The sequence below is a fragment of the Streptomyces sp. NPDC102279 genome (genome assembly GCF_044766365.1).
Classification (GTDB): Bacteria; Actinomycetota; Actinomycetes; order Streptomycetales; family Streptomycetaceae; genus Streptomyces.
Map to the genome: position 1 here is coordinate 1 of NZ_JBIWLU010000020.1, position 57,671 is coordinate 57,671.

Here is a 57,671-nt window from a genome sequence, read left to right on the forward strand (position 1 = left end):
ATTCCAAACATTTTCGGATGGGGGGGGGACGGTCGCCGGGGCCCGTACGGGGGGCGCACCATGTTATCACCCGTTGAGGCTATCCGGGCCGCGGGGCGGGGGGGGGGGGCCCGGGGCCCGCGCCCCCCGCCCCTCGGCGTTCTTCACCACCGGCCCGTGAGGTTCAGCGGTGTGGATTGCCCTGGTCCGGGTCGTCGTCGGGGGTCTGCCATCCGTCTCCGCGCTGGGCGGGTTCGGCGGTGCCGCGAGGCACCCGCGACGGGTCCTGCACCGAGGTGGAGATCCGGCGCCGGGACGCGCGCCGGCTGCCGACGAGGAACGCGGCCAGGAGTCCCGCGACGACCACGACTCCCGCCACGATCAGCCACAGGGAGCCGGTGGAGGACGCGGCCAATGAGGTCTCTGCTTCGTTGATCATGCGGTGCGGGTACCCGTACCGGCCGTGAATCCTCACCTGCCACGGTCACGGCACCCGTCTGGCGGACCCGGCGGCCCTCCGGCGGACGCGGCAGCATCCCCGGTCGCCGGGCGCTTCCCGCGGCGAGCGCTCGGCCTGCGGCTTTTGCCTCCGACCGTGCTCGCGGACAACGCCGTGGCGCATTTCGCGGTCAAGGTGTAACGCCATCCCGTGACTTGAGCGGAATACGCCGAGCGGAAATCATCGAGTACGCGTCCGCTCCCTGCGGAACGCCTCACGCTACACGGCACGTTCACGGTTCTCCGCGTTCTCCCGACCGCCGTGGCATCGACCGAGGTGGAGTCATGTCTGCTGCCCAGCACACTTCGCTGCCATTGACGGCGGCCCAGAGCGGGGTCTGGTTCGCCCATCAGCTGAACCAGAATTCCCCCGTCTACAACGTCGGTGAATTCGTGGAGATCCACGGTCCGGTCGACGCGGGGCTCTTCGGGACCGCCCTGGAACAAGTGGTGCGCGAGGCCGGGACGTTGCACATCCGACTGACCGAGGACGCGGAGGGACCGCGCCAGGTGCTCGGCACCCCGGCCGCGCCCCGACTGCGCACGATCGACGTCGCCGGTGAACGCGACCCGGAGGCGGCGGCGCACGCGTACATCTCCGGCCAGATGGCCCGGCCCGTGGACCTGGCGGACGGCGAGCTGTACTCGTACGCGCTGATACGGCTCGGCGACGACCGGTACTTCTGGCACCAGCGCTACCACCACGTGGTCGTCGACGCGTTCGGGGCCGCCGCCCTGACGGCGCGGGTCGCGCGCGTCTACACCGCTCTGGCCGCCGGGGAGAGCACGAGCGAAGGGGCCTTTCTCCCCCTCGCCACGCTGCTGGACGACGAAGCCGCGTACCGCTCCTCGGAGCAGTACGCGAAGGACCGGGCCCACTGGGGGGAGCGGTTCGCCCGCCGGCCCGACGAGACCGCGACGTTCGCCGGATCCGGCCGCGCCGCTCCGCCGTCGGACACCTTCCTGCGACGCACGGCGACCCTCTCCCCCGACGTGCTGGACGGCCTCCGGTCCACCGCCCGGGCGTCCCGCACGACGTGGTCGGCGATGATCGTCGCGGCGGCCGCCGCCCATCTCCACCGTGTCACCGGAATACGTGACATCACGCTCGGAATTCCGGTCAGCGCACGGCACGGGGCGAACGCACGACAGGTTCCGGGAATGGTGTCGAACGAACTCCCGCTGCGCGTCAGCATTTCCCCGGACACGACGGTCGGGGAACTCGTGCGCAATGTCGCCGTGGAACTCAGGAGTCTGCTGCGGCACCAACGCTATCCGTATGGAGATCTGCGCCGGGATCTGCGGCTCCTGGACGAGGGACGCCATCTTTTCGGCCCGATGGTCAACATCATGCCGTTCGATTTCGACGTCACGTTCGCCGGGAATCCGATCACCGTTCACAACGTGTCGAACGGCCCGGTCGGCGACCTGTCCCTCGCCGTCTACGAGCGCTCCGACGGCAGCGGCCTGCACTTCTCCTTCGACGCCAACCCCGCGCTCTACGAGGCCGGTGAGCTGGCCCTGATCCAGGAGCGGTTCCTCGCTCTCCTGACCGCGATGGCCTCGGCCGAGCCCGGACTGCCGCTCGGCCGGCTGGACACCCTCACCCCGCCCGAGATCGACGCGGCCCTGGCCGTGGCGGGTGCGCCGGCCCGCCCCGTCGGTCCGGCCACCGTCACCGACGTGTTCGCCGCGCAGGCCGCCCGCACCCCCGATGCCATCGCCCTGGTCGAACAGGGCCGTTCCATGACGTACCATCAACTCAATGCCTCAGCAAACCAGTTGGGCCATCTGCTGACCGGCCTCGGCGCGGGGCCGGAACGGTGCGTGGCCCTCGCCCTGCCCCGCTCCGCCGACACGGTCGTCGCCATGCTCGGAGTGCTGAAGGCCGGCGCGGCCTACGTGCCGCTCGACCCCGACCATCCTGCCGAGCGCACCGCGCAGGTCCTCGCGGAGGCGGACCCGGTCCTCGTCCTGACCACCAAGGCGCTCGCCGACACCCTGCCGCCGGCCCACGCCACCCAGGTGCTGCTGCTGGAGGACGCCGGGCTCGGCCTCCCCGGGCTGCCCGACAGCGACCCCGCCGACACCGACCGCACCGGGCCGCTGCTGCCCGCCCATCTCGCGTACGTCATCTACACCTCCGGTTCCACCGGCCGCCCCAAGGGTGTCGCCGTCGAGCACCACAGCCTGAGCAACCTCTACGAGCACCACCGGCGCGTCTTCATCGAACCGGCCGTCGCCGAGGCGGGCGGCGACCGTTTCCGGGTGGCGCTGACCAACGCGTTCGTCTTCGACGCCTCGTGGACGGCCCTGCTCTGGCTGGTCGCCGGACACCAACTGCACGTCATCGACGACGCGACCCGCAGGGACGCGGGCGCACTCGCCTCCTACGCCGACCGGCACGCCGTCGACCTCCTCGACACCACGCCCACCCACGCCCGCCAGCTCCTCTCCGCCGGGCTGCTCGACGGCGGACACCGGCCCCGGGTCCTGGTCCTCGGCGGCGAGGCCGTCCCCGACGACCTGTGGACCGAGCTGCGCGCCACCCCCGGTCTGACCGCCCGCAACGTGTACGGGCCGACCGAATGCACCGTCGACTCGATGTACTGCGACCTGCGGATCGCGACCGCCCCGGTGATCGGACGCACGGTCGACAACCTGCGGGCCTCCGTCCTCGACACCGCCCTGCGCCCCGTCGCGGACGGAGCGACCGGCGAACTCTTCCTGGCGGGCGCCGGGGTCGCCCGGGGCTATCTGGGCCGCGCCGCGCTCACCGCGGAGCGGTTCGTCGCCGACCCCTTCGGCGCACCCGGCGAGCGCATGTACCGCACCGGCGACCTGGCCCGCCGCGGCCAGGACGGACTCCTCCGCTATGCGGGACGCGCCGACACACAGGTCAAGCTGCGTGGGTTCCGGATCGAGACCGGCGAGATCGAGTCGGTGCTCGCCACGCATCCCGCCGTCGCCCAGTGCGGTGTCGTGGTGCGCGAGGACGGCTCGGCGGTCCGCCGGCTCATCGCCTACGTCGTCCCCGCCCCGGGCCACCGCGCCCCGGCGGCAGTCGAGTTGAGGGGGCACCTCGCCGCGACCCTGCCCGAGTACATGGTCCCGGCGGGCTTCGTCACGCTCGATGCGCTGCCCCTCACCCACAACGGCAAGCTCGACCGGAACGCCCTGCCCGCCCCGGAGATCACGGCAGCCGCCGACAGCCGGGCCCCGCGCACCTCCGCCGAAAAGACCCTGTGCGCTCTGTACGCCGAGCTTCTCGGCGTACAGAGCGTCGGCATCGACGACAGTTTCTTCGCCCTCGGCGGCGACTCGCCCCTGGCGGTGCGCCTCGCGGCCCGGGCCCGGGAGGCCTCCGTGATCGTGCGGCCCCGTGACGTGTTCCAGCTCAAGACCGTTGCCGCGCTCGCCGAGGTCGCGGGGAACGCGGAGCCGGCCGAGCGGCGCCCTATCGGCATCAACCGCCTCCTGCTCGACCTCGACCTCGCCGACACCGCGGCACTCGTCGCCGCGCACCCCGGCCACAGCGACGTCCTGCCGCTCACCCCGCTTCAGGAGGGGATGCTCTTCCACGCCCAGTACGAAAGCGACGGCGACGGCGGCGAGCGGACCTCGTCGGTCGATCCGTACGTCGCGCAGTCCGCGTACGAACTCTCGGGCCCTCTGCGGACGGAGCTGTTGCGGGCCGCCTGCGACACCGTTCTCGGTCACCACGACTGTCTGCGGGCCGCGTTCACCCGCACCGCGTCCGGCCGTGCCGTGCAGGTGATCACCGATGTGTCAGCCGCCCCCTGGGACGAACGTGATCTGACCGGGCTGCCCGCTGACGTACAACAGCACCGCATCGAGGCCGAGTTGACGGCCGACCGCGCCCGGCCCTTCGGCATGGCGGACGCCCCCCTGGTCAGGTTCCTGCTGGTGCGGCTGTCCGCCGAGCGGCACGTCCTCGTCTTCACCGGTCACCACATCGTCCTGGACGGCGCGTCGCTCGCCCTGGTGATGGACGATCTCCTCGGCGTCTACGAGGCGTTGTGCGGCGGAGCGCTCGCCGCCGGCATCGCGGTGGCCGACACGGGATCGGGTGTCACGCTCCGGGACTACGCGGCCTGGCTCGCCGAGCAGGACACGCCGGCCGCGACGGAGGCGTGGACCACCGCTCTGGGGGGTGTGGAGGAGCCGACGCTGCTGATGCCGGATGCCGGAGCCGACCGGCCCCCGGTCCTGCCCGAGGAAGTCCGGGTGACGCTCGACGCGGCCCGCACCACCGCTCTGGCCACGGCCGCCCGGTCCCGTTCGCTGACGCTGAACTCTGTTGTCCAGACGGCCTGGGCGGTGACGCTGGCCCAGCTCACCGGCCGTGACGACGTGCTCTTCGGGACGACGGTCTCGGTGCGCCCCGCCGACCTGCCGGGCGCCGACGAGCTGGCAGGTCTGCTCATCAACACCGTGCCGGTACGGGTGCGTCTGGATCCGGCCGAACCGCTGGAGAGCCTGTCGGCCCGCGTCCAGGACGAGCAGGCGGCCCTGTCCGCCCACCACCACCTGGGCCTGGCCGACATCCGCAGGCCCACCGGGCTCGACCGGCTCTTCGACACCTCCACCGTCTTCGAGAACCACGCCGGCACCACCCACACCCCCGCCGACACGACAGCCTCGGGCCTGACCGTCAGACCGACCCGCAGTTACGGCGCCACCCACTACGCGCTGACCCTGATCGCCGAGCCCGGTGCGGAACTGACCCTGCGGCTCGCCCACCGGCCCGACCTCGTGGACCGCGCCGCGGCACTGGCCGTCGCCGAGCGGGTCGCCCACTTCCTCGACGCCTTCGCCTCGGCGCCCGGCGCCTCCCTCGGCACCGTGCACCTGCTCTCGGCACCGGAACGGGCGCGCGTGTTGGTGGAGTTCAACACGGCGGACGCTCCCTCCTCCGACTCCTCGCTCCCCCGGCGGATCGCCGACCAGGCGGCGCGCACTCCGGACGCCGTCGCCCTCACGGGCTGCGGCGGCACCCTGACCTATGCTGAACTCGACCAACGAGCCTCCCAGTTGGCTCACCGGCTGCTCGCGCTCGGTGTGCGGCCCGAGGAGCCGGTGGCCGTTCTCCAGGAGCGCTCACCCGAGTTGATCGTCTCCCTGCTGGCCGTGCTCAAGGCGGGCGGCGCCTACATGCCGCTCGACCCGCGCTCCCCCGTCGACCGGCTGCGCGCCATGACGAGGGGGTCCGACGCCCGGATCCTGCTGACCGACCGCGCCTCGCGTGAGGCCGCTCAGGCTCTCGCCCCCGAACAACTCCTGGTCGTGGACGGGCCGCTCTCCGGCCTCACCTCCCCGGCCGGCCCACTGCCCGACGTCCGCCCCGACCAGCTCGCGTACGTCCTCTTCACGTCCGGATCGACGGGCGAGCCCAAGGGCGTCGGAGTCACCCACCGCGCGGTCCTCGACCTGGCGGGCGACAGCGCGTTCGCCTCACCGGCGCACCGGTCGGTGCTCCAGCACTCCACCCAGGCCTTCGACGCGGCGACGTACGAGATGTGGGTGCCGCTGCTGAGCGGCGGGCGGGTCGTTCTCGCGCCCCCCGCCGAGCTGGACGGCCCCGGCCTCGAACAGCTCGTCGCCGCGCACGGCGTGACCGCCGTGTGGCTGACGGCCGGCCTCTTCCGGCTCCTGGCGGAGGAGTCGCCGAGCAGTTTCGCCGGGCTGCGGGAGGTGTGGGCGGGCGGTGACGTCGTCCCCGGCCAGGCCGTGCGCCAGGTGATGGACGCCTGCCCGGGACTGACCGTCGTGGACGGCTACGGCCCGACCGAGACCACCGTCTTCGCCGCCCGTCACCGCATGCGCCCCGGGTACGAGATCCCGGGCACGGTCCCGGTGGGGCGCCCGCTGGACGGCATGAGCGCTTACGTTCTCGACAGTGCGCTGCGCCCGGTGCCCGTCGGTGTCGCGGGCGAACTGCACCTGTCCGGGGCGGGACTTGCCCGCGGGTACCTGAACCGGGCGGGGGCGACGGCCGAGCGCTTCGTCGCCGACCCGTTCGGCCCTCCGGGCGAGCGCATGTACCGCACCGGCGACCTGGTCCGCTGGACCGGCGAGGGCGAGCTGGTGTTCCTCGGCCGGGCCGACGACCAGATCAAGATCCGTGGGTTCCGCGTCGAGGCCGGTGAGATCGAGGCCGCACTCGTGCGGCATCCGGCGGTGGCCCAGTGCTGCGTCCTCGCCCGGGAGGACAGTCCCGGCGTCAAACGGCTGGCGGCCTATGTCGTGCCGTCCTCCGGGAGCGAGCCGCCCACGGCAGCCGAACTCCGTTCCCACCTGGCCCCGTTGCTGGCCGACTATCAGGTGCCGGCCGCGTTCGTGCCGCTGGCCGCGCTCCCGCTGACCCGCAACGGCAAGATCGACCGGCGGGCCCTGCCCGCACCGGAGTTCACCGCGGCCGGTGACGGACGTCTGCCCGCCACCCCTCGGGAGGAACTGCTGTGCGCCCTTTTCGAAGAGGTCCTCGGCATCGAGGGGGTCGGCCCCGACGACAGCTTCTTCGCCCTCGGGGGCGACTCGATCGTGTCCGTCCGGCTGGTCGCCCGGGCCCGCCGGGCGGGACTCGTCCTGACCGCCCGTGACGTCTTCACCTTCCACACTCCGGCCGCCCTCGCAGGGGCGGCGTCCGACCTGGCACCGGAGACCACCGAGTGGACCGGGGAGCCGGAGCTGCCCGCGATGACCCTGCCCGACCTCGAACTGGACGAGCTGGTGGCCGAATGGGAGTCCGCGAAGTGAACGCGACACCGACCATGACACCCCCGTCCACGGCGGGCAAGCGCCCCGACCTCGACGTCCTGCCGCTGACGCCCCTCCAGGAGGGCATGCTCTTCCACGCGCTCTACGACGACGAGGGCAGTGACGTCTACACCGTCCAGACCTCGCTGGAGCTGACCGGGCCGCTCGACACCGCCGCGCTGCGGGCGGCGTGCGGGGCCCTGCTGGACCGGCATCCCGCGCTGCGGGCCGGGTTCCTCCAGCGCGGCAGCGGCCAGGCGGTCCAGATCGTGCCGCGCGCCGTCGACGCACCGTGGGCCGAGGAGGACCTCAGCGGCCTGCCCGAGGCCGAACAAGGGCCCGCGCTCGACCGGATCACGGCCGAGGACCGGGAGCGCCGCTTCAACCTGGCTGCCCCTCCCCTCGTACGCTTCCGGTTGCTGCGCCTGACCGCCGAACGTCACGTGCTGCTCTTGACGAACCATCACATTCTGCTGGACGGATGGTCGTTGCCCTTGGTCCTGCGTGACCTGTTCACGCTCTACGAGCGCATCGGGCGGGGTGACGGCGCGGCCGGCCTGGACCCCGCGCCCTCGTTCCGGCGTCACCTCGCCTGGCTGGCCGGGAGGGACCTTCGGGCCGCGGAGGACGCCTGGCGAGCGGCACTGGGCGACTTGGACGAGCCGACGCTGGTGGCACCCTCGGGAACGCCGCACGGCGCGGTCTTCCCGGGACGCGTGACGACCCATGTGTCCGAGGAACTGACCGCGGAACTGGGCCGGTTCGCCCGCTCCCGAGGACTCACGGTCAACACCCTCGTCCAGGTCGCCTGGGCCCTGCTGCTGGCCCGCGTCACCGGCCGGCAGGACGTCGTGTTCGGGGCGACCGTCGCGGGGCGACCCCCGGAGGTACCCGGCGTCGAGGAAACCGTGGGCCTGTTCATCAACACCGTCCCGGTGCGGGTGCGTCTCGACGCTGCCGAACCGCTGGGACGGCTGCTGACCCGCGTCCAGGAGGAGCAGTCCGCGCTGCTCGCGCATCACCATCTCGGCCTCGCCGCCGTGCAGCGGCTGACCGGACTCGGTGATCTCTTCGACACCGCCGTGGTGTTCGAGAACGCGCCCTTCGACGAGGAGTCCGTCAACCGGACCTTCGGCGGACTGCGCGTGGGAATCCTGGAGGACACGGCCACCACGGGCACGATGCACTACCCGCTCAGTCTGGTCGCGGTGCCCGGACGCCGGCTGCGCCTGGACCTGAGTCACCGCATGGACGTCCTCGACCGCCCGGCCGTCGAGGCACTGGCCCGAGGTCTCGTACGCCTCCTCGCAGCGCTGGTGGCCACCCCCGAGCTGCCCAGCGGCCGGGTCGACGCACTGGACGCGAGCGAACAGGCGGGGCTGCTGGCCGCCGGCACCGGGCCGACCGTCCCCCTGCCCGACACCACGCTGCCGGAGCTGTTCGCCGAGCAGGCCGCCCGCACACCGGAGGCGACCGCCGTTCTCTTCGAGGGCGCGGCGATGACGTACGGCGAACTCGACGCCCGCGCGACCCGGTTGGCCCACGCGTTGAGGGCCCGTGGCGCGGGCCCCGGGCGGGTCGTCGCGGTCTGCCTGCCGCGTTCTCCCGACCTGGTGGTCACGCTGTACGCGGTGCACAAGGCGGGCGCGGCCTACCTGCCGGTCGACCCGGACTATCCCGCGGACCGGGTGCGCCACATGCTCGACGACGCGGCCCCCGCGCTCGTCGTCACCCCGGACGTCCACGACGCCCTGGTCGAGGCGGCCCAGGAGACGGGCGCCGTGGGGGAACTGCCGCGTGTGACACCGGGGTCCCCCGCCTACATGATCTACACCTCCGGGTCGACCGGCCGGCCGAAGGGTGTTCTCGTCCCGCACGAGGGCATCGTCAACCGCCTGCTGTGGATGCAGTCGGCGTACGGGCTGACGGCGGCCGACCGGGTGCTCCAGAAGACCCCGTCCAGCTTCGACGTGTCGGTGTGGGAATTCTTCTGGCCGCTGATCACCGGAGCCACGCTGGTCGTGGCCCGCCCCGAGGGGCACAAGGATCCGGCGTATCTCGCCGACCTGATACGCCAACATGACATCACCACAGTGCACTTCGTGCCGTCCATGCTGGAGTCGTTCCTCCACACGCCGGACGCGGCACGGTGCACGAGCCTGCGGCGGGTGATCTGCAGCGGTGAAGCGCTGCCCGCCGCGCTCGCCGACCGTTTCCACGGCCTGTTCGACGGCTCACGCACCGAACTGCACAACCTGTACGGGCCGACCGAGGCCTCCGTCGATGTCACCCACCGGCGCAGCCGGCCCGGTACGCGGACGGCGTCCGTGCCCATCGGCCGGCCCGTCGACAACACCCGCGTCCACGTCCTCGACGCAGGACTGCGGCCCGCGCACCCCGGCGCCCCCAGCGAGCTGTACCTGGCGGGCGTCCAGCTCGCCCACGGCTACCACGGGCGCCCCGAGCTGACGGCCGAGCGCTTCGTCGCGGATCCGTTCGGGCCGCCCGGGTCACGGATGTACCGCACCGGCGACATCGTGCGCTGGACCGAGAGCGGCGAACTGCTCTATCTGCGGCGGGCCGACGACCAGGTCAAGATCCGCGGCTTCCGCATCGAACTCGGCGAGATCGAGTCCGTACTGGCCGGCCACCCGGCCGTGCACAGCCAGGCGGTCGTGGTCCGGGAGGACCAGCCGGGCGTCAAGCGCCTGGTGGCGTACGTCGTACCGGCGGGCCCGGAGCACCCCGAGCACTCGGCGGGCTGCGATGGCGCCGAGCTGCGGGCCCACTGTGCGGCCGAACTCCCCGAGCACATGGTGCCGCAGGCGTTCGTCATGCTGGAGAGGCTGCCCCTCTCGCTCAGCGGGAAGCTGGACCGCAAGGCACTGCCGGCACCCGCCTTCACCGCCGCCGGCGGCCGCGAACCCGAGGGTCCGGTGGAGGAACTCCTCTGCCGACTCTTCGCCGAGGTACTCGGTGTGCCCGGGGTCGGTCCGGACGACGGCTTCTTCGAGCTGGGCGGCGACTCGATCCTCTCCATCCAACTCGTCGCCCGTACCCGCAAGGCGGGGGTGGTGATCACGCCGAGAGACGTGTTCACGCATCGGACGGTGGCCGCCCTCGCACGGGTCGCCACCCCCGTGGACACCGTGCCGTCCGCCGAGGCCGACGACGCGGGCACGGGCGAGGTGCTCCCCACTCCCATCACGCACTGGCTGCGCGAACAGGGCGGCCCCGTCACGGGTTTCCACCAGTCCATGGTCGTGCGAGTACCGGGCGCGCTGCGCGAGGAGGACCTGGCCGCCGCACTCCAGACGGTCCTCGACCGGCACGACGCGCTGCGCCTGCGGCTCGGTGACGACAACGGCGCCTGGACGCTGGGGACTTCGGCTCGCGGCACCGTAAGCGCCGCCGACTGCCTCACACGCCACCGTGTCGGGACCCGAGACGACCTGAGGGAGGCCGTGACCCGGGAGTCCGAGACGGCCCGGCGGACTCTGGACCCACGGCTGGGGCGCGTACTGCGGGCCGTCTGGTTCGACCGTGGCGAAACGGAGCCGGGCCGACTGCTCCTGATGGTGCATCACCTCGCCATGGACGGCGTCTCCTGGCGCATCCTGCTGCCCGACCTGGCGACGGCATGGCGGGCCGCGGCCGACGGCAGGTCCCCGGACGCCGCGCTCGACCCCGTACCGACCTCGCTGCGCACCTGGTCGCGGCTGCTCTCCGAAGCCGCCCACGATCCGGCGCGCATCGCCGAAGTCCCGCTGTGGCAAGCCGTGTCGGAGACCGACGACCCGCCCATCGCGGACCGCCCGCTCGACCCGGCCCGCGACACCTACGCCGACCGCCGGGACCTGACGCTGACGCTCCCCACCGAACAGACGGCCGCCCTGCTGACGGCCGTACCCGAGGCGTTCCACGCCGGGATCGACGACATCCTGCTCACCGCGCTCGCGCTGGCCGTGGCGCACTGGCGCGCACCGGCGGCGACCACATCCGTCCTCGTCGACCTGGAGGCCCACGGCCGCGAGGAACTCGCCCCCGGCGTCGACCTTTCCCGCACCGTGGGCTGGTTCACCAGCCTGTATCCGGTGCGCCTGGATACCGGGGCCACGGACTGGGCGGTCGTGTGGGCGGGCGGCCCTGGGCTCGGTCGCGCTGTCAAGGCCGTCAAGGAACAGCTGCGTGCCATTCCGGACCATGGGATCGGCTACGGGCTCCTGCGCCACCTCAACGCCGACACCGGACCGCTTCTCGCGGCACTCCGCACTCCCCAGCTCGGCTTCAACTACCTGGGCCGGTTCGGAGCGGGGCACGCGGGCGACTGGGAGGCGACCGGCGAGACCGACGCCGTGACGGCACCGGCCGATCCCGCCATGCCACTCCCCCACGCGGTGGACCTCAACGCGGCCACCGAGGACCGGCCCGACGGGCCGCATCTGGTCGCCAACTGGTCATGGCCGTCAGACCTGTTCACGGAAGGCCGGATACGCGAGCTGGCCGACACCTGGTTCCGGGCCCTGCGCGCGCTCGTCACCCATGCGGCCTCCGCAGGCGCCGGCGGGCACACGCCCTCGGACCTCGGGGTCGTGGCCATCGCCGGTGAGCGGCTGGAACAGGACGAACTCGACGCGCTCGAAGCCCGCTGGTCGCGTCAGACCCTGACCGACGTACTGCCTCTGTCCCCGCTCCAGGAAGGGCTGTTGTTCCACGCCCTGTACGACGAGGAGACGCTCGACGTCTACAACGTCCAGCTCTCCCTCCAACTCGACGGGCCGCTCTCCTCGTCCGCCCTGCGCGCCGCCTGCCAGGACCTGGTCGACCGGCACGCCCCGCTCCGCACGACCTTCGGCACCCTGTCCTCCGGCACACCCGTGCAGACCGTATTGCGGGACGTGGAGGCGTCCTGGGCCGAGCACGACCTGAGGGGGCTGGACGAGGAGGCGCGCGGGATCCGCCGTACGGAGATCCTGGCCGCGGACCGGCTCCGCCGGCTTCCCGTGGACGCGCCCTCCCTCACCCGGTTCACCCTCCTCCAGGAGACGGAGGACAGCCACACCGTACTGCTGACCGTTCATCACATCCTTTTGGACGGCTGGTCGATGCCGGTCCTGCTGCGCGACCTCTTCGCCCTGTACGCGGCACGCGAGGAGGGCGCAGGCCACTTGCCGAGGCCGCTGCCCGGACCCACCGTCCGGGACCACCTCGCCTGGCACGCCCGCCAGGACGCGGACACCGCCGAGAAGGCCTGGCGGGAGGCGCTCGGCGGTCTCGACGGACCCACGCTCCTGGCGCCGGAAGCCGCTCGGGCGGGCACACCGCTTCTTCCCGAGCGGATCACTGCGGAGCTGACCGGGCCGGAGACGACGGCGCTGACCGAGTTGGCCCGGGCGAGCGGCGTCACCCTCAATACCGTGATGCAGGGCGCCTGGGCGCAGGTACTCGCCGAGGCGACCGGGCGGCACGACGTCGTCTTCGGAGCCACGGTCGCCCTACGTCCCGCCGAATCGCCCGGTGTGGAGAACGGCGTCGGGCTCCTCATCACGACCGTGCCGGTGCGGGTGCGCCGGGAGGACGGGGAGTCACCGGCCGCGTTCCTCGTCCGCCTCCAAAACGAGCAGGCAGCTCTGGCACCCCACCACCATCTCGGTCTGCCCCGCATCCAGGCACTGGCCGGCGATGGCCCGCTCTTCGACACCTCGACCGTCTTCGAGAACTACCCCGCCGACTCCGGGGAGGTCCGGGCCGGACGCGTCCGCGTCTCCGGTCTCGAAGGACGCGACGCCTACCACTACCCGATGAGCCTCATGGGCGTGCCCGGCGAGCGCCTCTACCTCCAACTGAGCTACCGGCCGGACCTGTTCGCCCGCGGCACCGCCGAGCACACCATGAGCCGGCTGCGTCAGGTGCTCGCCGCGTTCACGGGCCGACCGGATCTCGGCGAGGGGGGTCCCGTGGAAGCCGTACAGGCTCTGTTCGCGGAGATCCTCGACGTCGAACGCGTCGGTCCTGACGACGACTTCTTCGCGCTCGGCGGCAACTCCCTGCGGGCACTGCGCCTCACGGGACGTCTCCGCGCGCTCGGTCGTGCACCGCGGCTCGCGGTACGGGCGGTGTTCGACCGGCCCACACCACGGGCTCTGGCGCGCTGCCTGCGCTGACCGCTGGTCGGGAGGCTCACAGACGGCGGCGGTCCCGCCTCCCGACCTGCCGGCCCTCACCTCCACCTCTCTTTCCACCTCGACGTCGACCTCGTACGCCAGGCCTGTCTCTGCCATGCCCTGGTGACCCCGTGAGCCCGGGCGGCCCTGCGCCGCCCGTCACCTGCCCACTCCACCGGAACCGGCGAACGCCATCTCCGGCAGACACACGACAGTCAAGGAGACACCCACCATGAACAGCCCCTTCGACAACCAGGACGGCTCCTTCCTCGTTCTCGTCAATGACGAGAACCAGCACTCCCTGTGGCCCGCGTTCGCGGAGGTTCCCGCCGGCTGGACTGTCGCCCACGCCGAAGGCACCCGCCAGGACTGCCTCGACTACATCGGCGAGCACTGGACCGACCTGCGTCCCCGGAGCCTGGTCGAGGCCATGGCAGCCGACGCCGCCACCGCGCGGTGAGCGTCCCGCTCACGGTTCCGGCCACGGCCTTCCTCGCCCGGACAAGTCAACTCGGCCTCTTCTCGGCGGAGACGCTCATCCTCCTCGACCGGGACGTCGCCAAGGACCACATCGGGTTGGTGATGACGGCCGCCGCGGCGGGCGGAGCCCTGGCACAACTCGCCGTGAGCCGCTGGGGTCACCGCTGCCGCACGACCCGGATCACCCTTCTGGGCACCTTGCTGCAGAGCATCGGCTGCCTGGCGTTCGCCATCTTCACGACCTGGTGGAGCCTGGCCGCCGCCGACTTCCTGGTGATGGCGGGTGGCGCGCTGACCGGCACCGGACTGCGCGCCACCCTCGCCACCGACCGGCTCGACGTATCCGACCCCTCCGCGGGACGCCCCCCGGGGCGTTCCACGGAGGCGGAAACGGAGCGGACCAGTCGTCTGGAACGCGCCTACGGCCGGTTGACCGCCGCGCAGATGCTCGGTGCGCTCACCGGTCCGCTCGGCGCGGGCGCCGCACTGCTGCACGGCAGCGGCGGGGCGGCCTGGTATGCCACCGCCGTCGGCGTCGCCGCCATGGCGGTGGCAGGCTCGGGGGTGCGACGGGAAAGGGCTTCGGCGCCCACCCGGCCGGACTCACCGCCCCTTGCCCGATCCGGGGCTCACCCGGCATCGCCCTCCGCCCAGCCGAGCCAGGGGGCACTCGTCCGGCCCGGGCCGAACTCGGCACCGGTCGCTCCTGGGGCCCTGTTCGGGCTCGTGTGGCCGGCGCTGGTGCTGCTGTTCGGGATCACCGCCCTGTACGGCGGCTACTCCGTGGTCTGGGCCGTCTACCTGCGCGGGCTCGGAGCCGCGGACTCCGTCGTGGCCTGGTCGATGGCATGCCTCGCGCTCCCGGCGCTCCTGCTGTCACCCGGGGCGGGGACACTGCTGCGCCGGGTTCCCCGGACGACGCTGATCCGCTGCGCCGCGCTTCTCCTCGGCGGCTCGGCGTGCCTCTACCCGCTGGTCGACGTGACCGGGGTGGCCGTCGCCCTGTCGCTCGCCGAGGGCTTCCTGCTCGCCGTCGCGCTGCCGCTGATCTCCGCGAAGGTGGCGCGTGACGCGGGCCCGGACCGTACGGCCAAGGCCTTCGGCGCTCTCGGTGCGGCGGACGCGCTCGGCAGCGGCCTCGGTACGGCGGTCGCCGGTGTGCTGCTCGCGCAGGGCGGTGCGGGTCTCGCCTTCCGGTTCAGCGGCGTGCTCTGCCTGGTGTGCGCCGCGCTCTCCCTGATCCCGATGCCCGCCGCGTCCGCCGGCCCGTCATCGACCTCCCCCTCACTCCCCTCCTCGCCGTCGGCTTCTCCGCCCGTGACTTCCCCTCCCCCGCCCTCGGCCTCCCCCACATCCACCTCACCCCACCTCAACTCCCCTTCAGAAAACGGCAGGTCCAGACATGTACCACGGCATACCCCTCGAATACGGGCTCTCCGCCGCTGAGACGGAACAGATCCAGGAGGCGCTGGCCCGCTTCCGCGAGGGGGCACTGTCCCCCGCACAGCCCGCCTTCTACGACGAGCACTGGGACGCCGCGCTCCACCTCCCGGCCGGACTGCGCACCTTCCTGGAACAGTTCCGCCGCACCGAGCCGGCCGCGGCCCTGGTCATCCACGGATTCCCGGTCGACGACGAGGCCGTCGGTCCCACGCCGGCCCACTGGGAGGACGTACCCGTCCAGGGCGCGGTCCTCGACCAGGAGCTCTTCCTCGCCATGGTCGGTACCGCCCTCGGTGACCCGTTCACCTTCTCGACCCTCCAACTGGGCCGGGTGACGCAGAACCTGCTGCCGATCCGCGGTGACGAACTGCGCCAGAGCGGGCACGGCAGCGAATGCCTCCTCGAGTTCCACACCGAGGACGGATTCCACCCCGGCCGCGCCGACTACCTCCTGCTGTTCGGCATGCGCAACCACGAGCGCGTGCCGACCATCGTCTCCTCGGTACGCGACGTCAAGATGAGCGACGAGACCGCGGACCTGCTGCGCTCGCCCCGGTTCCTGATCCGCCCCGACGACGAACACGTACGCCAGCTCCAGTCACGCCACCCCGGCCATCCCGCCCTCGCCCGCATGCTGCGGATGCAGAACGACCCCGAGCCCGTGGCCGTGCTCTCAGGCGAGCACGAGCGGCCGTATCTGCGCATCGACTACCCGTTCATGACCTGCGTCGGCGAGGACGGCACCGCCCAGGAGGCGCTGGACGAGCTGATGGAGGAGCTGGAGCGGGTGCAACTCGACGTCGTCGTGGAACAGGGCAGCCTCGCGGTCGTGGACAACTACGTGGCCGTGCACGGCCGCAGGGCGTTCCGCGCGACGCACGACGGCACCGACCGCTGGCTGAAGCGCATGATCGTCAGCCGTGACCTGCGCAAGACCACCCCGCACGCCTCGCCCGGGAACACCCGCATCCTCTTCTGACCCGCGCCCGGTACGCCTCACCGTCATCCCCTCAGGAAAGGGACATCCACAGATGCGCACCATCGTCGTGACCGGTGGCTCCAGCGGTATCGGCCGGGCCACCGTCGAACGCTTCGCCCGTGCGGGCGACCGCGTCGTCAATCTTGACATCGCTGAACCGCCGGGCGAGCAGGGCGAGTTCGTCACATGGGTCCGCTGTGACGTGGCGGACTGGCAGGCCGTGGAGGACGCCCTCGCCCAGATCCACCGGGACCACGGATGCCTGGACGTGGTCATCGCCAACGCCGGCATCAGCATCCGTCACGGTGTCCTCGACATCAGCGAGAAGGACGCCCGCCGGGTGGTCGACGTCAATCTGCTCGGCACGCTCGGCCTGTGGCGCTCCGCGGCCCGCCTCATGGCGGACCAGGACACCGGCGTGCTCCTCGCGACCGCTTCGGTCAACGGCCGCCGCGGATACCCCAACTACGCCGACTACAACGCCACCAAGGCCGGCGTCATCGCCCTCACCCAGACCTTCGCCCTGGAACTCAGCCCCCGTGTACGGGTCGCCTGCGTGAGTCCGGGCGCCGTCCTCACGCCGATGCAACTCGCCGAGTACACCGGCGAGATGCTGGCGGACGTCAACGCCCGCATCCCGGCCGGGAGGCATGCCGACCCCGCCGAGATCGCGTCGGCCTTCTTCTACCTCGCCTCACCGGACGCGGCGTTCCTCACGGGCCAGGAACTCGTCATCGACGGCGGCGAGACAGCCGGTGCGACGACCGCAGAGTGGGGCACCGCCGAACGGGCCTGACCGACCACGCACCACCGGTCCCCGCCCGGCTCCGCAGCAGGGCGGGGACCGGCCCCCATACGACCCCGCACGACCCTCCACCCGCTGTACGAACCCGCACCAGGAGAAGAAGAGGCCACCATGACCGCGATCACCGATGGGCCCGTGGCAGGGCCCTCGCCCGGCGGCACCGACACGGTCGCGCCCGAGACGTTCCGCGAGGCGATGACCCGCTTCGCCGCCAGCGTCACGGTGGTGACGGCCTACGACACCGACGCGCCGGTCGGCTGCACCGCGACCGCCGTGTTCTCCCTGACCGACCAACCGCCCACCATGGTGGTGTCACTGACGTCGGCGAGCAGCACGCTCCGGCACATCACCGCAGCGGGTCTCTTCGCCGTGAACGTACTGCCGTGGCCGCTGCGCGCCCTGGCCGACCGGTTCGCGCGGCTTTCCTCCAGGGAACGGTTCGAAGGAGTCGAGCACACCGGCCGGTTCGGGGCACCACTGCTCACCGGTGCGGTAGCCGGTCTGGTGTGCCGCGTCACCCGCCTCGTGCCGCTGGCGGACCACACGTTGGTGGTGGGTGAGGTGCTGCACGTACGGACCGAAGACCACGAGGACCCGCTGGTGCACTACGCCCGGCGCCAGACCCGCCCGGAGGCCTGAATGCACCCGACCTCCTCGCACCGCACAACTCCGGAGGCCACACCTCCACCTGCATCGAACGCAGGTCGCTGGCTGCGCCGTTACGGACCGCCGCCCACCACGACCAAGGGCAAGGCCAAGGCCACCCTCGTCTGCCTGCCGCACGCGGGTGGCGCACCGACGTTCTTCCGCGACTGGCCGACTCTCCTTGCCCCGTCCCTCGACGTGGTTGCCGTCTGCTACCCGGGACGACAGGACCGATTCGACGAACCGTGCATCACCGACATGACGGTGATGGCCGGAGAGGTCGCCGCCGCACTGGCCCCCCTGGCGGAGCGCGGGTCTCTTGCGCTGTTCGGGCACAGCATGGGTGCGGCCGTGGCGTACGAGGCGGCTCGACTGCTGCAGTCCCGGCACGGGGTCCGACCGACGCACCTGTTCGTCTCGGGCCTGGTGCCCCCGCACCGGATGCTTCCCGGCACCCGTCACCTGAAGAGCGACGCCGCCCTCGCGGCCGACCTCCTCGAACAGGGCGGAACCGACACCCAGGTGCTGGCCGACGAGGAGCTGAGGGCCCTGGTGATGCCCGCGGTCAGAGCGGACTACCAGCTGATCGAGACCTACCGGCACACCTCCGCGCCCGGGCCACTGGACGTACCGATCACCGCGTACCACGGGCAGGACGATGCCCGAACACCCCCGACCGCCATGCCCGACTGGCAACTCCACACCCACGCCCCCACCACGACCCGCTCCTTCCCGGGCGGCCACTTCTACCTCCAGCAGCACCGAAGAGAGCTGACGACAGACATCCGGGCCCGGCTGTTGGGGTCGCTGTGACCCGCTCGGGTCTCGAACCGGCGCCTCGCTCCGCGCCGGCTCGATGACGTACTCCACGTCGCGGGGCGAGTCATAAGATTGGGCGGACCGAGCGCGCCACCCGAAGTCCGGGGCCTGGAACGCGCCGACGGCCGTGACGCCCCACCGGGCACGCAGATCGGCGGGGTGATCGCAGTCGACGGTACTGCGACCGCCACCGCCCGCCCGACACTGCGCACCGAGGGGCCGAGGTATCAAACAGCGCACCCCTGTGCGAATCTTTCGGCGGGTCGGTGCACCGCTCGACCGCAGCCGCGGGTCCTGGAGGGCACCATCCGATGACGAATTCAGATCCGACCACAGGCAGGCAACCCGACCCATACGCGGGCCCACAATGGCACCCTGTGTCCGGCCCTTACCTCTCGGCCGGCGGACCAGTGCATCCGCCGGCAGTATGGAACGCTGCCGCCATCGCCGCGCTGGTCCTCTCACTGCTGTCGTTGCTGTTGCTTCTCGGTCTCGGCCTGCTCGGGCTGCTTGTGTCGTTGATCGTCTTCACGCCGCTGGCGCTCGTTTTCAGCATCACAGCCGGCATCCAGATCGGCCGACGAGGCCAGCGAGGCATGGGCTTGGCCGTCACGGGATTCCTCCTCGCGCTGCCAGGATGGCTGATCACCGCTTTCCTGTTGTGGTGATCGCGCTCTCCCACGCCCGCCCGTTCTGGGACGGCATCCCAGCGCTGGAGTCCACGCCGAGGCCTGCGCGTTCCTCGACGAGGACCCGCGCACCTGGGATGCCGTCCACGGCGCGTACATCGGTGGGCGCTCACTGTCGGTGACTGCATGGCCGTCCGGTTCGGGGACCGGTACGTCGTCATCAGTGGGAACCCCGACAGCACGATCAACACCCGCAAGTCGCCCGGCACGTCGCCCCGCGCCCCTCGTTGCCACTCAACTTGGAACGAACCCTCAGCTGATGTCTAGGGAGCGGATCGCCAGTTGGGGAGCCTCTCGAAGTGCACGTCATAGCGGTCTTGCTCAGGGATGAGCGAGTCGAATTCGACTTCACCGCGGCTGATGGCAGCCAACTGCTCGAAATAGCCGAACCGCTCGATGCCCGGGCTCAGGACGACGAACACATCCGCTTCCTCGTCCTCAGCCGCTCCGAAAACGTGAGGCAGGCCAGGAGGGACGATGACCAGGCCGCCTTTCCCCACCGTCGCCAGGGTGTCGCCCAGGCGGAAGAGCATGGTCCCGCCGAGCACGTAGAAGAGCTCGTGGGACAACTTGTGATGGTGCGGAGGAGCGCCATCGGCACCGTTCGTGAGAGTGAGACGGCTGGCACTGACCGCACCGCCGTCTGCGAGCAGCTCGAACCCGCCGTTCGAGAGCGTCGCTCCGCCCGCCTCATCAGGCCGTACGACCAGGGCAGGGGTCTTGGCTTCCATCGCGACTCCTTCGAGAGTTATCGCTTGAAAGATCCACATAACACAGCCAGCGCCGTGATGCTCAGCGGTCCCATCAGGCACTCACGACCGGCGCTGCATCCACCGGTCAGACCCCACCATTCTACCGACGGGACCCGACCTTTTCGCCTCAGCCGCCGTTGCACAGGCCCGCACGCCCTCGCGCCCTGAACCCCTCGCCCCTAGTGCTCCAGCAGGATTTTGCTGTCTGACCTGCGGGTTTCGCCGGGCGGCTGGAGCGTGGCGGTCTTGTCGTAGCGAGTGGCCAGGGCCGCGCCACTGCTAGCCGTTCGAGGCGGTGCCGCCCTCGTAGGCGTCGAGCAACTCGTCCCAGTGCTCGGTCGCCCATTCGCACGCGACAGCCAGCGGTCCGAGGGCGCTGCGCCCCAACGCTGTCAGCGCGTACTCCACCCGCGCTTTCGGGTCGGCGTGCACCGTGCGTGACACATACCCGTTCCGCTCCAAGCCACGGAGCGACTGGGTGAGCACCTTCGGGGTGACACGGCCCAGTGGCACGCGGAGCTCGGAGAATCTGCGCGGGCCGTCTTCCAGACAGCGCAGCACCATCGGGGCCCACTTGTCGCCGAAGCGGAAAGGCAGCAACGGGGACGGGCACAGCTCGTCGAAAAAATCGGGCGGAAGCGGTGTCCGTTGCGTCATCCAGGGGTCTCCCGTCTCCGGTCTTGGTATCCAGACGGTGACCAACCTTCTGGATATGTTCGAGAGCAGCGACGCGGCGGAAGCTATTCCCCGTTGGGCAGGATCATCGTGGTTGTCTGGGCGGGCGAGGCCCGCCCGTTCGGCCATCCCCACCGATCCCCCTCCCTCTTCCTCCGGCCGGAAGGCGGCCGACTTACCGCTGTCCACCCGTCGTCCGTCAGGCAAACGTCCAACGAGCTGTTCAACCCGCAAAGGTAAGGCAGAACATCATGCGTGCAGCCCGCTTCCACGAATACGGCGGAGTCGAGAGCCTGGTGATCGAGCAGGCCTCCGACCCTCATCCTGGGCTTGGTGAGATCCGCGTCCGCGCCGCAGCGGCCAGCGTCAATCCCATCGACTGGAAGCTGCGCGCCGGCGCGCTGCGCCAGCTGATCCCCCTCGAGATGCCCGCCATCCCCGGGCGCGACGCCGCCGGCGTGGTCGACGAAATCGGCGACGGAGTGCAGGGGGTGAGCATCGGCGACCGCGTCTTCGGCCTCGGCGGCGTCACCGGCGCGACCGCGGAGCTGGTCCTCCTCTCAGCCTGGGCCCCCGCGCCCGACGAGTGGAGCAATGAGCAAGCCGCGGGCGCCGGCCTCGCGTCCGTGACCGCGATGCGTGGCCTGAACGCGCTCGGCTCCCTCGCGGGGCGCACCCTTCTCATCGAGGGCGCCGCCGGAGGCGTGGGCAGCGCGGCCGTCGAGATCGCCGTGGCAGAGGGTGCCACCGTGATCGGCACAGCCAGCGAACGCAATCACGAATTCCTCACCTCTCTCGGCGCCATTGCGACCACATACGGACCCGGCCTTGCCCAACGCCTCGCCATCCTGGCTCCGCACGGCGTCGACATCGCACTGGACACCGCGGCCTCCGGATCCCTGGACGACCTCGTCGCGATCACAGGCAACCCCAAGCACGTCGCGACGGTCGCCGACCACGCGGGCGGACAGCGCCTGGGCACACATGTGGTCAACGCGGACAACGACTCCACCCTCCTGTCCACGGCAGCCCAACTGGGCCGGCACGGCCGCTACACACCTCGGATCGAACAGACCTACCCCTTGGAGCGGATCGCCGAGGCCCACGCGCACGCCGAGCGCGGACGCACACGCGGAAAGATCGTGATCTGCATCTGACAGACGCCGTCGGAAAATCTCCGTACTGGAGACCCTGCGCAAGCGCCGATGGTCACCCACCAGCGGCGCCTTCTCGGCAGTTGCACTGAGGGTCCCGAAGCCGGACACCCGAGACCGCCCCAAGCCCTGCGACACCAGCCCACCCGGCTGTGCGCGGCCGCCGCACCGGGCCAGGACCTGCCACCGGGCACCCGCCCGCACGCCGACATCGCCCTGGACGGACTGTGCGGCCGACCGCTGACTGCAATCGTCGGCCGTTGTTCCAACCGGGCCTCGGGCACTTGGCCGACCGCGCCTTGGCCGGGCGGGCACGGTACTGACTGTCCCGTCTCACTGACCTTGACCGATCTCACCGAACTTTGATCGGAGCCATAGCCGTGGATCGCTGGGCGAGGCAGCGGTCCGTCGCGAAGGATGTGCGCCGTGTATGTGCGCCGTGTACGACACTTTTCGATACCGCTACCTCCACGCCGACATGGGCTTGGCCGCAGATCTAGGGGCCGACGCGTACGAGACGGACGACACCCCGCCTCGGACCGAGCTTCTCATCAATCGCTCGCCGTACCCACGGCTGCCTGTGGATCGGAGCCCGTACTGGCTGAACGTTGCGTGGCTTGCTTTCGGTACTGCCCTGCACACGGAGCAGTTGACCGCTGCCAGGCCCTAATCCTCGATGTCACTGCGTTCACATCCCCCGGCGCCGACTACCGTTCCGAGGTCGCAGCTCTGGCCCTCGACGGCTGGATTCACCGCCGCTTGGGGTTCGCTCCCTGCGGCGCCGCAGTGACGTACGATCGCCCCTCTCACCGTTTCACCTTCACCTTCACCTGGCCACGCTCAACAACCCCCCTTGCAGACGAGGTTGCCACCGGGCTCCGCGCGAGTGAAGGGTGACTGTCGAGTGCTCCCCGGTGTTCGACACGTGCAACGGGGCCGTGGCGGGCCCAGAGCTACGCCCTCCACGACGACCCTCATGGTCAGGTCGACTGCCTTTTGCCGCTGTCTGTCGGTCCGAGGCATCGGGTGCCCGAATCCCCTGCTCAATCGCGAACCCGGTCAAAGGTCGGTGAGATCGGTCAAGGTTCAGTGAGACGGGACACTGACGCTCGACGCCATCTTCATCGACGCAGACTTGGGTCGGCCCACGAGCCCTTGACCGCCTCACCTGTAGCCGGTCTGGAGGCGGGTTGTCACGGTGGCGACGAGGATCACGCCGTCGAGTGTCAAGGCCGCCCACGCCCCGCGTCTCATGCCTCCAGGAGCTCCTTGATCGACGCCGGCGTGTATCCGCGGTCGAGGGGGTTCGCTGTCTGCCGAAGCTCCGCGCGTCGGGGCGAGCGTTGCGGCCGAATGCGTTCACCGTCTGGTGAGCGGGAGGCTGAGGACTCCGCGGTCGTGTCCGACGATCAGGTCCGGCCCCGCGGTGGCCAGACAGGTGAGAGCCGCTTCCAGGGCGATGTTGTCCACCGTGCCGGTCTCCGGCTCCCATACCCGCAGTCGGTGACCGTGACGGGTGCCCGCGACCAGGACCGTGCGCCCGCCCTGCAGGGTGGTGGCGGTGATGACCGGCAGGCCGGCGGTGCCGGTGGAGGCGGGCAGACCGTCTCCGATCGGGGCACCGGTGGCCGGGTCCCACAGCATGACCACGCCACGGTTGTCTCCCGTGGCCAGCACGGTTCGGTCGGGCGTGGGCACAGCCGCCACAGCCGCCACCCGGTGGTCGGCATCGGCGAGTGCACGCGCGTTCAGTTGCACGGCCGCGCCGGGCTTCCAGGGGTCGTCGACGGCTGGATCCCACACGTGGAGGCGGCCTGCGGTGTCCGAGGCCGCGATCAGCGTGTGGCCGGCGGAGATCGGGACGGCGGCGATCGACTGGATCGGACTGCCATAGGGGTTGAGGCGCCCGACGCAGTCACCCGTGTTCGGATCCCACATCCGGACCGCGCCTCGGGGAGTAGCCGTGACGAGCAGGGTGCGGCCGTCGGGGATGGTCGCGGCGCACATGCCCGTCACCCCGCCGGGCCAGTCGCCGGCCGGTTCGCGCACCGGCTGCCCGGCGTAAGGGTTCCACACGGCGATCGTCCCGGTGTCGCCTCCGCTCGCCAGCAGGACGCGGCCGTCGGGCAGAGGCAGGGCCGTCATGGAGCGTATGCGGTCAGGATGTCCTGGCAGCGGGTCATGGATGCGTCGGCCGTCGGCCACGTCCCACAGGCCCACCATGCCTCTGTCCCCGGCGCCGGCCACGAGCGTCGGCTGACCGGGGCGGGACACCACCGTCAAGGAATCGACGCCCCCGAACGATCCGGGCGTGGAATCAGAGAACACGGCGATACGGCCCCAGGGTGTGCCGTCGGCCGCGAGCACCACGTTCCCGTCCTGCCGGAACCGGTTCGCCGCTCCACCTGTTCGGCCGACCGTCGCCGAGTCAGGCGACCTGCCGGCGTCTGTAGAAGCGATCGCCGGACGCTCCTGAGGGAACGCGCCGTTCGGGTCCTCTGCCAGGCCGTCGGCGATCGTCCAGGTCCGCTCGCAGTCCCAGCAGCGGAAGTGTCCGGTGAGCGACATCAGTTTGCGGGCCCATTCCCTCGCTGCCCGCCGCGGGCTGCCTTTGACCGCGACCATGCCGGCGACGAGGCACAGGACTGCCTGCCCCGGCGTTTCGTCGGGAACGCCGACCGCCGCAACCTCGCGTCCCACCCGCAGGAAGGGCTCCCACCCCTCCCCCAGCGCCTCATCCGGCAACGCTGTGGCGACCTCGCGCCATGGATGGTCTTCCGCACGGATGCGAGCGGGATCGAGCAACTGCGGAGCCTCGAAAGGCGGATGCACCAGTTCCACGAAAAAATCAGGGACCTCGGTGTCGCTCTCACACCCGGGACACACCAGCTGAAGGCTTCTTTCCCCGGGATCGCCAAGCCGCCACAACGCTTCGCCCGTGTGATGGCCGGCGAAGGCCACGCAGGAGAGCACGAGGTGGGCGCAGACCTGTGCGGAAGCGCCGGCGGAAAGGAGGCTCCGTATGGCCGCCCCCTCGGCCGCCCGCAGTGCTGCGCTGAATCCTGCCTTGAGGTCGGCCGGGACGGGGGGCCTGTCCTCCGCGGTCACGATGCACCCCAGGTCCACCCAGAAGTCCACGGACTGCCCCGGAGGCAGGGCCGCTGCCGCCTCGACGAGATGAGGCAGGGCCGCGTAGGCGCCGTCGGCGACGGTCCCGTCGTCCAGCAGACCACCGGCCAGGTAGGTCCAGGTCTGTCTCCACGCATCGCCGTCCTTGGTGTCAGCCGCGGCGGCCAACTGCTCCAGGAGTGCTTTCACCTCGTCGGCCGTCACACCGTCAAGGTCGCGCCAACGAGGGCTGTGCAAGGGCAGCTTCGGAATCATGCAACAAGTCTCGCAATCGGCACTGACATCGGGGGCTTGGTGTCCGGCAGCCTTGCTCAACTCATCATCTGATCGACGACCACTGCCACTGAACGGGGCACGACCTGCTCCAGGACCGGCAGAACTGGATCCCAGCCTCCGAGAACCACCGCCTGCGCGGCGAGCCTGCGGGCGCGGGACGGCTCGGACATTTCCACAAGTGCGGCCAGCGCGCGGGCTCGTGTCCCGCGATAGGCGATCGAGCGGGCGAGAGCCTCGGCTGCGTCCGGATCGCCGTGCCGGGCCGTCTCTCGGGCGACCGCGAGCAGTGCCTCGCCCTGCGCCCAGCGGTCGTTGATCGAGTGGACCAGGACCTTGGCCCGGTCCTGATCGCCGCGCAGGGCCAGCATCCGGACCACTTCGATCAGCGCCCTGTCCTGTGCCCGGCGGTCGGTGATCGCGTGAGCGAGAGCCTCCGACCCGCGCGCGTCGCCAGAGCTGGCAAGTTCCCCGACGATGTCCGCCTGCCGCGCCGCGGACAGCTCGGAGTCGAGCCGGTCGGCAAGGGCCATGGCCCGCTCGGCCTGTCCATGCCGGGCGAGCAGAAGCATCAGAGACCTCAGGAGGATGTCGTGATCACGGCCGTCACCGGTCGCAAGCAGTGTCTCGGCCCGGCTGGCCAGGGCCAAGGCCACGTCCTGGTCGGCGGTCGCGACGACCGCATCGAGCACACATGCCATGTCCCAGGCGTCCAGCGGGGATCTGGCGGAGAGTGGGCGAGCGACGGACCCATCCAGGTCTCCTTCCGAAGCCATGTCCTGATCGCCGGCTTCGCCCCGTGCCCGCACCCGTAGGTTGCTCCCTGCCCCGTCAGCGGGTCCGGGCCGGGGGCGCATGAGAGCGTCGAGCCGGCCGAGGTCTCCCTCAAGCGCCTCGCGGGCCAGCACCACCGCCAGGGAGCGGGCCTTGGACCACCCGGTCGGATTGCGTGACCAGGTGATGTCCTCCACGCGGTCGGCGAGTGCGGCGGCCCGGTCATGGTCGCCGGTGGCGACGGCAACCTCCACGAGGAGGGCGAGCAGTTGTTCCGTCCCGTCGAAGGCGTAGATACTCACCTCGTCGTCGGCGCGAGCGGCGAACCTCAACGCCTCATCAATGTCACCGCTGTCCGCCACCACCCTCGCCAGCAGGGCCCAGGCCCACCCCCAGTTGTGCGGGTATCGGATCCTCTCCGCCAGAGCGACAGACCTATCCCGCTCACCGGCACGAGCCCACGCCGGCACGAGGGCGACCAGTGCCTGATCCCGCAGCTGCCACAGGGGAATCGACTCGGCCAGTGCCTGAGCGCCGCCCAGGTCTCCCGCGCCCGCCGCGGCCTTCACCAACTCCAAAAGCTGAGTACCCTGTTCGAGCTCGTCACTGATCGTGTACGCCAGCTCAGCGGCGCGGACAAGGTGGCGGGTGCGGGCGAGCGCCCTCAGGAGCCACCCACTGGTGAGACTGGTGCCCGGCTCCCTGTCCACCGACAGCCGCAGAAGGGTCAGCAGGCACGGCTCGAACCCCCCTTGCACGATGTCTCTTCGCACGTCGTTCTCCGGTGCCAGGCCGCGACGTCGCTCCCGTTCCCGCATCAAGAACAGCTCTGGCCCCCACTGGGCCAACCCCTCTGCCATACCTGGTCCCCCCTGGTGAAGCCACCAGCCGTGCACCCGCTCAGGCGGCCCCAACAGTACGGCGGGACTCGGTCCGATCGCCACAGATAGCCGCTCGCCACCTGGGCGGTCGCCGATGCCGAACGGCCGTGCCGGCAACAGCCCATCGTGGCAAGCCGCATGGGGTATGCCCGCAGCGACGAACTCGATATCGGCAACCCGAAACACCGCCCGGCAACACACGACCACAGCCGGCTCCGGAATCCCGCACAAGCCGCAGAAACGACAGATCCCGCTCAATCATCCCGACCGTGCGGGCTCTCAGCGTTCTGCTGTGGTCGACCTGAGCGGTAATCAACCGACTTCCTCTTGACCAGCACCCGCGCCGGATCCGGAAGCGCAGGTTCGAACGAGAGGTCTCGAGCCGCTCTGCCCATGTGCCGTTGTTCGTGGTGACCTGGTGGACGCGCTGTTGGAGGTTGGCGTTTCGCTGAACGGTGTCCTCGGAATTGGGCCGCAAGTCGCATAGCAAGGCAAGGAGTTCGCCCGTGCCGGTGCGCTGAGTGAGAATCTCGGCGTGGTCAGTCTTAAAGTCGGGCACCGGCTTCGACGGTGCCTCGGCTGGGCAATTACCCCGGTGCGGCGATGCCCAAGAGCATCTACAGTCGTCTCGGTCAGATTTCAGGGGGCGGGTATGGAACATCGAATGCTGACCGCGGATGTGGTGAACCTGCTTCTCGGAGACGGGGAGGCAACTCCGAAGGCCATCGAGACCACCGCCATGGAGATGGTCCGCACAGGCCGGCTGCAGGGTGAACAGAAGGCCGACGGAACGTTGACCGTACGGATGCTCCCGCGCACCTCCGACACGGCACCGCTGCGGCCCGTCGAGGAACTGGTGGTCGAGCGGATCCGTCGGCGTTCCCGAAGCGGTGTCGACCGTGTCCCGATAGGCGCCCTCGGGCCGGGCGACGGCGACGAGTTCTGGGTGTGGTGGCGCGGCTTTCAGGACAGTGTCCGCGACGAGACGACGGCCCTGGGTCTCATACGCCCGGCCCGCAACAAGTACGTGACGCTGGTGTATCGGGGTGCGGCCCTCGCAGCCTGGTTTGGCGCCCTTTGGGCCGGCGTGTCGTGGAGTCCCGACTGGATGCGGATCCTTCTCGAAGTAGTTCTCGTGCTGAGCCTGTTGGGGCTGGTGTGGCTGTCCGACGTCCCGCTCGGGTCCGGGCCCAGGTTGACGGCCGCCGGACGGCAGGCCGCGCGCGAATGGCGGACCCACGAGTGCGCTGGAGACCATCGGCTGCCCAAACGCCAGGTGGGAGGGACTGGTCCCGAATCGGCGCTTCCCGTACGCGAGCCGCGGCGAATCTGGTCCTCGTACGGGAGATCGTGGCACGTCGTGGACACAGGGCCGCTGGATATCCCACGCTGGGGACACCTGTGGCAGTTCGTAGTGCTGGCCGTAACCGTGTGCGCCGCCTCCGTCGCCGCCGTCGTGCTAAGCCTGACCGCGCGCCTGCCCTTCGACTGGGAATGGGACACCGCCCCAGTGCTCACCGGCGTACTGCTGTGGGGCCTGTGGCTGCCGGCCCGCCGTCATGTCCTCGCGGTTCCCGACGAATCCAGCTTTCGCGGTGCCGTCATCTCGCGCTGGGACTACGACACTCACCACGATGACCCGCACACGGATGTCACGCACTACTGCTGCTCAATCGAGGACCCAGCGACACGGAAAGCGTGGTCCTTCGAGGTCGGCCAGTGGAGTCGGCCGATGTTTTCACGCAAAGCGAATCCTGAGCTCAAGGACCGGTTCCGGGTAGGGGACATCGTCGATGTCCACTGCAGCCCGCGTCGGCGCGAGATCCATCAGATCAGTGTGGTCGAGGCCGTGTCGCGGGCCGACTGACGATCGGATCCGCTCTCCGGCACGGATGCGCCCGCTAGGACTAGGAGTTGTCTTCAAATGACACGATCACATCAGGAGCGATGGTCCCAAGCGTGCCGCGGTGATCGGCCCAGCGCCGTCCCCGGACCAGATCGGCCGGAATAAGCGGCCCGATCCGAGTTTCTCCCCATTTTTCAGGCGTAGGCGATGATGTTCGGGGATCCTGTCGAGGTACCTCTGAAAACCACTGTAAGGAGACCCCCCAGTGCGCCGCCCGACCCGGAACGCCTTCGCCGCCCTCATCGCCGCAGCCGGCCTCGCCCTCTCCCTCCTCGCCCCCACACCCGCCTCGGCTGCCACCGCCACCAGCCGCTTCGCGAACTACCGCTACGGTGACTGCCTGCGCGAGACCGACGAGACCGGCCTCAAGGGCGACCGCTGCACCACCGGACGCGGCAGCCTCCTGTGGCAGTGGAACGGCCGCCTCAACACCAACACCACTCTTAAGAACAACGTCTGGGGCCGTTGCCTCGACAGCAATGACCGGGGCGACGTCTACCCCCTGCGCTGTAACGGCGGCTCATACCAGAAGTGGCGCACCGTCCAGCCTGCCCCGCGCAGCGCCATCATGCTCCAGAGCGTCGGCACGGGCCGCTGCCTCTACCAGCAGGACAACGGCTACTACCGCACTGCCCGCTGCGACCGAGGCGCCCAGAACCAGCGCTTCACCATCGGCTGAACGGATCTCTCGACCGCCTCAAGATGCCGCCGGGAGAACAGCTCTCGCCCGCTAATACGACTCCGTTAGGTCTTCCTGTTCGCCTGATCAAGAGCATGTTGGATGGGTGGATTTACATGAAGTGAGACGCGTTCGGGCGACGTTGGCATTGTTCGTGGCCGATGTGTTGGCTTCGATGCCGCGGAAGGATCAGCGGGCCAAGGGTGACTGTTACTGCGGGGACTCAAGCTGGACGATCGCCGCAAGTCGATTCAGGCGATGGCTGAGCGGCTGCCGGACGGCAACGAGCAGGACCTGCAGCAGTTCGTGAACCAGTCGACCTGGGATCCGGCGTTCGTGTAGCGGCGGAACATGAGCGTCTGCTGCCGTTGATCGACCCGTGGCCTGGGTGATCGATGATGTGTCGATGCCCAAGGACGGCCGGATGTCGGTGGCTCCCCAATACTGCGGAGCCTTGGGTAAACGCGCGAACTGCCAGGCCGCCGTCAGTGTCCACGCCGCCAGTGACAGCGCCTTGCCCTTTGCAGTGGAGGTTGTTCCTGCCCGAGGACTGGGCTACGGACAGCCACCGCCGCACCAGGACCCTGATTCCGCCTGAGATCACGCACCGGGAGAAATGGCGGCCGGCCCTGGATTTGCTCGACAGCCTAGTGGACTGGGGGATGACACCGCTGGTGGTGGCCGACGCCGCCTACGGCACCAACGCACACCTGCGGGCCGCACTGTCGAAGCGAGGACTCACCTATGTCCAGTCCATCCGGTCGGACGTGAGCGCCCACCCCTTCGACACATAACCCATGACGCCGGACCGCAAAGGAGATGTCGGCTGCCGGCCCCAGCCTCGCTAACGCCAGAAGGCACCGTCGGTGGCAGTCCTTGCCACAAGCCTCGGACAGGATGCACTCATTCCCTCACCTGGCGGCAAGGCCCGAAAGGGGAACTACGTTCTCGCTTCGCGGCCGAAGCGTGCTGCTTGGCCCGTCTGACCAAGCGGCACGCTTCGGTCAAAGTGGGACAACCGCTCCTGTCACTGCACCTGTCAGAGAGGTTCAGCACGGTCACCGAGTGCGCCATCTGCGCGTGGTCAAGCGGTGCGGCGCACGTGCTCCTGACGCGAGGGCAAGAAGTCCGGCCACGTCGACTACTGCACGGCGGCGTAGTCCCCGGTCGACGACTTCGCCCCGGACGTTGAGTTCCCGTAGTACGTCCACCGCCACGTCCCCGACTTCGTGGCCTTCACCGTGGTCTTGAGGGACCCGGTGCTGCTCGACGTGGCCTTCTTGACCGTCGTGTACGAGGAGGCGCCCGATGCCTTGAATTGCAGGCTCACCGTGCGGCCAGCGTAGCCCTGGTAGGTGTGGGTGTCCCAGTTCGCCCGCTCGACCTTCCCGGTAACGGTGATCGTCTTACCTGCGGCGACCGGCTCCGGCGAGGCATTGACCGTGACGCGGGTCGCCCGCTGGACCTGCAACGGGAGGTTCTCGTCGTCGGTGTCATAGGCGTCACCAGCGAGAAAAGCCCTCGCGGCAGTCTTCCACGCGCCGGCGAACTCGTTCCCGAAGTCGGCGTACCGCGGGTCGATGTACAGCCACTCCTTGAAGTCGCAGATCCCGTTGGCCTTGTCCACGACCTTGCAGTCAGTGGTGATGACGGAGCTCTGCAGGGTGTCACTGCTGTCGGGGTGGCCCCGGTAGGGGAACACGGTCGGCCCGTCGTCGTATTTGAGCTTGGTCGTCATCCGGAAGGATGCGGGCACGACAACCTCGTTGGTGGTTCCGATGACGATCGGCTTCCCGCTGTTCACGGTGACCCGGGTAAAGGAGACCCCGCCCTCCGCCGCCCCCGCCGGCACCGCTGCCACCACGGTGAACACGACCGCCGCTCCGCCGGCCACCACCGCGCTCCACCTCGTCCTCCGCATATTTGCACTCCCCATATACGAGCCCGCCCTCTCTCCCAAAGGCCGAACTCGACCTCTGGGCACACCGGCCAAAGGATCATCCTCAGCGGCCAACTGTCGGACAAGGGAGGACTGCAGGCGGTTGTACGCAGCACGGCTACGATTTGATCACCACGACATATTCTTCGCCCGTCACCAGGCTGTCGTGGAGCCGACCTTGAGCGACTTTCGTCGGCAGCGGCGGGCTGGTCTGCTCTCCGATGAGTTTGCCTGCGCGGCTGTCCGCTCCGAAGACAACAAGCACCGGCGGCGTTCCACCAGGCTGCTGCTGGACCTGAGCAACTCCTCGGGCGTGGGCGCGCGGAAGACGGGATCGTGAAAGGTCGCCGGGCAGCTAACGAAGAGCGGGGCGGTGAAGGCCAGTTCCAGCCCGTGGTGGTACCTGAGGTCGTCATCGGCTGTGAACCGGAACTGACCACTGTCCCAGGCGAGGACTTCCCAGTCCCACCAGGACCCTTCAGGGAGCTCGATCGTGGCATGCGGTCGTTCGACGTCCACCTTCGGACCCTCAATCTGTTCAAACGGACCGACAGGTTGCACGGAGATATGGCACGCCGGGCTTGACGAGTTGGGCCCCTGAGGTGTCGATGCGCGTCAGACGGACCTCGGCGCCCGGTGCCAGCCGATCGCGTCGACCAGGACGCGCTCCGCTTTCCGGTCCGACCAGCGGCGGTCCTTGTTGTGCAGGAGGCACCGGCCCGTCGAGGCGGCCGCCACCACCGCGGCGGCGAACAGCTCGGGGAGCGGACTTCCGGCGCGTACCGGCCCGAGGGTCGGGCACGTATGGCACGGGCATGACACACTCGATCACGTCCCAGCGGAAGCTCATGACCGCACGCTGGCTCGGGCCGACGGGCTGCGAGTGAACGCCGATCGAGGTGTCGACTGGTCCGATCGTCGGGGCGGAGGGCGTCGGGACGTAATCATCTCTCTCCGAAACTCTGTTCCCATGCGTCTCGGTAGCGCGCCCGCCAACTGCTGGAGGCCAGTGAGCTGTCCGTGGACCAGATCGCGGGCGAGGTCGGTTTCGCGACGGGCGCCTCCCTGCGCCAGCACCTGCACGCGACGATCGGCGTCTCTCCGCAGGCCTACCGGCGGACGTTCCAGGCGACGCGCTGAGCCTCCCCGGCCGCGGCCCGCCGATCACCGAACGATCTCCGTGCCTCCCGCGTCGTAGGAGCACGAACGCGGGTCGATGTGACGGGGGTCGGGTATGGGCAAGAGGATCGTGGCCGCAGTGGTACTGGCCGGGCTGGCGTCGGCGGGGTGCGGCGGCGCGGACGTGCGGGACGACCTGGTGGTGAAGGGAACCCGGCCGGCCACGCCCTACGCGGGGCCGCTCCACCTGCCCTCGGAGAAGAACCCGCGTGATGGCGAGCCGGAGCCGAGTGAGGGGGCGGGTGCGGCGGGCAAGGCGCTGGAATGTGACGGCGCGATCTTCTCGGGCGGCGGGTCGGACCGCTGGAGCAAGAGGGACGGCGGTTCCACCCCCGAGGAGGGACTGAACGCCTACTTCGACATCTACCAGCCCGAGGAGCCCGACTACGGCTACCGCGTGGAGCGCCGGGAGGGCGACCGTGTCCTGTTCTCCTTCGACGTGAAGGGCAGGACCAAGGTGGCCGTCGTCGTCGCCAAGGACCAGCCGGATCGCCCGGGTTGGGGCCCGGAGACCAACGCCTCCTGCGACCCGTCGGAATGGCCCGCGAGCTACGCCAGGTCCAAGGGCTACGAGATCTGGGAGGACCGGGAAGGCCGTCGCGTGCCGACCACGAAGGTGAGCAGCTCGCCCGGCGCCGAACACTGCGACTGGCAGAGCGCACACTTCCTCACCCTGGGCAGTGGCACCAACTCCCGCCAGTACGTGCATGATCCGCAGGGGCTCTTCGATACCGAGCTGCTGAACGGCACATACGACGCGGATGCCCCTATGCCGGCGGACGCGCGCGACACCGGCTACCACTACCGCGACTGGAGTCTCTGGCTCGCCGCGGACAGGTCGACGGCCTACGTCCGTACCTCCGACGGCGTGGAGGCCTGGCCGGCGGCAGCGGATCTGATCGGCTGCCGGTAGGCCGGCCGGTTGCGGCCCCCCGTAAGCGACCGCCTCGGTCCACTCGGCCAGTCGGCGCCAGCAGGTCATGCCGGAGCCGAAGCCGAGTTCCTGCGGCAGGTGTTCCCAGGCGATCCCGGTGTGCAGGACGAACAGGATGCCCTGGAACACGAGCAGGACTGGATGCCGCTTGCGCCACGGGTGCCGGGACCGGCGCTCAACCTTGGGCAAGCGGTCGATCACCGCCTACAAGTCGGCATCGACTTCCCACGGCTTCGGCCGGGCCAGCCCGCACCCCCGGATCATCAGTCTCGGAGAGATCCAATCACCTCGAAGATCCACGCCGAACGGTTCCCTGATTGACGAGATCGTGCGCGAGGGCGCCCGTCGGATGCTGGCCGCCGCCCTGGAGGCGGAAGTCAACGCTTACATAGCCGAGTTGGCCGGTGAGCGGGACGAGAGCGGTATCCGCCTGGTCGTGCGCAACGGCCATCACCATCCGCGGAAGGTCGAATGGCACCTTGGCTGGAACGTGGAACTACCCCGCGGCTACTTCCTACTGGTCTGGAAGACGGTCCTCCGGGCCTGAATATGCCCACAGGGGTGATGTCCAGCACGGTCTGCAGCCGGATGAACGAAGGCAACGGCTTCGGCATCGCCGTAGGGCCCACTACATCCGTCACGCTCAGCTGGGACAGCACATCGCCCGCCTCATACTGCTGCACGCAGACAGCCTGCAGGCCACCAGCACCACCGAACCGCCCGGGGTAGCAGCGAGCCACGAGGACGACGAGCATGCTTGAGCTAACCCGCGAACAGGCCCGAACGATGGCCGTCAGCGCCCAGGGCCTGCACACCGTAGCTGGAACAGTCCGCACACCTTCAGAGGTCCTCAGGGCACTGGGTTGCTTTCAGATAGACACCATTAACGTCGTCCGTCGCTCCCACGAGTTGATCATGCTGGCCCGCGGCGTTCCCTCTGACGCCGCTCGTGCCTTCGCCTCGCACGAGGACAATGCGACCTTCTTCGACCCCAGTCGATCTGTGGCCCGTGTTCGCGTTCCGGCGCCGGCGCCTCGCCAGCCATGGCTGGCGAGGCCCCACCATCGACCCCCAAGCGTGCATCGACGTCCGTCGCGCAGCCGACCTGCACGGCGCCGTCACCATCAGCGACCTGGGCGGAATGACCGGCACTGGTTGGGACCGCACTTCGCCACTGAAGTGGGCCGCCGAATGGCTGTGGGCGACCGGCGAATTCGTCTGCGTGCGACGGCGTGGTTGGAAACGAGTGTACGAACCGGCTGAGCGTGCGCTGCCAGATCGCCTCCGTCTGGACGAGACCTACGACGATGCCTGCCTGCGAGAACTGGTCCGAATCGCGCTGACGAAGGCAAACGGCGGCTTCGCCTACTACGGCATCGCCACAGCAGCGTTCATGCACTCCGGTGCCTTCCTCGCCCCAACCCGCGGCCGTCTCGTCGACCGATACGGCTGGTCGATCGGCGAGCTGGGCCGCGCGAGGCTCACCTGCTCGCCGCCATCGTCGACCTCGGCCGTGAGCTGGAGCCCCCAGCTACCCGTAACGGGCGCTTCAGGGACGCGGTCAGCCCAGAAAATTGCGCGGTCAGCGCCGGCCGCCGCCGATGCGGCGGTCGTCGGCCAGTGCGGTCAGCGGGCCGAACTCGCGGGCAAGCTGGTTCCACGTCAGAACCTCGCCACAGCGGGCCGGAAACTCCTTCGGGTTGAACTCGGGCATGGTCCAGGTGCCAGTGCCCCGGTCCCGCAGCCACAGGTCCCCGTCACCGTCGACCACAGTCGGCGGGACCGGTACGGGCTCGGCCTGATCGGTAGGCTCCCAGGTGACCCGGCCCGGGTGGGAAACGCGGCGCAGTTCGGTGGTGGCCAGCCGCGCGGCCAAGTCACGAGTGGACTCTTCGGCGTCCTTGACCGACGCGAGTCGGAATGCGTCGTCAAGTACGGGCAGGGCTGGATTCTTGCTGCGCTTTGAACTCATACGCTGACTACCTCCGGTGGGGGGCGTCACATCCGTTATGGCACCCCGTAGAGGAACACGGTATCCGAGGCGGGAGCCGGACCGGCTACGACTACTGACCAGGCGGAGGCGCTGGCACACCGGGCGGTGGGGCAAGGTGGTGAGCTGGTCCTGGACGTGGCGCAACCCGTGGTGGTAGCGCTCAGATATGGCGGTCCGGGTCTGAGAAGGTGAGGCCGCCGGGGGCCAGCAGCCCGCGATGACACAACTCGACCTCAAGCAATGGGACTTCGCTGTTCAGGGTGCGGACTGGGACGAGGCCGAGGACGACGAGGAAGGGGCAGAGATCCTCACCGCCGCCGAGCGGCCACGCCGCTGGGCATGAGCCGGCGCACGTCGTCGCGGTCGAGGACAGACGCGTACTGCGGCAGCAGATCATGCAGGCCGCCGCTGAAGCTGCTGGTGAGGGAGGGGGCAGGAGTCCCACGCCCGGTGTTGAGGATCGCTGCCTTCGTCAGTCGTTGCGCGTTGGAGGTGATCTGCCCCGTGCCGACCACGGCACGGTGGCGGGGAAGGCTGATGGCGAACCGGTCCTATGCCGCAGACCTGCTCCTGGGTACCTCAGCGTCCTCGGCTCACTGCCGCGGGTGACGTGGCGCAAGGACACCTCGTGGCGGCGGCAGAGGGCTGCGGTCCGCCGGGCTCGATGGCCAGGGCGAGCGACCCGGCGTGCAGACACGTGGTGCTTTCGGGGACAGCTGCCGCGAGTTTGAGCTGTCACAGAGCGTGACATCGCTGTTCGATTGCGAGGGCCCAGCTCGTACGAGACGGCGTACGCCTTGTCGCCTGACGGCCGGAAGTGACGCTCCCTCAGGTCTGTTCCGCTCGCTGCTGTGGTCAGCGGTCGACCGCGATGGTGCTGGTCATGCAGACCGACGCGCTCTTCTGGGACTTGCTGGTGTTCGAGGGGATCGACGAGGTGGAGGTCGAGGCGGTTATGGTCGCGTTCGACACGGTCGATGGGTGGCGAGAGGTCCCGCGGTCGCGGTGGTATGTCCGGACTGTGGCCTCTTCTCGGATCGAGTCCACGATCGTTACCAGCGTAGGCTGAAGGACCTCCCGCTCGCTGATCAGTGCTTTGTGATCCGACTGACGGTCAGACGCTTCATCTGTGGCTCGGCAGACTGCCCGCGCCGGACGTTCGCCGAGCCGTTCTCGCGGCTGGCCGCCCCGTACGCTCGGTTCACCACGCGGCTCAACCGTGCTCTTCCACCGGTTCAACGAAGAGAGGCCGGCCTCTCTGGACCCTCGCTGGGCGCGAGGCCGTCCCCGCGCAATGAACACTGAGGACGAGGACTTCGTCGTCGAGGCGGCCACCCCCGGCCCACTGCGGTGGTTGTTTCGGCTCCCGCCGCCTGCCACTGAGCGTCAGTCCCGCCACTTGTCCCGGCACAACCAGGCCAACCGCTCCGTGAAATGGTGCTGCCAGAGCCACCACGGAAGCCGTCGGTGGGCAACGAACGACCACAGGTCGTCATCGGCTTCGTTGCCGCGCGGGCAACCGCGCAGAAGATCGAGAGAGCGTCGATCAACGGTCCGATGCAGACGAGCGACGTGGGCCAGAGCGATGACACCTTGGCGGCGGATCTCCGGTTCCTCAGCCTCCAGCGCCGTGCCAACCTGGAGCAGAATCGCCTCCGCATCCGCATGGTTGAGGGCGAGAGCAATCACAGCCGCCCCGACGAGCGGCTCGCCCCGGCTGAACGCAGCATCGACCTCGTCGGGTTGATCGGTCCACCGCAGCGTCGAGCCATCCTGCCAGTTCAGGACCGGTGCCGGATCGACAGGGCCGCTCTCACCAGGGTTCACGGCCCGACCCTACCGAGCCGCACTCACAGGAATCCTCTAGGACACCGCGCCCAAGGTCCCGAGGCTGAGGATCCCAGAAGAGATCCTCAGCGCGTCGGCCTATCATTCTGGGCGGCCGCGGAAGTCGGTACTCAGCGCGCCTGTCCCTGCTCCGTGCCGGTTATCGGCGGGACCACTCGGAGGACCGCCCTGGGCTGCACCCAGGACAGGTCAACGCCCTCAAGTTCGACGACGGCGCTCCAACCGGGGGTCAGTTCGGTGAACTCTCCGTAAGGCCGTCGGTGTATCCGGAGCACCCGGGCAGGGAAAGCCCCGTCATCCGGTGAGCTGTCCACCGGAAGCAGCGCACCGCCGGGGAAGATGCTCCGCCCCACACTGACGCAGCGGGCGTGACAGTTCACCCTGTTCACCGAGGGCCGCTCGTACACGATCACCACCTGCAGTCGTCCTTCGGGCTCTGTACTACTCATGCTGAGGACGCCTCCCTCCAGGGTCAGAACAAATCCATGAACTTGTCGGCCGCCTCGGACGCCACACCGCTCCCGATGATGCCCCCGACCACACCACCCACGACACCGCCCGCGCCAGGAATGGCCGCGCCCACCTCCGCGCCGTAGGCAGCACCCGCGAGGCCGCCCGCTAGGCCCGCGGCGTCGCGCGTGGCGGTGTGGAGCCGCTGCGCCGGCGGCGCCTTGGCAACGTCGTAGGCGGAGAGCGCCACCGCGCCGACGAAAAGGCTGCCCTTCAACGCGCCGCCAACGGTGATGAAGCCGGCATCGCCGCCCGCCGAACCGGCCAGCTTGCTCGCGGTGGAGGCGGCACCGCTGCCCGAACCACCGCCGGCACCAGCACCCCGACGTACGCCTACGGCGACAAGCGCCGCTCGCTGAGGAAGCGTTCGAACAGGAGTCGGTGCTCAGAGGGTCGGCGGTGGCGACGAAGAGCGACTTGCAGAGCGTTGTAGGGCTGCCCGGCGACCAGCCGCGCGAACCGCCGCGCCCTCGCCGACCGGACCGGCTCCCGGACAGGAAGGTCCCGCCAGGGAAGGCCGGTCCGCTGCCGGAACAAGATCCCGTCGATCACACGACGGTGACACTGCCGGCGGACCTCCGAGGCTGCCGAGCTGCCGGAGATGGCGACGACGGATACGACGTTCGCCCTCTCCGGCGCCCAGTACCTGGTGCTGTCGGTCCCGGCGCAGACGCTGCGCGCCAACCTCGCCGACTGGAGCCGCTATGTCCGGCCCGGCACGGTCGTCGTCAGCTCACCGACCTGCACCGCTGGCCGGAGTAACGCTGGTACGGCGGACCGACTGCCTGGACGCATGCGAGCGCGCCAACGTCATCGTCATCCAGCCCTCCGCCGAAGGCCGGGCCGCCAGTGGACGGCCTGTGCGGCTCGGCCAGGTCAACGACCCCGGCGCCGCAGCCGACATCACTGCCTGGATCAAGAACGGCAGCCCCGGACTGGCCGAGGCCCCCGACATCCTCGACCTCTACACCGTCAGCCCCTCCCGGCGTGCCCGGCACGAGCTCGAAGACTGACCGCCCATCCCGCTTCTGATAGTCACTCCTGCCGTGCTATCCCGCGGCCGGGCAGGCCACCCGGCGTCTCTGGTCTGCGGCCTGGGGTGAGCCCAGTTGACGGTCTGTGTGATGGACGAGCGGCCGGGAGTACGGCGCGGGACCGCAGTCGATCCCCTGCTCGGATCTAGTTCGGAGCTTGGTTCGGCCCAAGGACATCCCCGGTCGGTAGGGGGAGCCCGGCGCGGCCAGTTCGCTCCTGGGCCCCCGCCCTACGACTGACCGGCGCTGGCAAGGCCCGCACAGCCGCACGCCTCGCGCGGGTGGCTCACTCTCAGAAGTCGGCTTTGCGGTAGTCGCGCTCGGTCTCCTCGCCCAGACCGGCGCAGCCCTTGTCCGCTGACTGTCCGACCAGCAGCAGGCCTTCGGGCATGCCGGTGACCTCGAAACTGCGTCCGCCGTGGCCGGTGCCGGGCGTGATGTCGAACCCGAGTTCGCGCAGGTCCTGGGCGAGCTGCGCCCGGCCAACGGAGCCGCCCTCGCGGGTCAGGGAGTCCTCGTACAGCGCCTCGTGGTCCGAGCCTCGCAGCGCCCCGGATGCGTCGAGAACGCCGACGAGGTAGGTGTGCACGTGCAGCAGGGGCGGCGGGGGCGCGGGCGACGCCTGCATCGTGCCGGCCACGTGCAGCGCCAGCGCGGCGGCGAACCCCTGGCCGGGCTCCGTGCCGTCGACCAGCGGCCTGGTGCGCACGAGATGCTCGACACTACGGTGGGCGCCGGCCAGCACCGCTCGTTCCACGTCCACGCGCAGCGCGGGGTCCCCCTGGGCCCACACCTAGGAGATCGAGGCGGGGGCAATGAAGGTCAGGTTGTACGCGTCGCCGTCCGCACGGACCTGCGCCTCGCGGCCCACGTGCCGCCCGGCTATCACCGCACCCAACTGCCTGGCCGTCGCCTCCTCGCCCCTGCGCAACCCCAGCATCCCCAGCGCCTCGGCCGAGCCCGTCCATAACGTGTTCGCCCGCAGACCCCCGAGATCCTCCCCCCGTGCGAACGCCGCGGGCGCCACGGAGCGCTCCACAGCCCGCTCCGCCTCGCCCTCCACCTTGACCATGCGAATCGTCAACACGCGCCACTCCTTCGCCAGTTCAGAAACCCAGGATGCTACCCAAGTTCCGTCTTTTCCGGGGCGCCGGCTTGCGGAACCCCGCCCCGGAATGACGCCTTGCCCATTTGCGTTTGCAGCGACCCGATCCATCAGGCGTTCGTGCCGCCGCTGAACAAGCGGTTCGGCCGAGCGCGGCGAATCTCTTCGAGCACGCGGACGGCGTCCTCGAACAGCGGAGTCAGTCCCGCCCTACGGCCCGACTCTCCGTCTCGCGCTTGGTGACATCGAGCGCCTCCAGGGCGTGAAGTAGCTGGTCAGTGCAGTGAAGCCAGTCTCGCGACTCCACCGCCTTCGCCGAGCGTGACGCCTGGCTGTTGTGTTTGATGCCACGCGCCGCCGCATCGAGGGCTTGTCGCGGCGATTGCTCTCGTGGCATGCTCCGGGCCATGATCAAGAGAATCGAGCCCTCCGTCCGCCGATGAGCGGGACGACCGGGAGAGGACTGCCCGGATCACCGGCAACGCTGTTCGACCACGCGCTGTGGCTACATCAACTGGTTCCGGATAAGCCGCTTCCGCGCGACGGGTACCCCTTTCCCGACGACGCGTTGCACCGTCGCCGAGGCCCGAAGGCACCCAAAGACCGGCACTTGGCCGGCAAGGATATTGCGCTCATTCTGGACACGCATTTCGCGAGGGCCTCTGCCCTGCCCAGCGAACTGGCCGACGTCTTCCACGAGGTCTACATCCCGATTCACCACAATGAGCACATCGCCGCCGCGGCTGCGCGGGGGGACGCGGAACGCGCTCGTGAAACGGGCCGCTGGCTGGTCCGCTATGGCACCGATCGCTGCTCAGTCACCGTCGGGCTCGCCCTGCTCGCCGTTGTGGGAACAGCTGACGACATCCCACTGATTCAGACGATCGGGCTGCTCTCCGACCGCTTCGGGCCGCTGGCGGCGCGGGCCTTCGAGCGGCAGGCAGGAGGAGTCGAAGCCCTGCTCTGGCTAGCCGATCGAGTCACTGGCTGGGGACGTGTCTATGTCGTTGAAGCTCTCTGCAGACTCGACGACCCAGCTGCCCGACCGTGGCTGCTGCGCAGGGCCTGTGACGGCGACTTCCTCAACGGATACTTCGCCGGCAAGGTCGCCACAGTCGCCAGACTCCATGAGGCGCTGGCAGAGCTCGACACTGACAGCGAGATGGTCGACCACATCGGTCGGCTACTCCATCTCATGAGCGACTGCGGGGGGATGGGACTCACCCTCGCTCACTACCCCCATGCGAGAGTGGTCCTGGAAGCTCATGCTCGCCATGTGGGTTTGCTCAGCCCGACCATGGAGCGCTACTTCACGATCGCGGTGCTCACTCAGCACCTGACTACGGAGCCTTCCGAGGCTGCCGGGTGCACCGCGGCACAACAGGAAGCGCTCCGGGCAACCTACCTCGAGGTGCTCGACCGCGAGGAGTGGACCCAGGCCGCACGCGCCGGGATCGCCGCGGATGACAACCGGATGCGGTGGCTCGCCGACCACAGGGCGCCAAAGCTGAGGCTGCGCGCGTTCCCCGATCGAGAGCCAGACTCCGAGGAATAGCGCGCGTCAGGGATAAGTGTTCTCCGCCAGTATGGCGCGGATGACCGGCTGCAACCGGACCGCCGGTGACGTCGCCCGCCGTGTCCTAGCCGACCCTGACCGGCTGCCCGGGGTGGAGGCCTGGTTCCGCCGCACGCCGGCGAACGCGGTCACATGACGCCGCCGCCGGCGCCGATGCTGGATCTTTGCGGCCAGCAGCCCGCCAGGACGATGGGCGATCTTGATGGCGGGGTGGTTTGGAACGCATTGGGTTGACCGCTCGCGCAGGATCGGTCTCGCTGGTGCGCCGCCTTGGGTGACCACCGTGTTGTGAAGCCGGTTCGCGCACTCTCTACAGGGCGAGTTGGGGTCAGTTGGGCTTCTGTCCGTCGGCCCGCTTGAAACGGCACCCGATGCTGTTGTCCGGGTCCTCCCCAGGGATCTGAAGGAGGATCAGGCCGGCCTCATCCTGGAGTAGCGTCACCTGCTCGCTCGCGTTTCCCTGCTGCACGTCGAAGTACTGCTTGCCCTGGACAGTCTCCAGCGTCCAGGTTCCCCTGCCATCGTCCCTGCCCGTGATGCGGGATTCGTCCACGCTGTAGCCGGTCGCCCACCGCTTCCACCGCGCCGAACCATCCCGCTCCAGCACGAGAGAGGAGTCGCACGATCCGCCGGCATGCCAGTGCCCCACAAGGTCGGAGCGGCTGAGGACCTGCGCCTTCGACTCCGTACATCCAGTGAGGAGACCTGCGCCAAGACAGAGAAGAACTGTGACAGCCGCCCGCCGATTCACTCACGCCCCCCAAACATCGCTGTGGGCAGACCATATGCCGCAACTGCACCACACCCCCCACTGGGGGCACCGAGCCCATACGCTTCAGCGTTCCCCTGTTTGTGCTTCATCCTAGATTGCTGACAATTACTGAAATTGCCACCACCTGCCGTGATCGGCGCCCCCGTTGTCTTTGGTGTCAAGGATCAGCGCACTCCGTCGCCCGATGGCAGCCATCCCTGCTTCCGCCTCTCGGTCGCCCTTCGGGCATGGGGAGGTAGGTGTGCCGCCCTGCATCAGATCGGGCAGATCCCTGGCCCACGGAAGCCCGAAATGAGCAGTGCACGCCGGCCAGATGATCTCCACTGGCTCCTTCGGCGGCTTTGTGAACCGCATTCCCGACTCAGGACACTAGGTGCCGTTTTGGTCTTCTTCCATGTGGAGGAGCAGAAGGGCGATGTCGTCGTAGCGGGGCGTGGATTGTTCGGCGTGGTGGACGAGGGTATCGGCGAGCTCCTCGAGGTGTGGGCTCTGGGCCTGTCCGAGTTGCTGTGCGAGCGCGTTGGTGGATTCGTCGATGTCGGTTCCTGGGGTTTCGACGAGTCCGTCGGTGTACAGGGCGAGTACAGAGCCGGGCGGGAAGTCGATCTCGGTGGTGGGGTAGTCGGCGTTGGGGTCGATGCCGAGCAGCAGACCGGGTGGTACACGGAGCGTTTCGGTGTGTCCGCTGGAGTGGCGGAGGAGCGGTGGAGGGTGTCCGGCGGTCGCGAGGCGGGCACGGTGGCGAGTGAGGTCGAGGTGGGCGATCAGGCAGCTGGTGAACAGGCCGGCATCGAGGTCGATGAGGAGACGGTTCGTGCGGGCCAGGAGTTCGCCGGGGTGGGCGCCGGCGGTGGCGTGGGCGTGGACGGCGGTGCGGACCTGGCCCATGAGGGCGGCGGCGGCTGGGTTGTGGCCCTGTACGTCGCCGATGGCGGCCGTGATGGCGGACGGTCCCGAGATGAGGTCGTAGAAGTCGCCGCCGATGTCCATGCCGTGGCCCGCGGGGAGGTAGCGGGCGGCGACATCCAGGCCGGGGATGCGGGGCAGTGCGTGGGGCAGCAGGCCGGTCTGCAGGGTGTGGGCGAGAGCGTGGGTGGCGTCGTAGAGGCGGGCGCGGTCGAGGGCCTGGGCGATCAGTCCGGACAGGGAGGTGAGGAGTGCGCGTTCGGCTGGGGGAAAGGGGCGAGGATGGTCGTAGGAGAGGGCGAGAGCGCCGATGGGGCGACTGGAGGCGGTCAGCGGTAGGAAGGCCCAGGCGTTCCTGTCGTAGTAGTGGGGTACGTCTGGGTAGTTGCGCCGGAACTCCTCGAGGGTGGGGTAGAAGGTGGGGCTGCCGGACGTCAGGGCGTGTGCGGTCGGGGTACTGGAGGTCAGGGGCACGCCGTCGAAGCGGTCGATGAATTCGGGGCTGTAGCCGCGGTGGCCGATGGCGTGCAGGCGGCCTTCCTGGAGGGTCAGCAGGAGCAGGCCCTGGGGGCCGAAGGCGGGCACGATCTGGTCGGCCGCGGTTTCGACTACGTCCTGGACGCCTACGGCTTCGGCGAGTGCGGCTGACAGGTGCGTGAGGTGGTAGAGCACCATCGCGCCGACGGGTTTACCGGTTGGGCCAGGTTGCGGGGGTGGGGTGGTCTCGTGTTGTGCGGCGGGCGTGATGTGGACGCTGATGCCGGTGCCGCTGGGGTAGAGCTGGAAGAGGAGCGGTGTGGCGGGTGGGCAGAAGGCGGTGAAGGAGGTGGTCTGGCGGGTGATCACTGCGGATCGGTAGTGGTCCTCGAAGACCGGGCTGTTCATCCACGGCAGCGTCTCCCACGGCTGGCTGCCCACCAGGGTGTCGGCGGTGGCATTCACGAGTTCAGTAGCTGCGGAGTTGATGTAGGTGATTCTGCCGTCGAGGTCGAGTTCGCAGCAGCCAACCGGGAGGCGTTCGGTGAAGCGGAGCGCAGCCAAGGCATGGGCAGGAACCGCTTGGCGGACTGGTGGGGGCAGCAGCCGTGGTTCGTCCGGGGGCAGGAGGGGTTTGCCATTGCTGCCGGCCTGTTCGAGGATCTTCTCGGCCTTTCGGCAGAATGCGGTAGCCGCCCGGCGTTCGTGCACGCTGAGGTGTGGCGGGTGCCAGATGGGCCACAGCAGGGCGATACCGCCCCACACACGTGTTCCGCTCATCAGAGGGACGGCGGCGAGCATAAAGGCGTACGGCACCACGGCGCCGAGCTGCGGGTAGCGGCGGGCTATCTCTTCCTGGCTGCCCAGCCACACCATTTGCCGCTGGTGGATGGCGTCCACGACCGGCGTACAGCCGTCCATGGGGGCGCGAGTCCACGGGGCGGCGATCCGTGGTGATGCTCCGGACACCAGGGTCAGCCACAGGGAGCGTTCTCCAGGTGGCAGCAGGTACAGCAGGCCGATTGATGCGCCGGTGTCGCGCATCATGTCGGCCATGGGCACATCCAGGCGTTCCGTACCGGATCCGGGGGCGGTGCCCAGGCCGACAGACTGTCGCATGGCTTCCTACCCAGTCTTGGCGACGAACGTGGCGGACCGGCGGATGCGGCCGAAACGGCTGCGGGCGGCTTCGGCGCTGATGCCAAGTCCCGCACCGATCTGCGTGCAGCTGGCTCCCGCCTGCCGGTCTGCCAGTACCGCTGCCCTGACCAGCCGACCGGCCAGCTCCGGCACAGAAGCCACTCCGGCGCAGTGGAACCCTGCGGGCATTCGCGGCCAGGGCTGCTGCTGAACCTGCTGGGCGATGGCCTGGAGTCGATCTGTCAGGTCTTCACCGGCCTCGGCCATCGCTTCCCGGGACGGAGCAGCCTTCTGACAGTGCTGACGGGCACGCCACGCAGCCTGCCGGTGCGCTGAGCGGCAGTAGCGGCCGCCGTGCTGTGGAGGTAGCGGGGTTCCACACCAGCCACAGCGGGCAACATAACCCATACAAGGACAATATGCCCGCGTTACCGTGACGGCATCTCCCAAGACCAAAGCCGCCAGCGACCACCCTCCATGGGACTCTCGCGTACAAGGACGAGCAGACACCGGCCGGTGGACTTCGCACTGCCGCCATCCTGCTCGGTCCGGCGCGGGAGCCAGCGGTCTGCGGCGTACACAACAGCGTCCGCTCCCTCGAGGCCGACATCCGATCCTGGGGCAAACAGTAATGACCTGGTTCACCGACGCGTCGTTCCGCTCCCGGTCTGCGCTGGCCGCCCAGGCAGCGACGATACGTTCCCAGCCGCGGACGTTGAGGAGGCGCAGGCCAAGTTCCCGCTGCCGGGGCCGGTCGGCCTGAGACTGGTTGAGCAGGTGGATCCACCCGATGCGTTCCAGGTTCTTCCGGGAGGGTGAGCGCCGACCGCCCAGCCAGGTCCGCAGAGTGCGGTGACGAGTCGTGATCCCTGCGGTAGGCCGGTGATATGCGGTACGCAGAGGGTGGCGGGTTGACCGCCGAGTGGTAGCAAGCTCGAGAGCGAATCCGTTTCGAGGCCGGTGAGAACAGGCTCAGCCGCGGCGGCGCCCGCCGCTCGTTCGACGGCTGCAGCTTCCCTGATGTTCCATCACGCACCGGAGTAGCGGGCGCAAGCGTCTGCATGATTCCTGGCCTCGAGAACGGCCCCCAAGGTGGCTCCACACACAGTTCTACCGTGCGGAACGCGTTCTGGACGGTGGCCCTTTCCGTGTCCTGACAAGCGCCTGAGGCACAGTGCGGGCGCCGTGCCACGGCACCCGCTGCCACACCCACACCCACACCCACACCCACGGCAGCGGCAGCGGCAGCGGCAGCGGCAGCAGCAGCAGCGGCAGCAATCTGAATCACGAAACCTGGCTCATGCGACCCAACGCTCACCCACTCCGCGCAGATGTGACACGGTGCCCACAGCCATTGTTCGAGGAGGCAGCCGTGACTGATTTGCATCAAGTCTTCGTCAACGAGGGGACGTTCGGTCTGCTCGTCGATGGAATGATTCCCGTCGAGACCGCGGACTGGTCCAACGGACTCGTAGCACCCATGTCGCAGGGCGCGCTGATCCTTACCGGTATCAACACTGGATACGTGGAAGCCTCCGTCACAGCCCAGGAAAGCGCTCCCGTGGGAGCGCCGGCCGAGTCCTGGGATGAGATCGTAGAGGTCAGTATCCGCACGCAGGGCGGCAACCTGAAGCTGGAGTCGCTCGACCTCGGGCCGGTCACCGATGCCGCGCTGCCTCTGCCCCCGTCAGCATCAGGGTGGTACAGACTCCGGGTCCACGCCTGCGGGCGAGAATTGCTTTACGACAAGACCAGCATGGAGCCTGTCGAGAAGTACTTGCTCACTGTCTGGCCAGGATCGGAGACAGGTAGCACGGTCGTCCGCTCAAGCGAGCGCATCGAACGTGCCTCACAGACGCAATGGACCCCTCCTGCCCGAGAGCCTGCACCGGCGGTAGACCATAACCCTCCGGTCCGTAAGGCCTTTTGACCACAAGGTGGCGGCGAGTAGAGCAGTGGCGGTGAAAGACATGTCCCCCAGGACTTCGGCGTGCCGGGCCCCCCGTCGTGCGTTGGATTGAGGGCAGGGAACGTCCCGATCGCACACGGCAGGTCGCGACGACGAGGTCGACGCCCGACGCGATCAGCATTGGCGCGGCTACGACCGGGACCTTCCCGTTGGGACATGAGAACGGGGGCTTTGCGTTTCAGTCGAAGACGAGCACCGGCTTGATGACCGCGCCACTGGCCGCGTCCTGGACCGCCTCTTCGATCTGCTCGAAGTCATACCTGGTCAACAGACGGTCTACGGGGAAGCGACCCTGCTCGTAGAGATCGATCAGTTGCGGGATCAAGATGTCGGGCTCGCTGAGTCCCGACGGGTAGCCGCGGACGGTGATCCCACTGAGAGCGACCTGCATGTGGTTGAAGGTGACGTCCTGCTCCACGGGACCGACCCCCAGGAGAGCGCATTCACCACCCGGCATGACACTCTCGACCGCTGCGCGCGCGACCGAGGGCACTCCGGTCGCCTCGACGCTGAACTGCACCCCGCCGGGGACGATGGCGTGCACCGCCGCCGACACCGACTCCTCGCCGGCGAGGATCGTGTGCGTGGCGCCGAGCTCGAGTGCCAGGTCCAGGCGGTTCTGATGCCGGTCCACGGCGACGATGATCCTGGATCCCGCCGCCCGGGCGGCCAGGATCGCCGCCAGACCCACCCCACCCACACCGAAAACCGCGATCGTGGAGCCGACCGAGGGGTGCAGGCCGTTGATCACCGTTCCCGCGCCGGTCAGTACGCCGCATGCGAAGGCCGGCGCCAGGGTGAGGTCGAAGTCAGGGGCGATCTTGACAGCGTTCGACTCGTGGGCCATGGCATAGGTCGCGAAGCTCGACTGCCCGAAGAACTGGCCGTTGACGGCCTCACCGTCCTTGCTCAAGCCGGTGCTGCCGTCAGCCCTGACAGGCCCACCGGCGTTGAGCACGCCCAACTTCTCGCACACGTTGGAATCGCCTCGCTTGCACGCGTGGCAGACCCCACATGCCATGCGGGTGAGCACGACGTGGTCGCCGGGGGCCACCTTGGTCACATCGGGGCCGACCGACTCCACGATGCCGGCCCCCTCGTGCCCGAGGACTGCAGGCAGCGCCAGCGGGACGTATTGGTCGCGCGCGCTCAGGTCGGAGTGGCAGATACCAGCACCCACGATCCGGACGATGATCTCCCCCGCCTTCGGATCGTCGAGCTCAAGCTCTTCGATCTCGAACGCTGATCCTTTGGACCGGGTCACTGCGGCTCTGATTTTCATATCAATGTCCTTCGGCTTGGGCCGACCTATACAGCGTGCTGTCAGGGCGACGTAGTGGGGTGCGTTCCTTACGCCTGAACGGGGATGAAGAGGGACTGCACTTCGCAGTACGCGTCGAGGCCCTCGGGGCCCATCTCCCGGCCGACGCCGGAGTGGGCGAATCCGCCGAACGGGATGGACGGCCCCATCGAGGCGAGGGTGCCGTTGATGTAGAGCGAGCCCACCCGCAGGCGCCGGCCAATCTCCTCGGCCTTGGCCAAGTCAGCCGTCCACACGGAGCTGGAGAGGCCGTACTCGGTGTCCTTGGCGATCACGATCGCCTCCTCAACGGTGTCGTAGGGCAGGACGGAGATGAGGGGGCCGAACACTTCCTCGCGGACTGCTCGCGTGTCGTTCGTGACGCCAGTGAGAACCGTCGGTTCGACGAAATAGCCGGTCTCGAGCCCGGCGGGGATCTTTCCGCCCGCGGCGACGACGGCACCGGTCTCCACGGCGTCCCGGATGTATGCCAGCATGCGATCGCGGTGCTTCTCGGTGATCAGGGGACCAATGACCGTGGACGGATCAGCCGGGTCCCCCACCTTCAACGACTGGGCAGCGGCCGCGAATATCCCTACGATCTCGTCGTAGCGAGAGCGGGGGGCGAGGATGCGGCGCTGAGCGATGCATGCTTCGCCGTTGTTCTGCACGAGCGCCGCAAAGACCAGATCCCCCATGAGGTCGACGGGCGCATCTTCGAGGATGATCGCTGCAGCGTTGCCGCCCAGTTCCAGTGCGACACGACGGAAGTCCGTCGCGCAGGCTTGGGCGATCTGACGGCCGACAGCCGTGCTGCCGGTGAACGACACCATGTCGACGTCCGGGTGCGAGACGAGTCGCCGACTGCCCTCCAGCGCGGCCGGGAGGATGTTGATGGCACCCGCCGGGAAGCCGGCCTCGTCCACTGCTTCGGCAAGCAGGTACGCGATCATCGGGCTTTCCGGCGAGGGTTGGTAAACGACCGTGCACCCAGCGGCGAGCGCGGGACCGATCTTCGCCAGCGCCCCGTTCAGGGGAATGTTCCACGGGACGATCGCGGCGACTACACCGACCGGGCAGCGACGTACCGTGACATTGGCCCCGCCGCTCGGTCGGACCTCTTCGAAAGCGTCCAGGCGGGCCAGCTCAGCGTTGTAGCGAAGGATGCCGATGGCACCGGCCACGTGCGCCAGTTCCGACATAATCGTCGAAAATCCGCACTCCGCGATAACCATGGCCTTGAGGGCTTCGGCGCGCGACTCCAGCGCGAGCGCCAGTCGCTGCAGCACCTCAGCCCGGTCCTTGCCCGAAATTGTCGGCCAGGGACCGGCGTCGAACGCGTTCCGGGCAGCTGCGACAGCTCGATCGACGTCCTCGACGCCGCAGGCTGGGACCTCGGCGAACACAGCGCCGGTGGTGGGGTTCACGTCCGCCATCCTGTTGGACGTTATGGCAGGGATGAACGCTCCGTTGACGTAGACGCTGTCTCGGCGGTCAATGCTCATACGACAGTTCCTTCAGTTGGAGAATGGCTGGACGCAGGCCCTGACACTGATGGGTGGCGAATCGAACTCGCTGGCCGTTCTGGTCGTCACCGGCAAGTCAGACGACCTCAGGCAGGCCGCCTGAATCTGCTGGATGTTGCCTCGCGCCTCTTCCCCGGTGCCGGAGAACTCGACCTCGTGCACCCCGAGTCCGCGGTGCACTGCCTTGCGAACCTCGCGGAGGAGGTTGCATACCGTCTTGGGCGCCATGCCGAGGGAGAGCTGATCAGCGAGAAGGAGCTTGGTGTCGCGTCCTTCGTCGTTGAGCATGCATACAACGTGCGAGCCTCTGATCGACGGGCTGGTGGGTTACGTGCCGGGTGGCTGGCAGCCGATCGCTCCCCGACCACGTGTCGGCAGTCGAAATCTCTACGCGCCGGGCTTTGACGTTGCAGCCGTCCCAGGACGCCACTGACGCGCTCCAACTGCAGAAGCCGCCCTTCGGTCCGTTGCTGGCGCGCCTCGGGGCTACCGATGACTTGCGCTGCGAAGTCGAGCAGCCGCGGCAAGGAACCTCACTGGCGGTCGACCATCGCTGCCGGCACGTACTCGGGACAACATGCCGGCAGCCATACCGTGCGCCCGGTCGTGCAGGACCGGGGACCGGGGGCCGTCGCACAGCCCATGATCACGTCGTCGTCCGCAACCGGGTTCGTACCAGTCCTGAGCGTCAGCTCAAGAAGGACGGGTGCGCCCGGGCCGCCGGGAGGCGTTCCTCAAGGGCGCCCATGCAGGTGCCTACCGGCGTGCGAACTGCCTCCACGATGCATGCGTCTGCCATGAGTTCTTCTTCTCTCTCGTGCCGGCTTCGTCGTCGGCATTCGACATCCATGTCAGTTTTGACTGAGGCCGAACTTACGCGCAGTCGGGACGGCACACAAGAGGGGAGCAGGCCTCTAAACGGGGGGCGCGGACCGCGCCCGACGCCGAGGTCGAGCGGGACCCGACAGCGCTCCGGAAGCCCTCGGCGTACGGCGTCACCTCGGGGCAGGTCCCAGAACCGGGCCTTTCGCGCGTGGAGCCCATCGACGGCCGCGGCCTCAAGGCCTTCCACTGACCGCCTGAACTGCGGACGGCGCCCCCTGCGCAGAACCCCCGACCGCTCATCGGGGGCATAGAAGGCGCACCGAAGCCCGAAAGGACACAGCCGCGTCCTCGCGTCTAGGCACACCAACCGTCCAGGGCACTCGACTCTTCTCGCTGCCGCGGCGGAGGCGTCACCCGGACCCGCCAAGGGGAGGGGAAGGGAAGGCGGCGAAACCCACTACTGGCAACCCACCACCACCGACGTCATCGGATGCCAGGTCCACCTGCTCGCGGGGCCGGAGGACGCTTCACCGAACGAGGGGCATCTGATGTGGCCCCGGAGTCACGCCACGTCCCCATAACTCCCTTGGCTCCCAGGGTCTGCGCGGGGCGGGTCGCTGTGTCCTGGAGAGCCGTCGAACGCGTCTCGGTGTGATCAGCGGCCATGACTTTCCATCTCGCTCGCCGTAGTCTTTGCACCCAGCCTTAACGGCGCTTCGACTTACGGTCGCCCTATGGCAGCCAAACTCTGCCGCGACCTTCCGGGAGAAGCGGAAGGCACGACGAGAAGGCCACCGACCCCCCGACCGGACGTCGAAGCGGTTCAGCACTCCGGCGCTTCGCGTGGCAACGCTCTCCATAATTCGACGAGCATGTCGAATCTGGTACAGTTGTGCCTTTATGGGCGTATAAGAGAAGGCAGGACGCCATGGCTGCTCAGAGCTCGCAGGATCCCTCCCCAGACACAGGTACCGGAGCCAAGCGGCGGGCGCAGTACAGCCAAGGAGCGTCGGAAAAGGGAAAGCGCACCCGAGCCCTTCTGCTGGCTGCGGCCCGTTCAGTCTTCGAACGAGACGGCTATGTCGAAGCCCGTGTGGCTGACATCGTCTCTGCGGCGGGCGTCTCCCATGGCACCTTCTACACCTATTTCGAGTCAAAGCTGGAAATCTTCAGGGCATTGATCGCTGAGGTCAACGCCGAGTTGATGGAGGTCATCACAGCACCCGTCGTCAGTGATGACAGTGTTCACCACGGAATTGCAGAACGCCTTCGTGCCAGCAATGAGGCCTATCTTGACGTATACCGCAAGAACGCGGCGCTCATGATGCTGAATGAACAGCAGGCCAGCATCGATCCCGAGGTACGGAAATACCGGATCGAGGCACGCCGCGTGCAGGTGAACCGCGTCACCGAGAGTCTGCGAAAGATGCAGCGGATGGGACTGGCCCGACGCGATCTTGACTGCCGGACTGCGGCTGCGGCGCTCGTGGGCATGGTGGGCAACTTCGCCTACTACTGGTACGCCCTCGGCGAGCCGTTCGATGAAGAGCTGGCGCGTACCACGCTCACGGACTTGTGGTTGGGGGCGATCGGGTATCCCCAGGCCGACGCCTGAGGGATCGCGAGCGTTGCCAGAGGCGGGTGAGGTCTTCCTGAAACAGGGGCGAGCCTTGGTGGCGTCGACGGTGGCGCAGCCCTCAGGACTTGACGAACACGAAGGAGCGACCACATCTCCTGCTCGATCGGTGCGGCTCGTCCTGCCCGGCGAGGCGGAGGAGAAGCTCCGATAGATCGTCAAGTGGCCTGTGGGAGCGATCGGGTGGTGTGCATCATGTGGAGGTGCCGGTAGATCTCGCGAACGACGAACCGTTTCAAGCAGCGCATGATGTCCTTCTTGACCATGCCCTCTGCGGTGCGTCGGGCGACGTAGTCCCGGGTGCGCTGACCGCATTTCATGCGGACCGGGACGATAGAGTGCAAGGCGTTGTCGGCCGCGCGGTCACCGCCGCGGTTGAGCCGGTGGCGCTTGGTGCGGCCTGAACTTGCGGGGACGGGGGCCGCTCCGTAGAGGTGTGCGAAGGCTGCTTCGGAGCGGAGCCGGTCGGTCCCAGCACACCCGCTGAATAGACCGTGGATGATGGCAGCGCAGAGCGTCTCAACGGGCGTGTCTAGTGCCCCCACACTCTGTGGCCGTACGTTCTACGGCGGGATCAGCGGCTTCGCGATCTCCCACAGCCCAACCGGAACAGCCCAACTCCACGTGGCCCGCCATAGCGAATCGGCCCTCCACGTTTGTCGGAGGAGGTCGCCACGCCGGAAATCTCCCTGCGCTCCGACCGTGCCTCCCTCCCTACGTCAACCAGCACCTCATCGGACGGCGGCCGGCTCCGCCATCCGACCCGACTTGGATCAGGAAGCGAGACAACCATGAAGGCACTGCAGTACCGAGCCATCGGGGCGGCACCTGAGGTCGTTACAGTCCCAGACCCCGAGCCGGGTCCGGGGCAGGTCGTGCTGAAGGTGACAGCGGCCGGTGTGTGCCACTCCGACATCGGCATGATGGGTCGACCTGCCGAGGGTTTTCCCTACCCGCTCCCTCTCACCCTCGGGCACGAGGGTGTGGGCACGGTGGCCGCGCTCGGCGCCGGCGTAACCGGGCTTGCGGAGGGTGACCCCGTCGCCGTCTACGGACCCTGGGGCTGCGGTGGCTGCGCCAAGTGCGCGGAGGGCAAGGAGAATTATTGCCTGCGCGCGGCTGCGTTGGGCATCCGACCGCCCGGGCTGGGCAGGCCGGGCTCCATGGCGGAGTATCTGCTCATAGACTCGGCCCGACACCTGGTACCGATCGACGGGCTCGACCCGGTCGCTACCGTGCCGCTGACGGACGCCGGCCTGACTCCGTACCACGCGATCAAGCGTTCCCTGCCGAAACTGGTGCCGGGCTCCACAGCGGTGGTCATCGGCGCCGGCGGCCTGGGGCATGTCGCCATCCAGTTGCTGCGTGCCATGACCCCGGCTCGAGTGGTCGCCCTCGACGTCAGCGAGGACAAGCTGCGGCTGGCCCGTGAGGTCGGCGCGCACGCGGCGTTTCCCTCGGACGAGCGGGCCGCAGCGGCCGTACGTGAACTCACTGGCGGGCTGGGAGCTGAGGTGGTGTTCGACTTCGTCGGCGTAAAACCCACAGTCCGGACCGCTGCGGCAGTCGTGGCGGTGGAGGGCGACATCGCTCTCGTCGGCCTCGGCGGGGCGGCCGTGGCGGTGGGATTCGGACGCCTGCCATTCGAGGTGTCGGTCACGGCGCCGTACTGGGGCAGCCGCTCCGAACTCACCGAGGTGCTCGCACTGGCCCGCTGCGGCGCGGTGTCGGTGCACACCGAGACGTTCACGTTGGACGAAGCGCCTGTGGCTTACGAGCGCCTGCACCAGGGCCGGATCAAGGGCCGGGCGGTCGTCCTTCCACACGGCTGACAGTGCACAGGGCGCGCGACCGCACGTCGTGCAACTCCCTGCGGAAGACGGGGGTCGCACCCTCAGCGCTGTCCAGGAGCTGAACCTTCCCATTCTCACGGCCACGGGCTGCAAGGCGCCCCCTCCCGGTGGGCCGGCGGCAGATGCGCCGTCCCCGGCGGCTTCGGCCACCGGCGAGGGTTCCAACTGAATCGAGCCTGTCCCTCATCGGCCTACACCGGGCCTGAGACAAAGGTCCTATTTGCAAAAAGGACAGACCATAGACATGCCGCGTCTCCTTACTTAGGCTTCGACGACCAGCCGATGGAGGAAGAAGTGAACGTCCAGGAGTCAGGCAGTCGTGGACCACTCGAGGGCGTCCGTATCCTCGACCTCACTCGCGTCATCATGGGGCCCCTCGCTACACAGGTGTTGGCCGACCAAGGCGCGGACGTGATCCTCGTGGAAGCGGCCGGTGGTGACACGAACCGAGTCATGGGCCCCGGCCCTCACCACGATCTTTCGGGCATCGCACTCAACTTGCTGCGCAACAAGCGCTCGATCGACGTCGACCTCAAGTCCGAGGAGGGTCGAGAAACCATCCGGCAGCTGGTGCGCACTTGCGATGTGGCGGTCTCCACGATGCGCCCCCATGTCCTGGTCCGCCTGGGCCTGGACTACGAGACGCTACGAGAGATCCGACCGGACCTCGTCTACTGCCAGGCCCAGGGCTTTCCGCTCGGCTCGGAGCAGGAGAACGAACCCGCCTACGACGACATCATCCAGGCGGCGACAGGGGTCGCCGACCTCATGGAGCGTGTCTACGGTGAAGCGACCTTGATGCCGACGATCCTGGCCGACAAGGTCTGCGGACTTGTGATGGCGCAGGCCATCGCGGCAGCCTTGTTCGCCCGTGAGCGCACCGGACGGGGACAGCACATCGAGGTTCCCATGGCCCAGACGATGACGGCCTTCATGCTGACCGAGCACGGAGCCGGCGCCATCAGCGAGCCTCACGTCCACGCGCCGGGCAAACCCGCGTCCGGCTATCCCCGCATCCTCTCGCCGGACCGCAAACCCCACCCCACCAGTGACGGCCTCGTCCACATGCTGCCGTACTCGCCCAAGCACTACGCAGCGCTCTTCACGGAGGCAGGCATCGAGGGCGCCGCCGACGACCCGAGGTACGCGGACGCGCGAGCCACGCTGGCCAACTCCGACTCCCTCTACCGAGACGTGCGCCGGATCGCCATGACCCGCACCACCGAAGAGTGGCTGACTTACTGTCAGCGCACGGGCATTCCCGCGACACGCGTGGCCAAGATCGAGGACATGGTCGAAGCACTGCCGTTGGACCACCATCCCGTAGCAGGCGACTATCACATGCTGCCGTCCATGGCGCGCTTCGCGGGTGCCGAAGCAGCAGTCAGGCGTCCGGCGCCGCTCCCGGGACAGGACACGGCCGAGGTACTGGCCGACCTCAAGGAACGGGAGGAGTCCGGTTCCGGAACGGAGTGGGCCTCGTAGGGGATTGCCGCAGCGCGTTCGGCCACCTGTCGAGTCGTCGCACAGCATCTCGCGGGCACCCGCAGTGAGCGCCGTCGAGGATTCGGCGGTGGAGTCCCACGAGGCGATGCAAGGAATCAAGCGCTCTGCTCACGGCACGACCCCGGAGGTCGCCCTGCAGGCGGGGGCCGGCGACGGCGCCACGCTCATGCGAGACCTCACACCTGCGAGCGGAACCGCGCAGTCACTGTCGCAGGGCCATCGGCCTTGACATCTCGGCTTAGCGATCGCCGGGTTGAGTCAATTCGATATAACTATCGCAATATTGCAGGTCCTTGAGACGACGCCGGACACCTGTAGGCGGAACGCTCCGTCGGCGACAAGGTCGGATCGATCGGCTTCCCGGCGCCGCCGAACAGCGTGAGCAGCGGTCTCCTGCTTCTCAAGTGCGGAGACCGATGAGGTTCGCCGGCGCTGTGATGCGGGTGGTCAACAACGCGAAGTGGTTCCCGCAGCATGTCGAGTTGCAGGACGACAGACCCCGTCGACCGCCGGAAGTAACCGTTCTGCGGTCGGGCTTGCCGGAGGGAAATCAATGAAGACTCGTGGTGCCGTCATCCGCCAGGCGCCTGGCACATACGAAATCACCGACCTCCACATCGACGACCCACGCGAAGGAGAACTGCGGGTCCGGATGGTCGCGTCCGGCATGTGTCATTCCGATGACCACGTGGCCACGGGCGACCTGCCGATGGGAACCTACCCGGTCGCGGGTGGCCACGAAGGTGCGGGGATCGTCGACGCCATCGGGCCCGGGACCCCCGGCTTCGCGGTCGGCGACAAGGTGGTGTTCTCCTTCGTGCCCGTCTGCGGTCGCTGCCGCTGGTGCGCCACCGGCCATCAGAATCTGTGCGACCTCGGTGCCACGGTCGGAACCGGCGCACGTCCCACTGATCCGACCAGCTTCCGCATCCATTTGGAGGACGGGAGTCCCGTAGGACAGATGTGCGGCGTGTCCGCGTTCTGCGAGTACACGACGATCTCGGTCTATTCGGCCGTCAAGGTTCCGGACGACACGCCACTGGAGCAGGCATGCCTGCTCGCATGCTGCGTCGGCACAGGATGGGGCGCGGCGGTCTACTCCGGCGGGGTGCGCCCGGGTGACACCGTCGTCGTCGCGGGTGTGGGAGGCGTCGGAGCCAACGCGCTCCAGGGCGCTGCGCATGCTGGAGCCACCCATGTCATCGCGGTCGACCCGGTCGCGCTCAAAAGGGACACCGCGATGTTGTTCGGTGCGACTCATGCGGTCGAGGACCTGAAGCAGGCGCGCCTGCTGGCCAAGAGTCTCACTCATGGCCTGGGCGCGGATGTCACTATCGTGACGATCGGCGTCGTCAAGTCCGAGCACATCCAGCAGGCTTACGCCACGGTGCGCAGACAAGGCACACTCGTGCTCAGCGGTGCGGGCAGCACCCAGGATGTCGGCCTCGCAATCCCGTTCGGAAACTTGATGATGACCGAGAAGACGATCAAGGGCTCACTCTTCGGCTCCATGAACCCCACCGTGGACATTCCTCGCATGCTTGACATGTACCGCCAGGGCCGGCTGAAGCTCGACGAACTCATCACAAGGCGCTACTCCCTGGACGAGATCAATCGCGGATACGCCGACATGCGTGCGGGCAAGATCACCCGTGGTGTCATCTGCTTCTGATGGGTCTTCCAGAAGGCCGTGAAGTAGGGCCTCTCCCCTGTGGCACAGCCCAGCGACATCGATCTTTTCCAGTGCTCGTACCGGCCTCCAGGTCACGGCTGACACGCTCTTTCGCCTTGGGCACATGGTCAGGGCAGCCGGCCGCAAACGAGGCGGACTGCGTGGGCATGCAGGCCTCCGTCCCGCAACGTGCTTGTGAGACTGGCACCCCCCTGAGGGAACCGGACGTTCGTCGGTCTCTCCGAGCAGAGAAAGGCGCCGCACGACTGCGAGGATCGGGTCGACCGTGCGGCGTCACCTGCCTACCCGGTCGGCCGAGCCGGCACTGCGCGGCCGGGTCAACGCATGGTGGAGGGCGGGACCTCGGCGCCCGGATCCCCGAGCAGCTCCACCGGGGCCTGTTCCTCGCCCGCGACTGTCCCAGGGGGGCCCGCCGTCCTCGCGGCAATCAGCTCATCGATTTCACC

42 protein-coding genes and 8 pseudogenes (1 of these 50 running past the window's edge) are annotated in these 57,671 nt (G+C 68.9%); 28 read left to right on the forward strand and 22 right to left on the reverse strand.

Translation table 11 applies throughout. The annotated features are described in order from the left end of the window. Positions 1-163: 163 nt before the first annotated feature. Complete coding sequence (locus tag ACIRQH_RS37725) at positions 164-418, reverse strand: DUF6479 family protein (RefSeq protein WP_388881652.1); 255 nt, start codon at positions 416-418, stop codon at positions 164-166. 344 nt (positions 419-762) lie between these two features. Between ACIRQH_RS37725 and ACIRQH_RS37730 the strand changes: the two genes are divergently transcribed. The 9 genes from ACIRQH_RS37730 to ACIRQH_RS37770 all read left to right on the forward strand — a co-directional run bounded on the left by ACIRQH_RS37730 (position 763) and on the right by ACIRQH_RS37770 (position 19,260). Next, a complete protein-coding gene (locus ACIRQH_RS37730; RefSeq protein WP_404229734.1) occupies positions 763-7,257 on the forward strand; it encodes an amino acid adenylation domain-containing protein in 6,495 nt (2,164 codons plus the stop codon). Next, positions 7,254-13,421 (forward strand): amino acid adenylation domain-containing protein, encoded by a 6,168-nt coding sequence (locus ACIRQH_RS37735; protein WP_404229736.1) that lies wholly within the window; start codon positions 7,254-7,256, stop codon positions 13,419-13,421. The genes ACIRQH_RS37730 and ACIRQH_RS37735 overlap by 4 nt, the downstream gene beginning before the upstream one ends. Positions 13,422-13,653: 232 nt before the next feature. Beyond that, positions 13,654-13,881, forward strand: coding sequence for an MbtH family protein (locus ACIRQH_RS37740; RefSeq protein WP_388881661.1), 228 nt, complete (start codon positions 13,654-13,656; stop codon positions 13,879-13,881). After that, a complete protein-coding gene (locus ACIRQH_RS37745) occupies positions 13,878-15,347 on the forward strand; it encodes an MFS transporter (protein WP_404229739.1) in 1,470 nt (489 codons plus the stop codon). Before ACIRQH_RS37740 ends, ACIRQH_RS37745 begins: the two co-directional genes overlap by 4 nt. Then, positions 15,304-16,323 carry a guanitoxin biosynthesis L-enduracididine beta-hydroxylase GntD gene (gene gntD / locus ACIRQH_RS37750; RefSeq protein WP_388933043.1) on the forward strand — a complete coding sequence of 340 codons (1,020 nt, stop codon included), beginning with the start codon at positions 15,304-15,306 and terminating at the stop codon, positions 16,321-16,323. The genes ACIRQH_RS37745 and gntD overlap by 44 nt, the downstream gene beginning before the upstream one ends. A gap of 52 nt (positions 16,324-16,375) precedes the next feature. Then, a complete protein-coding gene (locus ACIRQH_RS37755; protein WP_404229742.1) occupies positions 16,376-17,119 on the forward strand; it encodes an SDR family NAD(P)-dependent oxidoreductase in 744 nt (247 codons plus the stop codon). Positions 17,120-17,239: 120 nt separating this feature from the next. Further along, a complete protein-coding gene (locus tag ACIRQH_RS37760) occupies positions 17,240-17,767 on the forward strand; it encodes a flavin reductase family protein (RefSeq protein WP_404229744.1) in 528 nt (175 codons plus the stop codon). Further along, positions 17,768-18,586 carry a thioesterase II family protein gene (locus ACIRQH_RS37765; protein WP_404229746.1) on the forward strand — a complete coding sequence of 273 codons (819 nt, stop codon included), beginning with the start codon at positions 17,768-17,770 and terminating at the stop codon, positions 18,584-18,586. Positions 18,587-18,969: 383 nt separating this feature from the next. Further along, on the forward strand, positions 18,970-19,260 hold the full coding sequence (locus ACIRQH_RS37770; protein WP_388881679.1) for a hypothetical protein: 291 nt from the start codon (positions 18,970-18,972) through the stop codon (positions 19,258-19,260). 284 nt (positions 19,261-19,544) lie between these two features. On the opposite strand, the gene ACIRQH_RS37775 is transcribed toward ACIRQH_RS37770, so the two are convergent. Continuing rightward, positions 19,545-20,012, reverse strand: coding sequence for a cupin domain-containing protein (locus ACIRQH_RS37775; protein WP_404229749.1), 468 nt, complete (start codon positions 20,010-20,012; stop codon positions 19,545-19,547). 300 nt (positions 20,013-20,312) lie between these two features. Beyond that, entirely contained in the window at positions 20,313-20,690 is a 378-nt protein-coding gene (locus ACIRQH_RS37780) for a winged helix-turn-helix transcriptional regulator (RefSeq protein WP_388881686.1), read from the reverse strand. A 269-nt stretch (positions 20,691-20,959) separates the two neighbouring features. Between ACIRQH_RS37780 and ACIRQH_RS37785 the strand changes: the two genes are divergently transcribed. Beyond that, complete coding sequence (locus ACIRQH_RS37785) at positions 20,960-21,865, forward strand: NADP-dependent oxidoreductase (protein ID WP_404229752.1); 906 nt, start codon at positions 20,960-20,962, stop codon at positions 21,863-21,865. Between the two features lie 1,356 nt (positions 21,866-23,221). On the opposite strand, the gene ACIRQH_RS37790 is transcribed toward ACIRQH_RS37785, so the two are convergent. Both ACIRQH_RS37790 and ACIRQH_RS37795 read right to left on the reverse strand, forming a co-directional pair. Continuing rightward, positions 23,222-25,195 (reverse strand): WD40 repeat domain-containing protein, encoded by a 1,974-nt coding sequence (locus tag ACIRQH_RS37790; RefSeq protein WP_404229755.1) that lies wholly within the window; start codon positions 25,193-25,195, stop codon positions 23,222-23,224. 107 nt (positions 25,196-25,302) lie between these two features. Next, a complete protein-coding gene (locus ACIRQH_RS37795) occupies positions 25,303-26,811 on the reverse strand; it encodes a hypothetical protein (RefSeq protein ID WP_404229757.1) in 1,509 nt (502 codons plus the stop codon). Positions 26,812-27,583: 772 nt separating this feature from the next. Between ACIRQH_RS37795 and ACIRQH_RS37800 the strand changes: the two genes are divergently transcribed. The 4 genes and pseudogenes from ACIRQH_RS37800 to ACIRQH_RS37815 all read left to right on the forward strand — a co-directional run bounded on the left by ACIRQH_RS37800 (position 27,584) and on the right by ACIRQH_RS37815 (position 30,298). Next, a complete protein-coding gene (locus ACIRQH_RS37800) occupies positions 27,584-28,786 on the forward strand; it encodes a DUF2207 family protein (RefSeq protein WP_404229760.1) in 1,203 nt (400 codons plus the stop codon). 244 nt (positions 28,787-29,030) lie between these two features. After that, positions 29,031-29,504, forward strand: a complete 474-nt coding sequence (locus ACIRQH_RS37805) for a hypothetical protein (RefSeq protein ID WP_388881701.1) — start codon at positions 29,031-29,033, stop codon at positions 29,502-29,504. A gap of 258 nt (positions 29,505-29,762) precedes the next feature. Then, positions 29,763-29,846, forward strand: coding sequence for a hypothetical protein (locus ACIRQH_RS37810; protein ID WP_404229963.1), 84 nt, complete (start codon positions 29,763-29,765; stop codon positions 29,844-29,846). A gap of 82 nt (positions 29,847-29,928) precedes the next feature. Beyond that, a pseudogene (locus ACIRQH_RS37815) lies at positions 29,929-30,298 on the forward strand (transposase). Between the two features lie 347 nt (positions 30,299-30,645). On the opposite strand, the gene ACIRQH_RS37820 reads toward ACIRQH_RS37815, so the two are convergent. Continuing rightward, a complete protein-coding gene (locus ACIRQH_RS37820; RefSeq protein WP_404229966.1) occupies positions 30,646-31,425 on the reverse strand; it encodes a hypothetical protein in 780 nt (259 codons plus the stop codon). A gap of 1,002 nt (positions 31,426-32,427) precedes the next feature. Between ACIRQH_RS37820 and ACIRQH_RS37825 the strand changes: the two are divergent. Beyond that, a pseudogene (locus ACIRQH_RS37825) lies at positions 32,428-32,583 on the forward strand (helix-turn-helix domain-containing protein); the annotation flags it as partial. A gap of 94 nt (positions 32,584-32,677) precedes the next feature. Further along, positions 32,678-33,535 (forward strand): hypothetical protein, encoded by an 858-nt coding sequence (locus ACIRQH_RS37830; protein WP_404229763.1) that lies wholly within the window; start codon positions 32,678-32,680, stop codon positions 33,533-33,535. 30 nt (positions 33,536-33,565) lie between these two features. Here the strand turns inward: ACIRQH_RS37830 and ACIRQH_RS37835 are convergent. Then, positions 33,566-33,745 (reverse strand): annotated as a pseudogene (locus ACIRQH_RS37835) (transposase); the annotation flags it as partial. Positions 33,746-33,815: 70 nt separating this feature from the next. On the opposite strand from ACIRQH_RS37835, the pseudogene ACIRQH_RS37840 reads away from it, so the two are divergent. Continuing rightward, positions 33,816-34,025: pseudogene (locus ACIRQH_RS37840) on the forward strand (IS256 family transposase); the annotation flags it as partial. 504 nt (positions 34,026-34,529) lie between these two features. Further along, a pseudogene (locus tag ACIRQH_RS37845) lies at positions 34,530-34,889 on the forward strand (DNA glycosylase AlkZ-like family protein); the annotation flags it as partial. 249 nt (positions 34,890-35,138) lie between these two features. Here the strand turns inward: ACIRQH_RS37845 and ACIRQH_RS37850 are convergent. Then, entirely contained in the window at positions 35,139-35,528 is a 390-nt protein-coding gene (locus ACIRQH_RS37850) for a hypothetical protein (protein ID WP_079403197.1), read from the reverse strand. A 238-nt stretch (positions 35,529-35,766) separates the two neighbouring features. Between ACIRQH_RS37850 and ACIRQH_RS37855 the strand changes: the two genes are divergently transcribed. From ACIRQH_RS37855 to ACIRQH_RS37865, 3 genes are all read left to right on the forward strand, one after another. Further along, positions 35,767-35,892 carry a hypothetical protein gene (locus ACIRQH_RS37855; RefSeq protein ID WP_388881636.1) on the forward strand — a complete coding sequence of 42 codons (126 nt, stop codon included), beginning with the start codon at positions 35,767-35,769 and terminating at the stop codon, positions 35,890-35,892. A gap of 540 nt (positions 35,893-36,432) precedes the next feature. Further along, a complete protein-coding gene (locus ACIRQH_RS37860) occupies positions 36,433-36,618 on the forward strand; it encodes a hypothetical protein (protein WP_404229977.1) in 186 nt (61 codons plus the stop codon). After that, the gene (locus ACIRQH_RS37865; RefSeq protein ID WP_388881630.1) at positions 36,555-36,854 is read left to right on the forward strand and encodes a transposase family protein; all 300 of its coding nucleotides are present in this window, start codon (positions 36,555-36,557) and stop codon (positions 36,852-36,854) included. The genes ACIRQH_RS37860 and ACIRQH_RS37865 overlap by 64 nt, the downstream gene beginning before the upstream one ends. 81 nt (positions 36,855-36,935) lie before the next feature. Here the strand turns inward: ACIRQH_RS37865 and ACIRQH_RS37870 are convergent, their stop codons facing one another. The 3 genes and pseudogenes from ACIRQH_RS37870 to ACIRQH_RS37880 form a co-directional block, all read right to left on the reverse strand. Further along, on the reverse strand, positions 36,936-37,376 hold the full coding sequence (locus tag ACIRQH_RS37870; protein WP_404229766.1) for a hypothetical protein: 441 nt from the start codon (positions 37,374-37,376) through the stop codon (positions 36,936-36,938). A 493-nt stretch (positions 37,377-37,869) separates the two neighbouring features. After that, positions 37,870-38,124 (reverse strand): hypothetical protein, encoded by a 255-nt coding sequence (locus tag ACIRQH_RS37875; RefSeq protein WP_404229768.1) that lies wholly within the window; start codon positions 38,122-38,124, stop codon positions 37,870-37,872. Between the two features lie 278 nt (positions 38,125-38,402). Continuing rightward, a pseudogene (locus ACIRQH_RS37880) lies at positions 38,403-38,480 on the reverse strand (hypothetical protein); the annotation flags it as partial. Between the two features lie 11 nt (positions 38,481-38,491). Between ACIRQH_RS37880 and ACIRQH_RS37885 the strand changes: the two are divergent. Beyond that, positions 38,492-38,920 carry a (2Fe-2S) ferredoxin domain-containing protein gene (locus tag ACIRQH_RS37885; protein ID WP_404229969.1) on the forward strand — a complete coding sequence of 143 codons (429 nt, stop codon included), beginning with the start codon at positions 38,492-38,494 and terminating at the stop codon, positions 38,918-38,920. 313 nt (positions 38,921-39,233) lie between these two features. Here ACIRQH_RS37885 and ACIRQH_RS37890 read toward each other — a convergent pair whose 3' ends face one another. After that, complete coding sequence (locus ACIRQH_RS37890; protein WP_404229770.1) at positions 39,234-39,734, reverse strand: relaxase domain-containing protein; 501 nt, start codon at positions 39,732-39,734, stop codon at positions 39,234-39,236. Continuing rightward, positions 39,735-40,028, reverse strand: a complete 294-nt coding sequence (locus ACIRQH_RS37895; protein ID WP_404229772.1) for a hypothetical protein — start codon at positions 40,026-40,028, stop codon at positions 39,735-39,737. 457 nt (positions 40,029-40,485) lie between these two features. Between ACIRQH_RS37895 and ACIRQH_RS37900 the strand changes: the two genes are divergently transcribed. Next, positions 40,486-41,601, forward strand: a complete 1,116-nt coding sequence (locus ACIRQH_RS37900) for a hypothetical protein (protein WP_404229774.1) — start codon at positions 40,486-40,488, stop codon at positions 41,599-41,601. A gap of 349 nt (positions 41,602-41,950) precedes the next feature. Here ACIRQH_RS37900 and ACIRQH_RS37905 read toward each other — a convergent pair whose 3' ends face one another. From ACIRQH_RS37905 to ACIRQH_RS37915, 3 genes are all read right to left on the reverse strand, one after another. Continuing rightward, positions 41,951-42,229 (reverse strand): hypothetical protein, encoded by a 279-nt coding sequence (locus ACIRQH_RS37905; protein WP_404229775.1) that lies wholly within the window; start codon positions 42,227-42,229, stop codon positions 41,951-41,953. Between the two features lie 534 nt (positions 42,230-42,763). Next, positions 42,764-44,896, reverse strand: a complete 2,133-nt coding sequence (locus ACIRQH_RS37910; RefSeq protein ID WP_404229778.1) for a SpoIIE family protein phosphatase — start codon at positions 44,894-44,896, stop codon at positions 42,764-42,766. A 6-nt stretch (positions 44,897-44,902) separates the two neighbouring features. Next, positions 44,903-45,184, reverse strand: coding sequence for a hypothetical protein (locus ACIRQH_RS37915; RefSeq protein ID WP_404229781.1), 282 nt, complete (start codon positions 45,182-45,184; stop codon positions 44,903-44,905). Positions 45,185-46,289: 1,105 nt separating this feature from the next. On the opposite strand from ACIRQH_RS37915, the gene ACIRQH_RS37920 reads away from it, so the two are divergent. After that, on the forward strand, positions 46,290-46,847 hold the full coding sequence (locus tag ACIRQH_RS37920; RefSeq protein ID WP_404229784.1) for a hypothetical protein: 558 nt from the start codon (positions 46,290-46,292) through the stop codon (positions 46,845-46,847). Positions 46,848-47,064: 217 nt separating this feature from the next. On the opposite strand, the gene ACIRQH_RS37925 is transcribed toward ACIRQH_RS37920, so the two are convergent. From ACIRQH_RS37925 to ACIRQH_RS37935, 3 genes are all read right to left on the reverse strand, one after another. After that, positions 47,065-48,168: an NAD(P)-dependent alcohol dehydrogenase gene (locus tag ACIRQH_RS37925; RefSeq protein ID WP_404229787.1), complete on the reverse strand. Its 1,104-nt coding sequence runs from the start codon at positions 48,166-48,168 to the stop codon at positions 47,065-47,067. Between the two features lie 68 nt (positions 48,169-48,236). Continuing rightward, positions 48,237-49,691, reverse strand: a complete 1,455-nt coding sequence (locus ACIRQH_RS37930; RefSeq protein WP_404229789.1) for an aldehyde dehydrogenase family protein — start codon at positions 49,689-49,691, stop codon at positions 48,237-48,239. A 12-nt stretch (positions 49,692-49,703) separates the two neighbouring features. Further along, positions 49,704-50,000: a hypothetical protein gene (locus tag ACIRQH_RS37935; RefSeq protein WP_404229792.1), complete on the reverse strand. Its 297-nt coding sequence runs from the start codon at positions 49,998-50,000 to the stop codon at positions 49,704-49,706. Positions 50,001-51,465: 1,465 nt separating this feature from the next. Here ACIRQH_RS37935 and ACIRQH_RS37940 point away from each other — a divergent pair. Beyond that, positions 51,466-52,152 (forward strand): TetR/AcrR family transcriptional regulator, encoded by a 687-nt coding sequence (locus ACIRQH_RS37940; protein ID WP_404229794.1) that lies wholly within the window; start codon positions 51,466-51,468, stop codon positions 52,150-52,152. A 179-nt stretch (positions 52,153-52,331) separates the two neighbouring features. Here ACIRQH_RS37940 and ACIRQH_RS37945 read toward each other — a convergent pair. Both ACIRQH_RS37945 and ACIRQH_RS37950 read right to left on the reverse strand, forming a co-directional pair. Continuing rightward, positions 52,332-52,640: pseudogene (locus ACIRQH_RS37945) on the reverse strand (transposase); the annotation flags it as partial. Positions 52,641-52,646: 6 nt separating this feature from the next. Further along, positions 52,647-52,772, reverse strand: a pseudogene (locus ACIRQH_RS37950) (IS5/IS1182 family transposase); the annotation flags it as partial. A gap of 192 nt (positions 52,773-52,964) precedes the next feature. Between ACIRQH_RS37950 and ACIRQH_RS37955 the strand changes: the two are divergent. From ACIRQH_RS37955 to ACIRQH_RS37965, 3 genes are all read left to right on the forward strand, one after another. Next, positions 52,965-54,005 carry an NAD(P)-dependent alcohol dehydrogenase gene (locus ACIRQH_RS37955; RefSeq protein WP_404229796.1) on the forward strand — a complete coding sequence of 347 codons (1,041 nt, stop codon included), beginning with the start codon at positions 52,965-52,967 and terminating at the stop codon, positions 54,003-54,005. Between the two features lie 303 nt (positions 54,006-54,308). After that, on the forward strand, positions 54,309-55,511 hold the full coding sequence (locus tag ACIRQH_RS37960; protein ID WP_404229799.1) for a CaiB/BaiF CoA transferase family protein: 1,203 nt from the start codon (positions 54,309-54,311) through the stop codon (positions 55,509-55,511). Between the two features lie 574 nt (positions 55,512-56,085). Continuing rightward, on the forward strand, positions 56,086-57,204 hold the full coding sequence (locus ACIRQH_RS37965) for an NDMA-dependent alcohol dehydrogenase (protein WP_404229802.1): 1,119 nt from the start codon (positions 56,086-56,088) through the stop codon (positions 57,202-57,204). A 338-nt stretch (positions 57,205-57,542) separates the two neighbouring features. Here ACIRQH_RS37965 and ACIRQH_RS37970 read toward each other — a convergent pair whose 3' ends face one another. Continuing rightward, on the reverse strand, positions 57,543-57,671 hold the final stretch of the coding sequence (locus ACIRQH_RS37970; protein ID WP_404229805.1) for a CaiB/BaiF CoA transferase family protein. It continues 1,095 nt past the right edge of the window; the window shows 129 of its 1,224 coding nt (coding positions 1,096-1,224); its start codon lies beyond the right edge, outside the window — the gene reads right to left on this strand; its stop codon occupies positions 57,543-57,545.

What these genes read in the sequence shown, in the direction of transcription:
- ACIRQH_RS37725 (WP_388881652.1), bottom strand. Translation starts at nt 418, where the DNA reads ATGATCAACGAAGCAGAGACCTCATTGGCCGCGTCCTCCACCGGCTCC.
- ACIRQH_RS37730 (WP_404229734.1), top strand. Translation starts at nt 763, where the DNA reads ATGTCTGCTGCCCAGCACACTTCGCTGCCATTGACGGCGGCCCAGAGC.
- ACIRQH_RS37740 (WP_388881661.1), top strand. Translation starts at nt 13,654, where the DNA reads ATGAACAGCCCCTTCGACAACCAGGACGGCTCCTTCCTCGTTCTCGTC.
- gntD (WP_388933043.1), top strand. Translation starts at nt 15,304, where the DNA reads ATGTACCACGGCATACCCCTCGAATACGGGCTCTCCGCCGCTGAGACG.
- ACIRQH_RS37755 (WP_404229742.1), top strand. Translation starts at nt 16,376, where the DNA reads ATGCGCACCATCGTCGTGACCGGTGGCTCCAGCGGTATCGGCCGGGCC.
- ACIRQH_RS37760 (WP_404229744.1), top strand. Translation starts at nt 17,240, where the DNA reads ATGACCGCGATCACCGATGGGCCCGTGGCAGGGCCCTCGCCCGGCGGC.
- ACIRQH_RS37765 (WP_404229746.1), top strand. Translation starts at nt 17,768, where the DNA reads ATGCACCCGACCTCCTCGCACCGCACAACTCCGGAGGCCACACCTCCA.
- ACIRQH_RS37775 (WP_404229749.1), bottom strand. Translation starts at nt 20,012, where the DNA reads ATGGAAGCCAAGACCCCTGCCCTGGTCGTACGGCCTGATGAGGCGGGC.
- ACIRQH_RS37780 (WP_388881686.1), bottom strand. Translation starts at nt 20,690, where the DNA reads ATGACGCAACGGACACCGCTTCCGCCCGATTTTTTCGACGAGCTGTGC.
- ACIRQH_RS37785 (WP_404229752.1), top strand. Translation starts at nt 20,960, where the DNA reads ATGCGTGCAGCCCGCTTCCACGAATACGGCGGAGTCGAGAGCCTGGTG.
- ACIRQH_RS37800 (WP_404229760.1), top strand. Translation starts at nt 27,584, where the DNA reads ATGCTGACCGCGGATGTGGTGAACCTGCTTCTCGGAGACGGGGAGGCA.
- ACIRQH_RS37810 (WP_404229963.1), top strand. Translation starts at nt 29,763, where the DNA reads ATGGCTGAGCGGCTGCCGGACGGCAACGAGCAGGACCTGCAGCAGTTC.
- ACIRQH_RS37820 (WP_404229966.1), bottom strand. Translation starts at nt 31,425, where the DNA reads ATGCGGAGGACGAGGTGGAGCGCGGTGGTGGCCGGCGGAGCGGCGGTC.
- ACIRQH_RS37830 (WP_404229763.1), top strand. Translation starts at nt 32,678, where the DNA reads ATGGGCAAGAGGATCGTGGCCGCAGTGGTACTGGCCGGGCTGGCGTCG.
- ACIRQH_RS37850 (WP_079403197.1), bottom strand. Translation starts at nt 35,528, where the DNA reads ATGAGTTCAAAGCGCAGCAAGAATCCAGCCCTGCCCGTACTTGACGAC.
- ACIRQH_RS37855 (WP_388881636.1), top strand. Translation starts at nt 35,767, where the DNA reads ATGACACAACTCGACCTCAAGCAATGGGACTTCGCTGTTCAGGGTGCG.
- ACIRQH_RS37860 (WP_404229977.1), top strand. Translation starts at nt 36,433, where the DNA reads ATGCAGACCGACGCGCTCTTCTGGGACTTGCTGGTGTTCGAGGGGATC.
- ACIRQH_RS37900 (WP_404229774.1), top strand. Translation starts at nt 40,486, where the DNA reads ATGAGCGGGACGACCGGGAGAGGACTGCCCGGATCACCGGCAACGCTG.
- ACIRQH_RS37910 (WP_404229778.1), bottom strand. Translation starts at nt 44,896, where the DNA reads ATGCGACAGTCTGTCGGCCTGGGCACCGCCCCCGGATCCGGTACGGAA.
- ACIRQH_RS37915 (WP_404229781.1), bottom strand. Translation starts at nt 45,184, where the DNA reads ATGGCCGAGGCCGGTGAAGACCTGACAGATCGACTCCAGGCCATCGCC.
- ACIRQH_RS37925 (WP_404229787.1), bottom strand. Translation starts at nt 48,168, where the DNA reads ATGAAAATCAGAGCCGCAGTGACCCGGTCCAAAGGATCAGCGTTCGAG.
- ACIRQH_RS37930 (WP_404229789.1), bottom strand. Translation starts at nt 49,691, where the DNA reads ATGAGCATTGACCGCCGAGACAGCGTCTACGTCAACGGAGCGTTCATC.
- ACIRQH_RS37935 (WP_404229792.1), bottom strand. Translation starts at nt 50,000, where the DNA reads ATGCTCAACGACGAAGGACGCGACACCAAGCTCCTTCTCGCTGATCAG.
- ACIRQH_RS37940 (WP_404229794.1), top strand. Translation starts at nt 51,466, where the DNA reads ATGGCTGCTCAGAGCTCGCAGGATCCCTCCCCAGACACAGGTACCGGA.
- ACIRQH_RS37955 (WP_404229796.1), top strand. Translation starts at nt 52,965, where the DNA reads ATGAAGGCACTGCAGTACCGAGCCATCGGGGCGGCACCTGAGGTCGTT.
- ACIRQH_RS37960 (WP_404229799.1), top strand. Translation starts at nt 54,309, where the DNA reads ATGGAGGAAGAAGTGAACGTCCAGGAGTCAGGCAGTCGTGGACCACTC.
- ACIRQH_RS37965 (WP_404229802.1), top strand. Translation starts at nt 56,086, where the DNA reads ATGAAGACTCGTGGTGCCGTCATCCGCCAGGCGCCTGGCACATACGAA.